This window comes from Pseudoalteromonas sp. MB47 (genome assembly GCF_011319765.1).
In the GTDB taxonomy this organism is placed as follows: Bacteria; Pseudomonadota; Gammaproteobacteria; order Enterobacterales; family Alteromonadaceae; genus Pseudoalteromonas; species Pseudoalteromonas simplex.
This window is the reverse complement of record NZ_VFBD01000026.1, coordinates 403,701-461,371: the sequence shown is the minus strand read 5'-3', so window position 1 is coordinate 461,371 and position 57,671 is coordinate 403,701. Positions and strand designations below refer to the sequence as shown.

Annotated in this window: 52 protein-coding genes (2 of these 52 cut by a window edge); 27 read left to right on the top strand and 25 right to left on the bottom strand. The window is 39.7% G+C overall.

From position 1 onward, the window contains the following. Positions 1-953, top strand: partial view of a phosphoenolpyruvate synthase gene (ppsA, locus tag IMPJCBKJ_RS15970; RefSeq protein ID WP_166341014.1) — the end only. The gene continues 1,423 nt to the left of window position 1, outside the view; only the last 953 of its 2,376 coding nucleotides appear in the window; its start codon lies off the left edge, out of view; its stop codon occupies positions 951-953. 80 nt (positions 954-1,033) lie between these two features. On the opposite strand, the gene IMPJCBKJ_RS15965 is transcribed toward ppsA, so the two are convergent. Beyond that, positions 1,034-1,243, bottom strand: coding sequence for a PGPGW domain-containing protein (locus IMPJCBKJ_RS15965; RefSeq protein WP_054553331.1), 210 nt, complete (start codon positions 1,241-1,243; stop codon positions 1,034-1,036). A 147-nt stretch (positions 1,244-1,390) separates the two neighbouring features. Here IMPJCBKJ_RS15965 and IMPJCBKJ_RS15960 point away from each other — a divergent pair, with 147 nt between their 5' ends. After that, positions 1,391-4,435 (top strand): FAD-binding and (Fe-S)-binding domain-containing protein, encoded by a 3,045-nt coding sequence (locus IMPJCBKJ_RS15960; RefSeq protein WP_166341012.1) that lies wholly within the window; start codon positions 1,391-1,393, stop codon positions 4,433-4,435. A 36-nt stretch (positions 4,436-4,471) separates the two neighbouring features. On the opposite strand, the gene IMPJCBKJ_RS15955 is transcribed toward IMPJCBKJ_RS15960, so the two are convergent. Together IMPJCBKJ_RS15955 and IMPJCBKJ_RS15950 are read right to left on the bottom strand one after the other, a co-directional pair. Continuing rightward, positions 4,472-5,659 carry a cation:proton antiporter gene (locus tag IMPJCBKJ_RS15955; protein ID WP_166341010.1) on the bottom strand — a complete coding sequence of 396 codons (1,188 nt, stop codon included), beginning with the start codon at positions 5,657-5,659 and terminating at the stop codon, positions 4,472-4,474. Continuing rightward, on the bottom strand, positions 5,659-6,870 hold the full coding sequence (locus IMPJCBKJ_RS15950; RefSeq protein WP_166341008.1) for a tyrosine-type recombinase/integrase: 1,212 nt from the start codon (positions 6,868-6,870) through the stop codon (positions 5,659-5,661). Before IMPJCBKJ_RS15950 ends, IMPJCBKJ_RS15955 begins: the two co-directional genes overlap by 1 nt. Before the next feature lie 134 nt (positions 6,871-7,004). On the opposite strand from IMPJCBKJ_RS15950, the gene IMPJCBKJ_RS15945 reads away from it, so the two are divergent. The 3 genes from IMPJCBKJ_RS15945 to IMPJCBKJ_RS20875 all read left to right on the top strand — a co-directional run bounded on the left by IMPJCBKJ_RS15945 (position 7,005) and on the right by IMPJCBKJ_RS20875 (position 10,279). Beyond that, the gene (locus IMPJCBKJ_RS15945) at positions 7,005-7,568 is read left to right on the top strand and encodes a YSC84-related protein (RefSeq protein ID WP_054553327.1); all 564 of its coding nucleotides are present in this window, start codon (positions 7,005-7,007) and stop codon (positions 7,566-7,568) included. Between the two features lie 617 nt (positions 7,569-8,185). Next, positions 8,186-8,494, top strand: a complete 309-nt coding sequence (locus IMPJCBKJ_RS20880) for an excalibur calcium-binding domain-containing protein (RefSeq protein ID WP_054552227.1) — start codon at positions 8,186-8,188, stop codon at positions 8,492-8,494. Between the two features lie 225 nt (positions 8,495-8,719). Then, entirely contained in the window at positions 8,720-10,279 is a 1,560-nt protein-coding gene (locus tag IMPJCBKJ_RS20875; RefSeq protein ID WP_138599779.1) for a PAS domain-containing methyl-accepting chemotaxis protein, read from the top strand. A gap of 17 nt (positions 10,280-10,296) precedes the next feature. Here the strand turns inward: IMPJCBKJ_RS20875 and IMPJCBKJ_RS15930 are convergent, their stop codons facing one another. The 5 genes from IMPJCBKJ_RS15930 to IMPJCBKJ_RS15910 form a co-directional block, all read right to left on the bottom strand. Next, positions 10,297-11,346: a patatin-like phospholipase family protein gene (locus tag IMPJCBKJ_RS15930; RefSeq protein WP_166341006.1), complete on the bottom strand. Its 1,050-nt coding sequence runs from the start codon at positions 11,344-11,346 to the stop codon at positions 10,297-10,299. 27 nt (positions 11,347-11,373) lie between these two features. Continuing rightward, a complete protein-coding gene (locus IMPJCBKJ_RS15925; protein ID WP_166341004.1) occupies positions 11,374-12,783 on the bottom strand; it encodes an alanine/glycine:cation symporter family protein in 1,410 nt (469 codons plus the stop codon). A 120-nt stretch (positions 12,784-12,903) separates the two neighbouring features. Further along, positions 12,904-13,860 (bottom strand): patatin family protein, encoded by a 957-nt coding sequence (locus IMPJCBKJ_RS15920; RefSeq protein ID WP_166341002.1) that lies wholly within the window; start codon positions 13,858-13,860, stop codon positions 12,904-12,906. A 174-nt stretch (positions 13,861-14,034) separates the two neighbouring features. Then, the gene (locus tag IMPJCBKJ_RS15915; RefSeq protein WP_138599782.1) at positions 14,035-15,030 is read right to left on the bottom strand and encodes an LLM class flavin-dependent oxidoreductase; all 996 of its coding nucleotides are present in this window, start codon (positions 15,028-15,030) and stop codon (positions 14,035-14,037) included. A 67-nt stretch (positions 15,031-15,097) separates the two neighbouring features. Next, complete coding sequence (locus tag IMPJCBKJ_RS15910; RefSeq protein WP_166341000.1) at positions 15,098-15,871, bottom strand: siderophore-interacting protein; 774 nt, start codon at positions 15,869-15,871, stop codon at positions 15,098-15,100. A gap of 111 nt (positions 15,872-15,982) precedes the next feature. Here IMPJCBKJ_RS15910 and IMPJCBKJ_RS15905 point away from each other — a divergent pair, with 111 nt between their 5' ends. The 3 genes from IMPJCBKJ_RS15905 to IMPJCBKJ_RS15895 all read left to right on the top strand — a co-directional run bounded on the left by IMPJCBKJ_RS15905 (position 15,983) and on the right by IMPJCBKJ_RS15895 (position 18,138). Continuing rightward, the gene (locus IMPJCBKJ_RS15905; RefSeq protein ID WP_054552220.1) at positions 15,983-16,417 is read left to right on the top strand and encodes a MarR family transcriptional regulator; all 435 of its coding nucleotides are present in this window, start codon (positions 15,983-15,985) and stop codon (positions 16,415-16,417) included. 63 nt (positions 16,418-16,480) lie between these two features. Next, positions 16,481-16,894 (top strand): translesion error-prone DNA polymerase V autoproteolytic subunit, encoded by a 414-nt coding sequence (gene umuD / locus IMPJCBKJ_RS15900; RefSeq protein WP_054552219.1) that lies wholly within the window; start codon positions 16,481-16,483, stop codon positions 16,892-16,894. Next, positions 16,882-18,138 carry a Y-family DNA polymerase gene (locus tag IMPJCBKJ_RS15895; protein ID WP_166340998.1) on the top strand — a complete coding sequence of 419 codons (1,257 nt, stop codon included), beginning with the start codon at positions 16,882-16,884 and terminating at the stop codon, positions 18,136-18,138. The genes umuD and IMPJCBKJ_RS15895 overlap by 13 nt, the downstream gene beginning before the upstream one ends. Here the strand turns inward: IMPJCBKJ_RS15895 and ybaK are convergent. Next, positions 18,135-18,596, bottom strand: coding sequence for a Cys-tRNA(Pro) deacylase (gene ybaK / locus IMPJCBKJ_RS15890; RefSeq protein WP_138617473.1), 462 nt, complete (start codon positions 18,594-18,596; stop codon positions 18,135-18,137). The two genes, IMPJCBKJ_RS15895 and ybaK, sit on opposite strands and share 4 nt — an antisense overlap. A gap of 457 nt (positions 18,597-19,053) precedes the next feature. Here ybaK and IMPJCBKJ_RS15885 point away from each other — a divergent pair, with 457 nt between their 5' ends. Beyond that, positions 19,054-19,398, top strand: a complete 345-nt coding sequence (locus IMPJCBKJ_RS15885; protein ID WP_054552213.1) for a DUF3302 domain-containing protein — start codon at positions 19,054-19,056, stop codon at positions 19,396-19,398. Positions 19,399-19,401: 3 nt separating this feature from the next. Next, positions 19,402-20,532 carry an HlyD family secretion protein gene (locus IMPJCBKJ_RS15880; RefSeq protein WP_166340996.1) on the top strand — a complete coding sequence of 377 codons (1,131 nt, stop codon included), beginning with the start codon at positions 19,402-19,404 and terminating at the stop codon, positions 20,530-20,532. Between the two features lie 62 nt (positions 20,533-20,594). Here the strand turns inward: IMPJCBKJ_RS15880 and dnaJ are convergent, their stop codons facing one another. Next, on the bottom strand, positions 20,595-21,734 hold the full coding sequence (dnaJ, locus tag IMPJCBKJ_RS15875; RefSeq protein WP_138599789.1) for a molecular chaperone DnaJ: 1,140 nt from the start codon (positions 21,732-21,734) through the stop codon (positions 20,595-20,597). Between the two features lie 183 nt (positions 21,735-21,917). Next, positions 21,918-23,840 carry a molecular chaperone DnaK gene (gene dnaK / locus IMPJCBKJ_RS15870; RefSeq protein WP_166340994.1) on the bottom strand — a complete coding sequence of 641 codons (1,923 nt, stop codon included), beginning with the start codon at positions 23,838-23,840 and terminating at the stop codon, positions 21,918-21,920. A 239-nt stretch (positions 23,841-24,079) separates the two neighbouring features. Between dnaK and IMPJCBKJ_RS15865 the strand changes: the two genes are divergently transcribed. Next, on the top strand, positions 24,080-24,880 hold the full coding sequence (locus IMPJCBKJ_RS15865) for a thioesterase family protein (protein WP_166340992.1): 801 nt from the start codon (positions 24,080-24,082) through the stop codon (positions 24,878-24,880). On the opposite strand, the gene IMPJCBKJ_RS15860 is transcribed toward IMPJCBKJ_RS15865, so the two are convergent. Continuing rightward, entirely contained in the window at positions 24,869-25,645 is a 777-nt protein-coding gene (locus IMPJCBKJ_RS15860; protein ID WP_249364082.1) for a transporter substrate-binding domain-containing protein, read from the bottom strand. The two genes, IMPJCBKJ_RS15865 and IMPJCBKJ_RS15860, sit on opposite strands and share 12 nt — an antisense overlap. Before the next feature lie 140 nt (positions 25,646-25,785). On the opposite strand from IMPJCBKJ_RS15860, the gene IMPJCBKJ_RS15855 reads away from it, so the two are divergent. From IMPJCBKJ_RS15855 to IMPJCBKJ_RS15845, 3 genes are read left to right on the top strand one after another with little or no spacing between them, the layout of a single operon-like run. After that, positions 25,786-27,024, top strand: a complete 1,239-nt coding sequence (locus tag IMPJCBKJ_RS15855; protein ID WP_138617278.1) for a PqiA/YebS family transporter subunit — start codon at positions 25,786-25,788, stop codon at positions 27,022-27,024. Next, positions 27,021-28,676: an intermembrane transport protein PqiB gene (gene pqiB, locus IMPJCBKJ_RS15850; RefSeq protein WP_166340990.1), complete on the top strand. Its 1,656-nt coding sequence runs from the start codon at positions 27,021-27,023 to the stop codon at positions 28,674-28,676. Before IMPJCBKJ_RS15855 ends, pqiB begins: the two co-directional genes overlap by 4 nt. Then, positions 28,676-29,287 (top strand): PqiC family protein, encoded by a 612-nt coding sequence (locus IMPJCBKJ_RS15845; protein ID WP_138599794.1) that lies wholly within the window; start codon positions 28,676-28,678, stop codon positions 29,285-29,287. The genes pqiB and IMPJCBKJ_RS15845 overlap by 1 nt, the downstream gene beginning before the upstream one ends. Here IMPJCBKJ_RS15845 and IMPJCBKJ_RS15840 read toward each other — a convergent pair. Then, complete coding sequence (locus tag IMPJCBKJ_RS15840; RefSeq protein ID WP_166340988.1) at positions 29,270-29,761, bottom strand: GNAT family N-acetyltransferase; 492 nt, start codon at positions 29,759-29,761, stop codon at positions 29,270-29,272. The two genes, IMPJCBKJ_RS15845 and IMPJCBKJ_RS15840, sit on opposite strands and share 18 nt — an antisense overlap. A gap of 3 nt (positions 29,762-29,764) precedes the next feature. Next, positions 29,765-30,169, bottom strand: coding sequence for an NUDIX domain-containing protein (locus IMPJCBKJ_RS15835; RefSeq protein WP_166340986.1), 405 nt, complete (start codon positions 30,167-30,169; stop codon positions 29,765-29,767). 284 nt (positions 30,170-30,453) lie between these two features. On the opposite strand from IMPJCBKJ_RS15835, the gene IMPJCBKJ_RS15830 reads away from it, so the two are divergent. Beyond that, positions 30,454-31,836 (top strand): Na+/H+ antiporter NhaC family protein, encoded by a 1,383-nt coding sequence (locus tag IMPJCBKJ_RS15830; RefSeq protein WP_166340984.1) that lies wholly within the window; start codon positions 30,454-30,456, stop codon positions 31,834-31,836. 49 nt (positions 31,837-31,885) lie between these two features. Here IMPJCBKJ_RS15830 and IMPJCBKJ_RS15825 read toward each other — a convergent pair whose 3' ends face one another. Further along, positions 31,886-34,771: an insulinase family protein gene (locus IMPJCBKJ_RS15825; protein ID WP_138599798.1), complete on the bottom strand. Its 2,886-nt coding sequence runs from the start codon at positions 34,769-34,771 to the stop codon at positions 31,886-31,888. A gap of 166 nt (positions 34,772-34,937) precedes the next feature. On the opposite strand from IMPJCBKJ_RS15825, the gene IMPJCBKJ_RS15820 reads away from it, so the two are divergent. Next, the gene (locus IMPJCBKJ_RS15820; protein WP_138599799.1) at positions 34,938-35,351 is read left to right on the top strand and encodes an MAPEG family protein; all 414 of its coding nucleotides are present in this window, start codon (positions 34,938-34,940) and stop codon (positions 35,349-35,351) included. Between the two features lie 61 nt (positions 35,352-35,412). Here IMPJCBKJ_RS15820 and IMPJCBKJ_RS15815 read toward each other — a convergent pair whose 3' ends face one another. Further along, on the bottom strand, positions 35,413-36,150 hold the full coding sequence (locus IMPJCBKJ_RS15815; RefSeq protein ID WP_166340982.1) for a peptidylprolyl isomerase: 738 nt from the start codon (positions 36,148-36,150) through the stop codon (positions 35,413-35,415). Between the two features lie 247 nt (positions 36,151-36,397). Between IMPJCBKJ_RS15815 and IMPJCBKJ_RS15810 the strand changes: the two genes are divergently transcribed. Together IMPJCBKJ_RS15810 and ushA are read left to right on the top strand one after the other, a co-directional pair. After that, the gene (locus IMPJCBKJ_RS15810) at positions 36,398-36,595 is read left to right on the top strand and encodes a hypothetical protein (protein ID WP_054552199.1); all 198 of its coding nucleotides are present in this window, start codon (positions 36,398-36,400) and stop codon (positions 36,593-36,595) included. Between the two features lie 75 nt (positions 36,596-36,670). Further along, positions 36,671-38,284, top strand: a complete 1,614-nt coding sequence (ushA, locus tag IMPJCBKJ_RS15805; RefSeq protein ID WP_166340980.1) for a bifunctional UDP-sugar hydrolase/5'-nucleotidase UshA — start codon at positions 36,671-36,673, stop codon at positions 38,282-38,284. 69 nt (positions 38,285-38,353) lie between these two features. On the opposite strand, the gene IMPJCBKJ_RS15800 is transcribed toward ushA, so the two are convergent. Both IMPJCBKJ_RS15800 and IMPJCBKJ_RS15795 read right to left on the bottom strand, forming a co-directional pair. Beyond that, positions 38,354-39,301 (bottom strand): hypothetical protein, encoded by a 948-nt coding sequence (locus IMPJCBKJ_RS15800; protein WP_166340978.1) that lies wholly within the window; start codon positions 39,299-39,301, stop codon positions 38,354-38,356. After that, complete coding sequence (locus tag IMPJCBKJ_RS15795) at positions 39,288-40,190, bottom strand: hypothetical protein (protein WP_054552196.1); 903 nt, start codon at positions 40,188-40,190, stop codon at positions 39,288-39,290. Before IMPJCBKJ_RS15795 ends, IMPJCBKJ_RS15800 begins: the two co-directional genes overlap by 14 nt. Before the next feature lie 218 nt (positions 40,191-40,408). Between IMPJCBKJ_RS15795 and IMPJCBKJ_RS15790 the strand changes: the two genes are divergently transcribed. Together IMPJCBKJ_RS15790 and IMPJCBKJ_RS15785 are read left to right on the top strand one after the other, a co-directional pair. Next, complete coding sequence (locus IMPJCBKJ_RS15790) at positions 40,409-41,272, top strand: S1/P1 nuclease (RefSeq protein WP_166341048.1); 864 nt, start codon at positions 40,409-40,411, stop codon at positions 41,270-41,272. 34 nt (positions 41,273-41,306) lie between these two features. Next, positions 41,307-44,423 carry a TonB-dependent receptor gene (locus tag IMPJCBKJ_RS15785; RefSeq protein WP_166340976.1) on the top strand — a complete coding sequence of 1,039 codons (3,117 nt, stop codon included), beginning with the start codon at positions 41,307-41,309 and terminating at the stop codon, positions 44,421-44,423. 469 nt (positions 44,424-44,892) lie between these two features. On the opposite strand, the gene IMPJCBKJ_RS15780 is transcribed toward IMPJCBKJ_RS15785, so the two are convergent. The 5 genes from IMPJCBKJ_RS15780 to IMPJCBKJ_RS15760 form a co-directional block, all read right to left on the bottom strand. Further along, positions 44,893-45,903 (bottom strand): ABC transporter ATP-binding protein, encoded by a 1,011-nt coding sequence (locus IMPJCBKJ_RS15780; RefSeq protein WP_054552194.1) that lies wholly within the window; start codon positions 45,901-45,903, stop codon positions 44,893-44,895. A gap of 11 nt (positions 45,904-45,914) precedes the next feature. Beyond that, positions 45,915-47,414: an iron ABC transporter permease gene (locus IMPJCBKJ_RS15775; protein ID WP_054552193.1), complete on the bottom strand. Its 1,500-nt coding sequence runs from the start codon at positions 47,412-47,414 to the stop codon at positions 45,915-45,917. Beyond that, positions 47,414-48,454 carry an extracellular solute-binding protein gene (locus IMPJCBKJ_RS15770; protein ID WP_166340974.1) on the bottom strand — a complete coding sequence of 347 codons (1,041 nt, stop codon included), beginning with the start codon at positions 48,452-48,454 and terminating at the stop codon, positions 47,414-47,416. Before IMPJCBKJ_RS15770 ends, IMPJCBKJ_RS15775 begins: the two co-directional genes overlap by 1 nt. Then, complete coding sequence (locus IMPJCBKJ_RS15765) at positions 48,454-49,266, bottom strand: hypothetical protein (RefSeq protein ID WP_054552191.1); 813 nt, start codon at positions 49,264-49,266, stop codon at positions 48,454-48,456. Before IMPJCBKJ_RS15765 ends, IMPJCBKJ_RS15770 begins: the two co-directional genes overlap by 1 nt. A 95-nt stretch (positions 49,267-49,361) precedes the next feature. Then, the gene (locus IMPJCBKJ_RS15760; RefSeq protein WP_138617308.1) at positions 49,362-49,817 is read right to left on the bottom strand and encodes a MarR family winged helix-turn-helix transcriptional regulator; all 456 of its coding nucleotides are present in this window, start codon (positions 49,815-49,817) and stop codon (positions 49,362-49,364) included. Positions 49,818-49,920: 103 nt separating this feature from the next. Between IMPJCBKJ_RS15760 and hmgA the strand changes: the two genes are divergently transcribed. Then, complete coding sequence (gene hmgA, locus IMPJCBKJ_RS15755) at positions 49,921-51,225, top strand: homogentisate 1,2-dioxygenase (RefSeq protein ID WP_166340972.1); 1,305 nt, start codon at positions 49,921-49,923, stop codon at positions 51,223-51,225. Then, positions 51,225-51,854, top strand: coding sequence for a maleylacetoacetate isomerase (maiA, locus tag IMPJCBKJ_RS15750; protein WP_166340970.1), 630 nt, complete (start codon positions 51,225-51,227; stop codon positions 51,852-51,854). Before hmgA ends, maiA begins: the two co-directional genes overlap by 1 nt. Positions 51,855-51,907: 53 nt before the next feature. On the opposite strand, the gene IMPJCBKJ_RS15745 is transcribed toward maiA, so the two are convergent. Continuing rightward, the gene (locus tag IMPJCBKJ_RS15745; RefSeq protein ID WP_166340967.1) at positions 51,908-52,138 is read right to left on the bottom strand and encodes a TIGR02647 family protein; all 231 of its coding nucleotides are present in this window, start codon (positions 52,136-52,138) and stop codon (positions 51,908-51,910) included. A gap of 77 nt (positions 52,139-52,215) precedes the next feature. Between IMPJCBKJ_RS15745 and IMPJCBKJ_RS15740 the strand changes: the two genes are divergently transcribed. Next, a complete protein-coding gene (locus tag IMPJCBKJ_RS15740) occupies positions 52,216-52,515 on the top strand; it encodes a DUF1496 domain-containing protein (protein WP_054552186.1) in 300 nt (99 codons plus the stop codon). A gap of 56 nt (positions 52,516-52,571) precedes the next feature. Beyond that, entirely contained in the window at positions 52,572-52,838 is a 267-nt protein-coding gene (locus IMPJCBKJ_RS15735; RefSeq protein WP_055198859.1) for a VF530 family protein, read from the top strand. Positions 52,839-52,842: 4 nt separating this feature from the next. Here the strand turns inward: IMPJCBKJ_RS15735 and IMPJCBKJ_RS15730 are convergent, their stop codons facing one another. Further along, positions 52,843-54,465, bottom strand: a complete 1,623-nt coding sequence (locus tag IMPJCBKJ_RS15730) for a diacylglycerol kinase family protein (protein WP_166340965.1) — start codon at positions 54,463-54,465, stop codon at positions 52,843-52,845. Between the two features lie 335 nt (positions 54,466-54,800). Here IMPJCBKJ_RS15730 and IMPJCBKJ_RS15725 point away from each other — a divergent pair, with 335 nt between their 5' ends. The 3 genes from IMPJCBKJ_RS15725 to IMPJCBKJ_RS15715 form a co-directional block, all read left to right on the top strand. After that, entirely contained in the window at positions 54,801-55,331 is a 531-nt protein-coding gene (locus IMPJCBKJ_RS15725; protein ID WP_138599809.1) for a sigma-70 family RNA polymerase sigma factor, read from the top strand. Beyond that, positions 55,328-56,017: an anti-sigma factor gene (locus IMPJCBKJ_RS15720; RefSeq protein ID WP_166340963.1), complete on the top strand. Its 690-nt coding sequence runs from the start codon at positions 55,328-55,330 to the stop codon at positions 56,015-56,017. The genes IMPJCBKJ_RS15725 and IMPJCBKJ_RS15720 overlap by 4 nt, the downstream gene beginning before the upstream one ends. A gap of 122 nt (positions 56,018-56,139) precedes the next feature. Beyond that, positions 56,140-57,671, top strand: partial view of a DUF4331 domain-containing protein gene (locus IMPJCBKJ_RS15715; protein WP_054552181.1) — the 5' portion only. The gene runs 61 nt beyond the window's last position; 1,532 of the gene's 1,593 nt are visible here — the first part of the coding sequence; it begins with the start codon at positions 56,140-56,142; the stop codon falls past the right edge of the window.

The window sequence follows — 57,671 nt, the reverse complement described above, 5'->3', positions numbered from 1 at the left end:
ATGAAATGCCAGAATTACCAATGAAAGTTATGATGAACGTAGGTAACCCTGATCGTGCATTCGACTTTGCTCGCTTACCTCATGCCGGTGTTGGCCTTGCGCGTGTTGAATTCGTAATCAACCGAATGATTGGTGTTCACCCTAAAGCACTTCTTAATTTTGATGCGCAATCTGACGAGCTAAAAGCTGAAATCTCAGAAATGATGGCAGGTTATGAATCACCTGTAGAATTCTATATTTCTAAGCTTGTTGAAGGTATTGCAACACTAGGTTGTGCGTTTGCACCTGAGCGTGTCATTGTTCGTATGTCTGACTTTAAGTCAAACGAATATGCAAACCTTGTTGGCGGCCAGCAATATGAGCCGGAAGAAGAAAACCCAATGATTGGTTTCCGTGGTGCAGCACGTTATATCTCTGAAGATTTCCGTGACTGTTTCGCGTTAGAGTGTGAAGCGATTAAACGTGTTCGCAACGAAATGGGTATGACTAATATTGAAATCATGATCCCATTTGTTCGTACGCTTGAAGAAGGTAAGCGCGTTATTGAATTACTTGAAGAACATGGCCTTAAACGTGGCGAAAATGGTCTGAAAGTAATCATGATGTGTGAATTACCATCAAACGCGTTACTTGCAGATGAGTTCTTAGAATTTTTTGATGGTTTCTCTATCGGTTCAAACGACTTAACTCAGTTAACATTAGGTCTTGACCGTGACTCAGGTTTAATTGCGCATCTATTTGATGAGCGTAACCCTGCAATCAAGAAACTATTATCAATGGCTATTCAAACTGCTAAAGCAAAAGGCAAATACGTAGGTATTTGTGGTCAAGGTCCTTCAGATCATGAAGACTTTGCAGCTTGGTTAGTTGAGCAGGGCATTGATTCTGTTTCTCTAAACCCAGATACAGTATTAGAAACTTGGTTATATCTTGCTAAGAAATTAGCCGACTAAGTACTTTATTTAATTAAAATAAAGATTCTGATATAAAAAATGCCAGCACTTAGCTGGCATTTTTGTAGCTCAATTAGAAATCAGCGAGCAAGTTTTTTATCGATATAAGCACATGACTTAGTCAGAGCCTTTTGGCACAAGGTTAAATAATCACGCGCTTTAGGATAGTAAAAAGATAAACAGAAAAGTCCTGCAATAAAGAAGATCAGCGACGGTCCGGGAATAATAACAAAAACTAAACCCAATAACATGCACAAGGCACCTAAACTGATTAATGCAATTTTTTTCATCTGACTATCTCATTTGCTGCTTTAATACACAGTATAAAAGTATTGCCCCCGAAATCGATAAAAAGAGTGTTACAAACTGTAAAATCTTCAATTTATCTTAGCTATTAGCATGATATAATTTGCAAAATGCCTTAATTTATCACCGTCATGATAGCAACAATAAGCCAACAACAAGCCACCACAGAACTCGTTTCTAATTACTTAGATACAATACAAAAACAAGGTTTTAGTGGTGATACCGATGCAAGCTTTTCTACACGTTTAAGTTTATCAACCGATAACAGCGTTTACCAACAGGTACCTCAAGGTGTCATCTTTCCAAAGTCAGCAAAAGACATACAACTTGCTATGCAAATTGCTTCTCGTGATCCGTTTTTATCACTGACTTTTGGTCCACGCGGAGGTGGTACAGGTACTAATGGTCAATCGCTAACCCCAGGTATAGTTGTTGATTTATCTCGCTACATGCGTGAAATTTTAGAAATCAATGTCGAAGAAAACTGGGTGCGCGTGCAAACGGGTGTAATAAAAGACCAATTAAACGACTTTTTGCGTCCTTACGGTTTTTTCTTTGCGCCCGATTTATCAACAAGTAACCGTGCAACAATCGGTGGAATGATAAATACAGATGCATCAGGTCAAGGCTCTTTGGTTTATGGCAAAACAAGTGATCACGTTTTAGGCCTAACAACTTATCTTGTTGATGGCACTGAAATGTCAACAACCCCTATGCCTATTGAAAAAGCAAAAGTAATTGCTGAACAAAACACGACAGTAGGTAAGTTATATAAAACAGTTCTTGATATTGGCCTTGAGAATCGAGACGCTATTTTAGAAAAATTCCCACGTTTAAACCGTTTTCTGACCGGCTACGATTTAGAACATATTCTTTCTGATGATTTACAAACCTTTGATATGAGCAGATTAATTACTGGCTCCGAAGGTTCATTAGGTATAGTTACTGAAGCAAAACTTAATATTACGCCCATTGCTGAATTTAAAACATTAATAAATATTAAATACGATAGCTTTGATTCTGCACTTCGTCATTCACCATTTCTAGTTGCAGCAAATGCAACTTCTGTAGAAACAGTCGATAGCAAAGTACTTAACCTTGCTCGAGAAGATATCATTTGGCATTCAGTATCGGACTTAATAACCGATGTTGAAAACAAAGATATGCAAGGGCTCAACATGGTTGAGTTTAATGCGGTTTCACCTGAAGACATTAAAGATAAAGTAGACACTCTTTGTAAGCTACTCGATGAATGTGTTGAAAAACAAACTAATGGGGTGATCGGTTATCAGTTAACGAATGACAAAGCTGATATTTTAAAAATTTATGCAATGCGTAAAAAGTCAGTGGGTCTTTTAGGTAATGTAAAAGGCAGTCAAAAACCGTTAGCTTTTGCTGAAGATACTGCAGTACCACCAGAAAACTTAGCCGATTTTATAGTCGAGTTTCGTGAACTTCTCGATAACCACAACCTTCAATATGGTATGTTTGGCCATGTTGATGCCGGTGTATTACACGTACGACCTGCACTCGATATGTGTGACCCTGAGCAAGAAAAATTACTTCGCCATATTTCAGATGAAGTCGTTAAACTGACTGCCAAATATGGCGGCTTGATGTGGGGAGAGCATGGCAAAGGGTATCGAAGTGAATATGGCCCTGAATTTTTCGGCGAGCATTTATTTACACAACTTCGAAAAATCAAAGCGGCATTTGATCCAAATAACAGAGTAAACCCAGGTAAAATCTGTACGCCAATTGAAAGTAAAGACTCACTCGTTTCTGTTGACGATCAAAAGCGTGCCTGGTTCGACAAAGAAATTTCTATCGATGTTAAAACAGAATTTAATAACGCGATGACCTGTAATGGTAATGGTCTGTGTTTTAACTACGATGAAAAATCACCAATGTGTCCATCTTATAAAGTAACAGGTGACCGCCGTTATTCACCTAAAGGTCGCGCAAGTTTAATGCGCGAGTGGTTGCGCCTTCAAAAGTCTGAAAATATTGATTTACTCAATGTCGAAAAAGAATTAGTTAATGGTGAAGTGATTACTTGGTGGGAGCGCTATCAACATAGTCGCGATAAGAAAAAAGGCGTTTATGATTTCTCTCATGAAGTAAAAGAATCAATGGATGAATGTTTAGCTTGTAAAGCATGTACTACTGCATGCCCAATAAAAGTTGATGTACCAACATTTCGCTCACGCTTTTTAAATTTTTACCACAGTTATTATGCTCGACCAGCAAAAGATTATTTAGTAGCAGGCATCGAACAAACTGCGCCGGTTATGGCAAAATTTGCTAAAGTGGTAAATCCAATAGTAAATACAAAACTTGTTTCAGGATTAATTAAAAATACCATTGGTTATGTTGATACGCCAAGTTTAAGCGTACCGCAACTTTCTAAACGTATTTCAAAAGATCAGCAATTTAATTTTGAATTACTTAATTCGCTTTCAAAAGAACAACAAGCAGAATATGTACTGATAGTACAAGATCCATTCACGAGTTTTTACGAAGCCGAATTAGTCGAAAGCTTTATTAAAGTCATTAAAGCGTTAGGTAAAAAGCCGATGCTATTACCATTTAAACCTAATGGTAAAGCACAGCATGTAAAAGGGTTTTTAAATGAATTTAAAACAACAGCAAAAAATGCTGCTGAGTTTTTAAATTCACTCAGTGAAATCAATGCTCCTTTAGTTGGGCTCGATGCATCTTTGGTTATGTGTTACCGAGATGAATATGTGTCAATTTTAAAAGAGAACCGTGGAGATTTTAAAGTTGAGCTTGCGCATGAATGGCTTCAAACGCAAAACTTTAAACAAGTTACTCTTGCCACTACAACGAGTTCGCCATTTAAATTGTTGAGTCATTGTACTGAAACAACAGCAATGCCGAATGCATCTAAAGTTTGGCAAACCATTTTTGCTGATCTAAATTTACAGCTTGAAACTACCAGTACGGGTTGTTGTGGTATGGCAGGAACGTACGGCCATGAAAAACAAAACCAAGAAAATTCACGGGCTCTTTATGAAATGAGTTGGCAACCAATTATTTCAAGTAATGAGCCTGAAACTATTTTAGCAACTGGCTTTTCTTGTCGTAGCCAAGTGAAGCGCTATGAAAAATTTAAACCAAAGCATCCACTGCAATTAATTGCAGAGCTACTTTAAGTTGTAAAAATAAAAAAGGCGCTCAACGCGCCTTTTTTATTGGTAACTTTTTGCTATGGGCTTGGTACTCATGCCATGAATGAACACACTAAATAAAATGGTTGTTAATGTTACTGTGGCAATTTGTTCTTTGTTTTCAATTGCTGTATCCATCACCATTAAAGTGAAAACGATAGACGCCAAACCTCGAGGACCAAACCACGCAAAAGTAAATTTGTCTTTGAAATTTAGATTAGTAAACATAAGTGAAAGGAGTACCGGCACAATTCTAAAAATCGTCACACTTAATAACGCATAAAAAACAATTGGCCAAGTGATATCATTCACAATTAAGTGACCACATACAAAACCGAATAAACACCAAATTAGTAGCGCAACAAATTCAGCGATATGCTCAGAGTCTTTAACTAGTGTTGAACGAATTTTTTTAGGTGCTAAGTAATCAAATAAAAGCCCCGAAACAAAAACAGCAATAAAGCCACTGCCATGAAAATTTTGTGTTAAAGAGAAAATAGCCATGACTAAGCCAATCAATAAAAATGGACTGCTATTATTTGCAAAGTAATGACGTGCTAATGCTATTTTTAAAAGTGGAATAAACACGGCCATCGACACGCCTGCAATAACCAGTGCAACACCTAACTCTCTTGCAAAAACAAGTAAAGTATCAATTGTTGTTACAGCACTTTCTGGGTTTTGAGCTAATAAAAGTAAAACTAAAAAAATGGGTACGCAAAGGCCATCGTTCAAACCACTTTCAGTATTTATTCCTTCGCGAACTTTCTCTGGTACCGATGTGCATTCTAAAATTCCTTTGCTAAGCGCGGCATCCGTTGGTGTTAAAATAATTGCGATCAAGGCAGATTGAAAAAGTGATAACTCCGAAAAGAAAAACAACCCACCGGCAACACCTAACAGTAGTGTCATCGGCAAAGCAACAAAAAGTAACAGGCTAGGGTACTGATAACTATGTTTTAATACGGGGAGTTTTGATTTGGCGGCATCGGTAAATAAAAAAATACTTAAGGTTAATTCAACCAAAGGTAAAATGTCACTGAGTCCGGCTTCGCCTAACTTAAACTCACTCGGCAAAAAGTAAGACATTGCAATTCCGACCAACACAAAAAACATTGGCCCGGTAATTTCTGTTCGCTCTAATTGCCTAATCGTCAGTGAGTAAAATAATAAAGCTAAACCGACTAACGCCAGTATTGTATATTCCATTAAACTTTCCTTTTTATTCCAGACTTTGCACGTTCTTTTATATTTGTTTGAATATAAATTTGATCTGTCGTAGCAATTTTTGCATGACCTAAATCTTCAGATAAATGTTTTAGCGGTCTTGTTTGGGCATCGTGTGTTGCACCAGTATGTCTTAACCAGTGAGCAGTGGCCGCTTCAAGTTGTTCCGCATCATCTTTAAAGCCGTCATCTAAAAGAGATTGTTTTGCTAAATCAAAACTTTTCTGAACCAAACGGCGAATTTGACGAACAGTCATTCCACCTTTACCACGAATTTTATGAACTAACGGCTCAGCTTCATCAACGCGGGGCAGGGCAGGTAAACCACGGTAAAGCCTATAACGTTTTAGATATGATATAAAATCTTCACTTAAGGTAACATCACGTAATTTATTGCCTTTACCCATAATTCTTAGAAACCAAAAACCATCATTATCTTGCCAAAAATGTGACATAACGGGTGACCACTGAGGGCGCTCGGATAACTCAGATATTCGTAAGTACAATCCTTTTAAGCAAGCAAGTGTGAATAAATTTCTTTCTAAATCAGGTTGTTGTTCACATAAATCACGAGTAACACCAAAAACATATTCCCATTGAATATCACTAAGTGTATCGGGAATTTTAATTTGCGATTGCACAACTAAGTAAGGGCTATTCTTTTTAACAACCGGTACAAAGTTAGCAAAGGTTTTTTCTTCTAAAATTGCGAACTTATAAAAAACATTTAAAGCTGTAAACATAGCTGCGAGTGTTTGTTGGCTAGCAATATTTTCTTTATTGATGAAAGGGCGCCAATTTGTATTTAGTCGTCTTATGCCTTGTTCATCTTTATAACGCCATTGCACTGAACTTGATAACCAGGCTGAATCTGGTTCAACCATAAAATCAACATAGGCTTCAATATCTTCACGTTTTAGATCAAATACCGATTTCTCAGCAACCAACCACGACCATAAACAAAAACGCTCAAGCTCATTTCGAAAACGATTAAATGTGGCTTCTGATTTTCGGCCATACACATATAAAAACTGATAAACAAAAGCTAAGTCATTTTTTGATTCAGCAACAGTCAATCCAACTTGATGTATAAAGTGTTCAAGTTCTGGATATTCTGTTGCAAGAGTATCATCTTCAAGATGGGCAATTTGGTAACGCAGTTGTTTTAGTGTATCGACGAGAGCAACGAGCATAATGATGTAATATCTTGTAAAATAGCTAGTTATAAGATTACCATAAAGTCCGATACTGTCTAGTATTGGACTTAATATATCTATAGTATTTGCAACATTAACTAGATTGCCATACTAATATTCAAGGAATATGTATGAAAAAGTTTATCGCTATTAGTTTAGTTTTAATCACTACAATTTTAACCGGTTGTGCTACAACAGGAAGTGCATCTCCCGATGAAAAACGTGCTTTAGTACAAAGCATGAAAAACAATACATTAAGTGAGCTTTACGCTCAAAAACCTGATGTTAAACAACAAATTGCTAACTCTGCTGGTTATGCGGTTTTTGATAATGCCAATGTAAATGTTGTTTTAGCCAGCTTTGGCGGTGGTTACGGTGTTGTTAAAAACAACCTAACCGGTAAATCAACTTACATGAATATGGGTGAAGCAGGTTTAGGCTTAGGTTTAGGTGTTAAAGACTTTAATGTTGTGATGGTTTTTCATAATCAAGCAGCAGTAAATCGCTTTATTGAACATGGTTGGGCATTCGGTGGAAATGCAGATGCAGCAGCAAAATATGAAGATAAAGGTGGTGCTTTAGTTGCCGAAGCAATTGCCGACCAAGTAACTGTTTATTCCTTAACCGAAAATGGCCTTGCGTTACAAGCGGTACTTAAAGGCACTAAGTTTTGGGTAGATTCTGAGCTAAATTAAGCTATTTTAAACCCTTCTAAAAGTGGGCTAGTTAGTAACCTAACTCCCACTTTTCATTAGTTTAAGTAATTTAACATAACGTAATTTATGGGTAATTAAGTATAATTTGTTTCTAGTAGTTAATTTACTTGTTTATATCTATTTTACTATCTTTTATGAGTTCTCATTTATCGCTCTTTCAATTAATAAGTTCTTTGAACAAATAGCTAGTTGTTTTTTATAGTTCTCAAGAGATTAGTTTGTTATGCGTAATTATTTTTAATGTATTACTCTAACAGTTTAGATGTTAAAGCTTTTTATATTTTTAGCATTTAAACCTATCTCGTATATCTGCTCTGGCTTTGCTTGCACAATGCCCATTCAAAATAAACGACCTAATTTTGATAACTTTATATCTTTTCATTTGATGTTCCACATCAGAAGTAGTTCGAGTTTTTTAGGTTACCTCCTCTTACACCTCCTAGGAAAATTCAGATTTCATGGATAAATGATTAATTAAACTTAACTTTTCATTTTCATCTTAGTAGCATATCCATACTTTAATACTAGAAGAGTCACTCTTTTAACATTTCATGCATTTTCTTCAAACTTTATAACTATAAATATTAGCAGGTCCTATGAGAAAGTTTATTTTGCTGACAATTTTTTTGTATTTGGGATGGGAATATTACGTTACAAATAATGGTGGTACATCTATTACTGAGGTAGTCAATAGCCGTGTTATAGCACCTTTAAAAGCACGCTTTAATAAGAGACAACAAAAACGCTTCTCTACTAATGAAAGTTATTTCGAATGTGATGGCAGACAATACTGTAAGCAAATGACATCCATTGAAGAAGCCTATTTTTTCAATAGGCATTGTCCAAATACTGATTTAGATAGTGATTATGATGGTGAGTTATGTGAAGGTGATCCTAGGTTTTAATTTCTATAGTTTAACTTTAATTCTAAATTCTATTTAGAATTAAAGTTTTCCTCCGCATTTACGAAAAAATATGAATTTTCTTAATTCCATATCAATTACTTAGGTGTAACTTGATATAGGACAAAACTTATTTAAATAAGACTTTCCTTGTTTATTTCACAATAATAATATCGGTAATAAACAATACTTTACTATTATAATTATTCTAAAAAAGTGACCAGCACTGTGAATAGCCAACTCATAAATAGCAATGAAGTTAAATTTCCTGAATCATCTATCCTCTTATCAACTACAGATTTAAATAGCAATATTACTTATGCCAATGATGAATTTTGTAAAATAGCCGGATATTCCCTCGACGAAATGGTGCATAAACCTCACAATCTCGTTCGTCATTCTGATATGCCAAAGCTTGCTTTTGCTGATTTATGGCACCATCTTAAAAATGGTCAATCTTGGATGGGACCTGTTAAAAATCGATGTAAAAATGGTGATTACTACTGGGTGAATGCCTTTGTAACGCCTATTAAAGATAAAACTGGTAATATCATTGAATTCCAATCAGTCAGAACCAAACAGAGTGATGAAGTTGTACAAAGAGCAACTGCTGAATATGCAAAAATAAACAACAACCAAAAGTCTCATGCTACAGCAGTAAAGTATGATGCCACTCTTTACATAAGTGCCCTGTTGCTAATTAGCTTTTTAGGCTCGCTGGCTGCCCTATTCAGTGCTGGATTTAATATTTTTAATTGTGTACTTGTACTATTTTTAGCATCAGCTAATGGGCTTATGTATTTTTGGCGCCAAAAATATTTAGCACTTATTAGTAAAGCAAAACAAGTATACGATAACCCCTTAATGGCTTACCTGTATTCTGGTACCAATGATCAATCTGGCTTTGCATATCTTGCACTTGAGATGCAAAAAGCAAAACTAAAAGCAGTTGTTGGCCGTGTGAATGATGTTAGTGTGGGTGTTAATTACAATGCCCAACATTGTGCTGAGTCTGGCCATAATGTTACGGAGCTTTTAAATAAACAAACTGACGAAGTTTCACAAATTGTTGTAGCAACAGAACAAATGACCGCTTCTATTGATGAACTTTCGTCTAGCACGATGAAATCAAGCCAAACTGCTGAGTTAACGAATCAAGCAACAGAAGACGGTTCACTTGCTGTTAGACAAACTATAAATTCAATTAGTGAACTTGACGAAAAACTCAATGCCGCAAGCAATTATGTAGAAAACTTAATCCAAGGAAATCAAGATATTGTGGCAATTCTTTCTGAGATTAATGCCATCGCAGATCAAACTAATTTACTTGCTTTAAATGCGGCAATTGAAGCAGCCCGCGCAGGTGAGCATGGCAGAGGGTTTGCGGTAGTTGCAGGAGAAGTACGAGCTCTAGCGTCTAGAACTCAGCAATCAACAGAAGAAATTAGCAATGTATTAAATCAACTTACCCACGCTTCGAAACAAGCACAAATTGCCATGAATGACGGACTAGATTTGTCGGCCAAAAGTGTTAAGCTTGCCCATCAAAGTGGCGATAGTTTAGACCATATTAAAGCGCAATCAATCAAGCTAAGTGAGCTTAATAGTGTTGTAGCCCAAGCGATAAAAGAACAGCTAACGGCAAGTCAATCGATCGCAAGAAATATAACAGCAGCTCAAGATTTTGCTCATGACTGTAAAGAGCTTGGCCAAACTTCGCAGCAACTTTGTGAAGCATTACTCAGTAAAGTGACAGAACAAACATCCTTGATTAGCCAGTTTAAGTAGTTAAAGCAAAACCACGATTATTTGATAAGGTTTATTTTCGGTGTGTGCTTATTAGTACATACCGTATCAAATGCCTCTGCTAGCCGTTCGGTTTCTTTGAATACTTGTTGCCAATATTTGATTCGTATATCAGCATCAAGTTCTGTAAAATCTTTACGATCGGGAATTTTTCCATAAGGTAATGAAGCGACAAATTCCGCTGATGGGGTGATCATCACTACGTTATCATAGTTACTCGGGGTAATACCGCGCTTTAGGCTCTTATCAAACCAACCTGCCTTTGGGCTATTATTAAAATGCGGATATAATATGAGCCCGTCATTATGAATACTTAAGTCAAAGTGATAATCGATAATACCGCCATCACGATACATACCTGGTGGTGTTCCTGTTATATTTTTAATGCCTTGCATCACTAATGGAATAGAGCCTGAAGCAAGTAACGCATCCGCTAAATTATCTTCGCTTAGCTCAATAGTATGGGTATTGAAAGTATTATTATCGGAAAAAGATAACTGACTATCCGCAGGCTGAAATACATAACGTTCATATTGCTTACTTAACAAACGTCTATTCATTCGATTGACTAAGTAGCTTTTAGATAACCCCATTAACTGCATCACTTTGTTTTCTGATGCTGTAAAGCCATTCGATTTTGCAACGATAAAGTGGGCTTTAAAAATCGGGTTGTTAATGATTTCGTGAATACCATTTTCAGCAAATACAGTGGTTAATAACTCTCGTGCTTTTGCTGTTATTTCTTCTGGTTTTGCTTTATTCGATGAATAGCGTGTTTCAGAGTAAGACTTGGCTAATCGAGATATTGCAGCAACAGGGTCATTTTGTGCAAAACAAGCAGATCTAAATGCCCCGGCACTCGACCCTAATAAGTTTAAAGGCGTAGTACGATCTTTAAAAAATTCACCAAATAGATATTTATCTAAACCAAATAATGTAAACCACTTGGGCCCGCCGCTTGCTCCTAAAAAGGTATTAAACAAATCGGCAGACAGGCCTTGCTCTTGAATTACTTTTGCAGCACTTGGCCCTGCATAAATATCTATCATGGTTACTTTTCTCGTTATTGTTTTAGCTTATTTACGCCAAATCCCTTGTTCTGTTTGACCTTGAACCTGCACTTTTTCAGAATCAAAACTCGGTTCTTGGCCTGCTTCACGTTGACTATGGTAGTCTTTTGTCACAGATATGATGGTTGGCGTTAAGCGTATGATAGCGATAACGTTCACCACTGTCATTAAACCTAAAGCAATGTCTGCAAGATCCCACACTTGTTTAATGGTGGCAGATGCGCCCCAAATCATCATTGATAAATATAAACAGGTGTAAATTCCACGGCCGAGTTTATTATCTAGTTTAAATAAATGTAGGTTACTTTCTGCGTAGGCATAGTTTGCAACCACAGAAGTAAACGCAAATAAGCAAATTGCAGCCGCTACAAAGTAAATGCCACCAGCGGCAATATGCGCTGTCATCGCAGATTGAGTTAAGCGTATTCCTTCCATTTCGCCGCTAATATCAATATCAGCTAATAAAATAATCACCGCCGTACAACTACACAGCACAATAGTGTCAAAAAACACCCCTAGCATTTGAATGTAGCCTTGAGTGACTGGGTGATTTGGTACGGGTGAGGCACAGCCTGATGCATGAGGAACACTACCCGCTCCGGCTTCATTTGAATACAGCCCTCGCTGAATACCGTTTTTAATTGCTGCGCCCATAGCCCCTGCGCCTGCCTCTTGTAAGCCAAAGGCTGAAAGTAAAATATCTTCAATCATCGCAGGCACTTTGCCGATATTTAGTAAAGTAATTATGATAGCGGCCAGTACAAATAAAATGCCCATAACTGGCACAATGCGTTCAGCAAAGCGGGCAATTGCTTTAAAGCCACCTAAAATAATAGAACCTGCCAGTATTGTGATCACAATACCTGAATACAGTGTTGGAATTTCAAATGCGTAATTGAGAGCATCGGTAATGGTATTCGTTTGCATGGCACTAAACGTAAAGCCATAACCAAGAAACAAGCAAAAAGCAAAACACACTGCAAGCGCTCTACTGCCTAAGCCTTGTTGAATATAATAAGCAGGCCCGCCCCTAAACTCGCCATTGGCATCCCTGACTTTATAAACTTGCCCAAGTACGCTCTCAGCAAAGCCTGTGGCCATGCCCAAAATGGCAATCACCCACATCCAAAATATTGCACCACTGCCCCCTAACGAAATAGCAACGGCAACCCCTGCAAGGTTACCGGTACCTACACGGGCTGAAAGACCAGTACATAAAGCTTGAAACGAACTAATTGAGTTTTTATCTGTGCTGCTACTCGACTTTAACAGGCTAAACATATGGCGAAACTTAACCAATTGAATCGCTTTTAGTCTTACCGAAAACCAGATCCCAGCAAACAGAAGAATATAGATAAGAATTTGGCCTTCTCCCCAAAGAAAACCATTGATTGTCGATACAGCACTGTTAAACATGGCAAGCCTTTATTGTTCTTATAGATAAAAAATCACAAAAAGTGAATAGCTAACCACTTTAACTCTATTTTCAAATATCTCAAGTAGGCAATGGGATTAATTACCCGAGCCTGCTCCCAACTAATTTAGCAGTTGTTGCTGTAAAAAGGCACGACCTGCCGCTAAGCCTAATTTGTGATCATAGCGGAGATCTGAATCTGTACTACCCAGCAGTTTACTGCGTAATTTATCACCTGCAAAAATTTGTGTGATACGGGCATCACTTGGCGGATTGGCAATGAAATCTAATTCATCTTGATAAGCTTGTTCGTGTTGAACCAAGTAATCAATGGTTTTAGGGCAATAACCCGATACGCAAACGAGTGATTTTAACTTATTTACCCATTCAGATTGCACTTGAAAGTTTTCATCAACAGTACGAATAACCACAATATCACGAGCACCACGATTATAGGCCTCTTTCACAGGTAAAGGTGCAGCTAAGCCCCCATCTAAATACATATCATGGACTAAATCAGTATTAGAGCTTTGAATAATGGCATCATTTGCGGCCTTGGTTGTTAGCCAAGGCGTTAAGTTAACGCCATCTTTATATAAAAACGGTAATGCGCTTGATGCTTTTAACAAGGCCAACCATTGTGTATCTTCACCATTTGGGCTCAAGTAATAGGGTTTACGATCAGCCGCGTTAGTGGTTGTGATCAACAATTCACGATTACCTAAATTTTGCGTTGCTGTTTTAAAATCTAAGGCACGGTTTACTTCTTTGGTTTTATCAAAATACCAATCAAGGTCAACAATGCTTTTACCAAACAGCCCGCGGCCAAGTTGGAAAAAACGTTTATGACGAGAAAGGCCTCTGATCAAACGTTTTGCATAGCCTTTTTGACGCGCTAAATAACTTGTTAAGTTTTGTGAGCCTGCTGATGTACCAATGAATAAATCGAATGGATCGTAATTATTTTCTAACCACGCATCGAGTACACCTGCGGTAAAAATCCCTCGTTGCCCACCACCCTCAGCGATTAATGCTGTTTTTGTTTGTGGTTCTACTGCGGCAATTTTTTGAGATTTCACGGTGCACCTTCCTAGGGTAATGGTTAATAAATGTATTGTATAAAGTTAAATTCAATCCTTAAAACGGATTATATAAATTGAATTAATCTATAAAACCGTTTGATAAATGAGTGTCAGGGCTTAAGCAATGCGCATAAAAATTCATTACACGCATTCACTATTTGCTAAACCGTATTAGCGCATGATGCTTGCTAATATTTCCAGCGCATGTTGTCTGTCACTCAATTCATACAGGTCATTTGTAAAAATAAACTCATCAACCTGTAGCGTTTGTTTAATCATACTCAGCTTATGCTTAACGCTCGCTTGACCGCCCACAACAGAAAGTCCTAAAAAGTTTTCTACTTGCATTTTTTCTTGCGCTGTCCACAACCCTTCCATTGTTGCAACAGGTTCTTTAAGCCAAAGTGGCTTGCCGCGCATAAGTGCTAAGATACGTTGTTTCGCTGTGGTTGCTAAAAACTGTGCTTGTTCGTCGGTGTCAGCGGCAACAACGGGTAAACCAAGCATGACGTATGGCTTATCTAATACCTCAGATGGTTGAAATTCTCTGCGATACAATGCAATGGCATCTTCAACAAAGCGTGGCGCAAAATGCCCAGCAAATGCATATGGCAAACCTTTTTTTGCCGCAAGTCCAGCACTATAAAGACTTGAGCCCAGTAACCAGATTGGCACATTAGTGTCTTCACCTGGGATTGCGCGTACTGGAGAATCACCTTTATATGGGCCAAGTAAAGCTTGCAGCTCCGTTACTTCATCATTGAAGTGCTCAGCGCGTTGTTCATCACGGCGCAAAGCACGGCTGGTAATTGGGTCACTACCTGGGGCTCGGCCTAGCCCTAAATCAATGCGACCGGGGTATAAACTCTCTAGGGTGCCAAATTGCTCAGCAACCACCAGCGGTGGGTGGTTAGGTAACATCACTCCACCCGCACCTACGCGGATATTCTGAGTTTTACCTGCGATATGACCTATCAGTACTGAAGTTGCGGCACACACGATACCGCGCATATTATGATGCTCTGCCATCCAAAACCGATTAAAACCCAGTTTGTCGGCTGTTTGTGCATAGGTAACGCTATTTGCTAGTGTTTGCGAAACGGTTTCGTGCTCTTTCATTGGGCTCAATTCAAGCAATGAAAAAGGTGTGTTGCTAAGATCTGACATTCGCTCTCCAAAGTTTAACTCTTTATAATTAGTTAATGAGAGCGAATGGCTTTTTTTCAAATGCTAATTAGGCACGGCTTTGTTGCTGTTTTTCCACCTTTAGGCCATCAGCATCGATACCACGCTTCCAATAGGCCGATGCAACAATGTGTTCACGATCAATTTCAAAACTGCTTGTAATTAAACGGCGAATTGCCTTCACCAAATTTGCTTCTAGCGCCATAAACACCATAGGTTGCGCGTTATAACCTGCGCATAAGCGAGTTACTTGGTCGAGTAGATCAGTTTCTGGCTCATCTGTAACTAGCCATTCAACACTATGTTGGCTGTGTGCTTCAATTTGCTCAAGCTCAATGATGTCGGCTTTATCAGCAACATGAATAATGACATCGACAGTGGCATCTTGTGGCAGGGCTTGTAAGTAGCCATTGATTGCATTGACAGAGGTTAAATCTGCCAGCATTAAATAATGTGTTTGCGTAAAATCAGTGAGTTTTTTAGGGCCCGGGCCTGCTATACCGACCTCGTCGCCTACACACGCATTTTGTGCCCAGTTGGTTGCCACACCTTGATGTTGGTTAACCACAAAATCGAGGGTAATTGCACCGTTAACAGGGTTGATATCACGAATAGTGTAAGAGCGCATTAATGCAGGATGCTCAGCGTGTAAATCAAGTTCAACCTTAGATTCACCGGCATGCGGGAGCAATACCTTTACGTACGCACCTTTTGCATCTTGCGGGAAGTCAGCAAACTCGTCTGAGCCAACAACAATTCTTTGTAGATGCGGGGAAATACGTGTAGTACTTAATACGTTTGCACGACGAACTTTTCTAGCCATCTTGGTCTCCTAGCTGGTTAAATTGCACAACGCCCCAATAGTTGATATAGTCAACTATACGCTTTTAATTGACTTTGTCAACTAAATCCACCAACTGAACTTAGGTGAACCATGCCACAAACCTCGCTTTCTTCTGCTTTATTTACACTGGCACAAAGTTACCGTGTCACTGTACGCGAAGCCATTAACGCCAACGAGCTTGGCCTTAATGCGCTGCATGTACGCTGTTTACATATCATTGCCGAAACACAGCACTGTACCGCCAATGATATTGTTACCAAAACAGGGCGTGATAAAGCACAAATAGCACGCTTAGTAAAAGAGCTTATAAAGCTTGAACTGGTTTCTAAATGTGCCGACGAAAATGACAAACGCTGTTTAATTTTATCGTTTACTGATCAAGGTAACGCCCTGTTCTCGCGCTTAGAAGTTGCAGAGCAAGAGGTTGATGCCAAACTTTGCCACGGTTTAACTGATCAGCAAGTACGTGATTTCATCGCTATTGCCACAACTATGATCGAAAATATCAATCACAACACGCCGTGATCTTATTGGCAAGATAACCACAAACCACTATACTGTATAAATGTACAGTATAGTGGTTTTATTATGCGTGTTATTCCTATTTATATCGAAGCTGGCGTATGTGGTTTTGAATCACCGGCAGCACAATACAAAGAGCTAGGCTTATCATTAGATCAGCTATTGATTAAACACCCTGATGCAACATTTATTGGTATTGCCTCTGGCGAATCAATGCAAGGTGTGGGGATTTTTGATGGTGACTTATTACTGGTTGATCGCGCCGAAGATGTTAAAAATGGCGATGTCATTGTCGCGAATCTAAATGGTTTATTTGTTTGTAAGCTATTAGATAAACACAATGCTCAGTTATTATCAGCCTCGCCTAAATACCCCGCGGTGCAACTACGCCAATCGGATGAGTTTCAGTTAGAAGGCGTGGTTACTCGCTCAATTCGCTTACATCGCAGTAGTAAAGAGCTGTTAGCATGTACGCCTTAGTCGATGCTGTGGCCTTTTATGCCAGCGCCGAAAAAGTATTTGATCCGGCTATTCGTAGTAAACCGGTTGTGGTGCTCACCAACAACGATGGCTGTATTTGTGCCGTGTGCCCTATTGCACGAAAGCTGGCTATTCCAAAATTTCAGCCTTATTTTCAAGTAAAGAAAATACTCGAAGATAACCAAGTGGTGATCCGCTCATCTAACTATGAGCTGTATGCGGATTTAAGCGAGCGAATGATGAACGTGATTGGCCGCTTTTGCGATAATCAGCACATATATTCTATTGATGAATCATTTTTAAACTTTACTGGTTTCAATAAGCTTATTCACGATTGGCATCGTTATGGCCATGATATTCGCCGTACCGTATGGCGCGAAACAAAGCTACCTGTTGGGGTTGGATTTGGCCCAACAGCCACCCTTGCCAAAGCCGCCAATCATGCAGCTAAAAAACTCCCCGGCTTTGATGGCGTTGCAGTGATTGACTCAGAAGCTTCACGGATAACCATTTTAAAAGCCATGGACGTACAAGATGTTTGGGGCGTTGGTCGACGCTTAGCTAAAAAACTCAAAGCAATGAATATCAATACGGCTTTTGATTTAGCCGAGCAAGATCCACGAAAAATGAAACGCCTGTTTAGTATTGTATTAGAGCGCACAGTGAACGAGTTACGCGGAAAAAGCTGCTTAGCCTGGGATGAAGTACGCCAAGACAAAAAAGAGGTTTTTTCGACCCGTAGTTTTGGAGAGCGTATCACTGACGCCACCGCGCTAAAAACGGCACTGATCAATCATTGTGTCATTGTGGCAAGAAAACTACGTGCGCAAGGCTCACACACTCAACGCTTATTAATGTTTGTGGCCAGCTCTCCTCATCAAGATGGCTATTATAAAAAGTCCTATATTTATGAGTTTAGTGTAGCCACCGCCGATAGTTGTGTGTTTGCCAATGCTATCAGCGAGGTATTTGATCATCTTTATAAACCAGGGGTGCGATTTTATAAATGTGGTGTAGGTGCCCTAGAGTTATCGAGCCACATGTTTCAGCAACCTGATTTGTTTCAAGCACCTATCGATAACCCTAAACTGATGCAGTGTCTTGATAGCATTAACACCCGTTATGGCGTGGGTACCCTTGCCATAGCCAGCGAAACTCCTACGACCCGTTGGCATATGAAACGCGCTTACTTATCGCCTCATTACACAACCCGCTGGCATAACCTACCGAAAATACATTGTTAAAAGTCTGCCTGCTTAGCATTTAATAAACTACATAAATCCTTAGGGGCCAATGCAATCTCAAGACCTCGCTTACCAGCTGAAACATACATCACGTCAAAGCTATCTGCAGATTGATGCACATAGGTATTAAGGCGCTTTTTCTGACCTAGCGGACTCACCCCCCCTAAAATATAACCAGTCGTGTTTTCGACTTTTTGTTGTGGAGCCATCTGCACTTTTTTAACCTTTGCCGCCTTTGCTAGCATTTTCAAGTTAACTTGCTGGCTCACTGGCACAATAGCAACCAAAAGCTGATGCTCAGTATCTTCAAGTACTAAAGTTTTAAATACTTGCTCAGCAGGGAGCTTTAGCTTCTCAACCGCTTCAAGACCAAACTGTTGCTTTGAAGGATCATGTTGATAGCTGAGCACATCAAAATTAATACCTTTCTTTTGTAATAAATTAATAGCCGGTGTCATTACTTCTTCCAAATACTGAATGCTGAACGATAAAAAACATAACGTGAACGGTAGTCTAAAAGCAATTAATCAAAGCCTACAATCGTACTAATTTAAGTAAAATGAACTACACTTAAGTGATAGACACTACGCAAGGTAATGAACATGTCTAGAGCTAATGGCCTATATCTGGTTAAGCAGTTACTTATCATAATCACCCTGTTGTATACGATTAATTTTATCTGCAACGAATACTTAGCGTGGAACTCCTTTATTGATTGCCAAAATAAATGTCAAACACTTGGTCTAAATAAAGGGAAGATTCAAAAAACGGTATTCTCTGATGATGTAACATTGTGCAGATGTCTTGATGATTCTGCCTATTATGTTGTATTAGATTAAATCTGAAAATGCCGATTAGGAATAGGGTCAATTTAACGTATTATAAATTAGGTATTAATTTAACAAAGGAAGATAGATGTTTTTAGACTACTTTGCACTGGTCATGCTAGTGTTTGTAACGGTAGTAATATTTTATGGTGTTATTGCCATTCACGATATTCCCTACGAAATTGCCAAAAAACGTAATCACCCTCACCAAGATGCCATCCATTATGCAGGCTGGGTTAGCCTGTTTACCCTACATGTGCTGTGGCCATTTTTATGGGTTTGGGCGACATTATGGCGTGATGACCGTGGCTGGGGGTTTAACCAAATTCAAAAGGAACAAGAAGACTTAGCAGAAAAAGTAGCTAGCCTGACAGCCACGGTTGCAGCACTACAAGCACAAATAAATGCTCAATCGAATAATAAAGAGAAATAGACTATGGATTTGTTATTAATACTCACTTATACCGCATTGTGCATTGGTATCTTTAAAGTGTTTAAAATCCCACTTAATAAATGGACAGTACCCACCGCGGTACTCGGTGGTGTGGTATTGATAGGCGCTTTAATCCTATTAATGAACTACAATCATCCACATTCAAATATGGCCAGCAGTGCCTATGTCACAACACCCATTGTGCCAAATGTACGTGGTACCGTTGAAGAGGTTGCAGTAAAGCCAAATCAGCCGGTTAAAAAAGGTGACTTATTGTTTCGCATAGACGATACCTTATATCGAGCCAAACTAAATCAAGCGATTGCCGCTTTGCAGGATGCAAAACAGTCAGTGCTCGGTTTAGAAGCGAGCTATAAATCAGCACAAGCCAGTGCCCTAATGGCTAAAGCTGAATATGATCGTAGCAAGAAAGAGTACGAACGTTATGAAAAAGGCGCAAAAAGCGGTGCTTACTCAAAAGGCCAAGTTGATAATAAATTAGGTGTATACTTAGCAGCAAAGGCAAGTTACGAAGCAGCACAGGCCGAAGAGTTACGTCAAAAACTAGCATTTGAGTCTGAAATAAACGGCGAACAAACTAAAATTGCCGCAGCTCGCGCTAATTTAGAGCAAGCTCAATTTAACTTAGACAGCACAAACGTTTATGCACCTACCGATGGCTATGTAACACAACTAACATTACGCCCTGGGATGATTGCAGTCCCTATGCCATTACGCCCAGTAATGACCTTTGTGCACAAAGAAGATACCGTTTACGTCGCTGCATTTAGACAAAATTCACTATTAAGACTCGAACCAGGCTACAAAGCAGACTTTATCTTTAAAGCTATTCCTGGCAAAACCTTTGCAGGCGAAGTAATCGATGTATTACCTGCGATTGGCGAAGGGCAAGTGCAAGCACAAGGCACACTGATGGGCACTGAGTTTTTTGCTCGTCAAGGGCGCGCAATTGTCACCTTAAAAATCACAGACGACATGAGTGAATATCACCTGCCACAAGGAACAAGCACAGAAGTTGCAGTTTATTCAGAGCACTTCGAACACGTATCAGTGATGCGTAAAGTATTGATCAGAATGAAAAGTTGGCAAAACTACCTATTCTTAGATCATTAAGGAATAAAAAAGGCGCTTATCAGCGCCTTTTTATTCTCGAACTCAAGTTACTTAACTAGAAGTTACTTAGTTAGGTCATCGAAGAATTTCTTCACACCATCAAAGAAACCTTTTTCTTTTGGACGGTTTTTAGAGCCATCTTTACCCATGCTTTGCTCAAGCTCTTCAAGCAATTCACGTTGACGGTCATTTAGATTCACTGGCGTTTCAATAACCACTTTACAGATCAAGTCACCTTGAGCGCCACTACGTACAGACTTAACACCTTTACCACGCATACGGAACATCTTGCCCGTTTGGCTTTCTGATGGGATCTTCAGTTTTGCACGACCATCCAGTGTCGGCACTTCAATTTCGCCACCCAGTGCTGCTGTCGTAAAGCTAATTGGAACTTCACAATACAGATTATTACCATCACGTTGGAAAATCGGGTGTTCACGAACAGAAACCTGAACGTATAAATCACCTGCTGGTGCACCATGCATGCCCGCTTCACCTTCGCCTGATAGACGAATACGGTCACCTGTATCAACACCCGCTGGGATCTTCACTGATAAGGTCTTAGTTTTTTCTACGCGACCTTGACCATGACAGCTATCACATGGATCAGAAATAATTTGACCTGTGCCCTGACACGTAGGGCATGTTTGCTGAACCGCGAAGAAACCTTGGCGCATTTGTACTTGGCCTGCACCATGACAGGTAGTACATGTTTTTGGTTTAGAACCCGCTTTTGCACCGCTACCATCACATGGCTTACAGCTAACCCAGGTTGGTACTTTAATTTCGACATCTTTACCACGAACGGCCTCTTCAAGGCTTAAATCCATGTTGTAACGTAAGTCCGAACCACGTTGTTGACGCGATTGACGACGACCACCGCCACCACCAAAGATATCTCCAAACACATCACCGAAAATATCACCAAAATCACCATGACCGCCGCCGAAGCCACCGCCATGACCGCCACCACCTTGTTCAAAGGCTGCGTGACCATATTGATCATACATCTGACGTTTTTGGTCATCAGTTAGTACTTCGTAGGCTTCTTTTACTTCCTTGAATTTAGACTCAAGTTCTTTATCGCCTGCGGTACGGTCTGGATGATATTTCATCGCTAAGCGCTTATACGCTTTTTTTATGTCTCGTTCGCTGGCATCTTTGCTCACGCCGAGAACTTCATAATAATCGCTTTTTGACATATCTATCACACTACTCTTTTTACTGCAGTTACACTGCGTAAGGTAAGTCAAACGACTTTACCGTTTATATACATGCAAAAGGCGCGTCAAGCGAAATCGCTGGCGCGCCTCAATCATTTCATCCTAACTTAATTGGCTAAACAAAGCAGCCATTAATGCGTTAGGCAGAAGCGAAACAAACAATTACTTGTCGTCTTTCACTTCTTCGAACTCTGCATCAACAACATCGTCGTCTTGTTTTGCAGAAGATTGTTGTGCACCTGCATCCGCACCACTTTGTTGTTGCTGTGCTTTAGCTTGTGCAATTTCCATTAGCTTTTGTGACTTCTCAGCAAGAGCTTGAGTTTTCGCTTCAATCTCTTCTTTGTTATCACCTTTAATCGCCGCTTCTAGCTCAGTAAGCGCAGCTTCGATTGCTTCTTTATCTTCTGCAGGTAATGCATCACCCGCTTCTTCGATTTGCTTGCGTGTACCGTGAACCATTGCATCAGCTTGGTTACGAGTTGCTACTAGCTCTTCGAATTTCTTATCTTCTTCAGCGTGCGCTTCAGCATCACGAACCATTTTTTCTACTTCATCGTCGCTTAGACCTGAAGAAGCTTGGATTGTGATCTTCTGCTCTTTACCTGTATCTTTATCTTTAGCAGATACATGTAAGATACCGTCCGCATCTACGTCGAATGTTACTTCGATTTGTGGCGTACCACGTTGTGCTGGGCGAATACCTTCTAGGTTAAATTGACCTAGTGATTTGTTATCGCTTGCACGCTTACGCTCACCTTGTAATACGTGAATCGTTACCGCTGATTGGTTGTCTTCAGCTGTTGAGAAAACTTGTGATTTCTTAGTAGGAATCGTCGTATTTTTCTCGATTAGCGCAGTCATTACTTGACCCATAGTCTCGATACCTAGTGATAACGGAGATACGTCAAGTAGAAGTACGTCTTTAACGTCACCAGCTAATACACCACCTTGAATCGCTGCACCTACTGCAACTGCTTCATCAGGGTTAACATCTTTACGTGGCTCTTTACCAAAGAACTCTGCAACTGTTTTTTGAACTAGAGGCATACGTGTTTGACCACCAACAAGGATGATGTCATTTACGTCGCTTACTGATAAATCAGCATCAGCTAGTGCACGCTTAAGTGGCTCAATTGACTTAGTTACTAAGTCTTCAACAAGTGACTCAAGTTTTGCACGAGTAACTTTCACGTTCATGTGCTTAGGACCTGTTGCGTCAGCAGTCACGTACGGTAAGTTAACTTCTGTTTGTTGTGCAGAAGAAAGTTCAATTTTCGCTTTTTCAGCAGCTTCTTTAACACGTTGCATTGCAAGCGGGTCGTTTTTAAGGTCTATACCTTGATCTTTCTTAAACTCTTCAACTAAGTAGTTGATAACACGGTTATCGAAATCTTCACCACCTAAGTGAGTGTCACCGTTAGTTGCTAACACTTCAAACGTGTGCTCGCCTTCAACTTCGTCGATTTCGATGATAGAGATATCGAAAGTACCACCACCTAAGTCGTATACTGCAACAACGTTTTCACCTTTATTTTTGTCCATGCCGTATGCAAGTGCAGCGGCAGTTGGCTCATTGATGATACGTTTAACTTCAAGACCAGCAATACGACCAGCATCTTTAGTCGCTTGACGTTGTGAGTCATTGAAGTATGCAGGTACTGTAATTACTGCTTCAGTAACCGCTTCACCTAGGAAGTCTTCTGCTGTTTTCTTCATTTTTTTCAGCACTTCTGCTGAAATTTGTGGTGCAGCACGTTTCTCGCCACGCGCTTCAACCCATGCATCACCGTTATCAGCTTTTACAATTTTAAAAGGCATGATACCGATATCACGTTGTACTTCTTCGTCTTCAAAACGACGACCAATTAAACGCTTGATTGCAAATAATGTGTTAGTTGGGTTAGTTACTGCTTGGCGTTTTGCAGGTTGACCAACTAATGTTTCACCGTCTTGCGTGTATGCAATGATCGATGGTGTTGTGCGATCGCCTTCCGCGTTTTCGATAACGCGTGCTTTATCACCGTCTAGTACTGCTACACAAGAGTTAGTAGTACCTAAATCGATTCCAATAATTCTACCCATGAATCTTCTCCAACTTCAAAATTCGTTAATACGTTCGATGACTAGTAAATAGGGATGCAGGAAACTGAATTCAACTATAAAAATGAAAAATTTTACTTTTTTTTGAAATTTTTTTTGAAATGCATGTTTTTTCCTCAAAAAGCACTGTATTTGTACGCCTATTGCGGAATAAACAAACTGGTCTGATGACTTTGGCTGTGCTATAACCTAAACCATAACAATAAACGTTAAGGAAAATTATGCATTTTGATCAATTACTCGCCATGGCAGCTGAACTTGGTAAAGACAAAACAAAAGTAATGCAGTTTCCAGAAAACTGGTGCCAAGGCCGCACAGCGTTTGGTGGATTATCTGCAGCTTTATTATATCAAGCTATACGGCAGCATATCGATAGCTCTCGCCGTTTATTATCTTTAAGTACTAACTTTGTTGGCCCGTTAATCGCTGACAATGATTTTTCAATCGACGTTGAAGTCTTACGTGAAGGAAAAAACAGTGCGCAGGTACTGGCAAAAGTGATTCAAAATGGCGATGTTTGTGTTATTACACAAGCCTGTTTTGGGGCTGAGCGTCAATCAAGTGTACAAGTAGATGTCACTAAAACCATGCAGCTAAAACCCGTTGATGAACGTTTTACCCTACCTTATAAAGAAGGCGTGATGCCGGCATTTTTCCAGCACGTTGCACTGTGTTTGCAAGACGGCAATATGCCTTTCTCTGGAGCAGACACCTCACATTTAGGTGGTTGGATGAAATTCAAACATGTACCAGAGCAAATGAGTGAAGCGCATATCATAGCCCTAACAGATGCATGGCCACCGACTCTATTACAAATGTACAAGCAACCTGCACCAGCAAGTAGTATGTCATGGTACATAGAATTTGTAGAAGAACCTGCAATTGCCCATGATGCTTGGATTGGCTACGAGGCTGTTACCCATCATAGTAAAGATGGCTATGGTCTTGAAGATGGCTGTATTTGGAGTGAAGACGGTAAGCTAATTGCATTGAGCCGCCAAACTGTTGCGTTATTCGCGTAACTCTGGCTCTGAAAGCTGCGCGTACTCAGTACCATCAAGGCGAATAATTGCTTGGTATTCGCCTGATTCTATGATCTCACCAAGACCCAAATTAAACGTGTTTTTTAACGTTTTACTGTAAAAAAACGCAGGTCTTGGTGCTTCTTTAAAGATTGCATGCACAATAAAAGGTTTTACCTCAGCGCTTTGTTTATATTTTTCTAAATAATATAAAAACACCCGGCGCTCTAGAATAATAACATCAACCCAGCCCTTCATAAGGTGATCAACTTGCGCTTTTTGGTTAACCACTTCTTCGTAAGAGCGTAAAATATTGGTAACCGATTTAAAAGGTGCTTCAATAAAATTAGTTGCGTTCTGAAAGGCAAGTACACTTTTACCTGCTAAATCATAGATAGTGCTAATTTTTAAATCTCTATTAGCAAGGCTGACCGCGACATTTTGATAGCGCAGTAGTTCATCACTTTTATAAACATGTGGAGTGAGAACTGGAGGAAAGTTTAATGCAATATCAACCTCTCCCTGCATAAGCTGTTGCTCTGCACGTTTATTAGACATGTAATGGATATGAATATTAGAGATGCCTTGTGACTTAAAAGCTGCTTTTAAAATTTCAAGTTGGATACCGCTATTGGTATCTTCGATAACATAAGGAGGTAAAGAGGCGCTTGCAGCAACAACAATAGGTTGTTGTATATTTGGCTCAGATAAACACTCACCTTTAACACTAATAAACAACATTAAAAGGGTAAATAATTGCTTCACTAATCACCATAATGAATTAAATGTATTAAAAAGCGTAATCGCTTTGTACAAATATTAGCTTATATTAAACAATGCTGCATTTGTATTTATGCAGTATTTGGTGCAAACTTAACTAAGTTCTTGTTTATGAGACCCTAAGTTTGCAAACAGCCTGCCCTAGTTGTGATCTGGTCGTTGAGATCCCACATTTAAATGCAAAACAAGTAGCGCTTTGCCCACATTGCAATACTAAGTTATCAACATCACAAGCCTGCCAAGACAGTACAGTGGTCGCATTGAGCTTAAGCGCAATAGTCATGCTTTTAAGCAGTATGTTTTATCCTTTTTTATCTTTCACGAGTAGCGGTATTACACAAACCATTACGCTTCCTGATGCTGCGCGTATTTTATTCAATTACGATAACGATTTTTTGGGTCTATTTATTGACATAAGCATCATAGGCTTACCTATGTTGTTATTACTATTGATTATTCCGCTACATTTAGGTGTATTAAAAGTACTACCTTATTTGTGGGGCAAAAGATTGTTAAAAACCACCTTTGCTTTAGAGCCTTGGATCATGTCCGAGATTTTCTTAATCGGGGTGATGGTCAGCATGGTGAAAATAATGTCAATGGCAGACATTGAATTTGGTGTAAGCTTTTGGTCCTATGTGGCATTTGTGGTTCTATATGTAGCAACCATGGCGAAATTAAATAAACACTATCTTTGGAAGCAATTAAGAGAGCCCGCATATATAGATCAAACAATTGCAAACACACGAGCTATCGATCAAGGACTGCGTGCTTGTCATGTTTGTGGCCAATTATGTAATACTGAAATTTGCTCGCGATGTGACACTAAAACCTTTACCCGCAATCCTTATAGTGTACAAAAAGCGTTTGCTTGGTTGATCACATCTGTCGCTTGCTACATCCCAGCCAACATCTACCCAATTATGTATACCACCAGCCTAGGTGATGAAATGCCTTCTACGATTATTGGTGGTGTGATGATTTTGTGGAATAGTGGTTCTTATCCAATAGCCATGATCATATTTTTGGCCAGTGTGGTTGTTCCCCTTGCCAAAGCGCTAATCTTAAGTTTTTTATGCTATATGGTGATGAAGCCTGCAAATAGACAAACAAAAGGCTATACACGTATCTACCAATTAACTGAATTTATAGGTAAATGGTCAATGATTGATGTATTTGTTGTCGCGATTCTAGTAGCCTTAGTACAACTAGGAAATTTAATGTCTGTGACACCAGGCATCGGCACAATATTTTTTACCACTATGGTAATTTGCCAAATGTTGGCAGCCCATGCATTTGATCCACGCTTACTGTGGGACAGCCCTACTAATTTAAAGAAAGTAAAACAAGAGACTCTGGCATGAGCAAAAACGCTAAAATAAAATCAGCGCCAAATATTTCGGCTATATGGATAATTCCGTTAATTGCCCTACTAATAGGCGCATGGATGTTATACCAGTATCAGGCAAATAAAGGCACCACTATCTTTATAAAAATGCCTCATGCAGAAGGTATCGTTGCTGGCAAAACTGAAATAAAAGTACGTAGTGTAAAAATCGGCCAAATTAATCATGTACGTCTGTCAGATCAGCAAAATAGTGTAATTGCAAGAGCTCAAATCGATAAACACTATGATGACCTATTAACTGACGATGCAAAAATTTGGGTCGTTAAACCACGAATTGATGATACAGGTATTACTGGAATGAGCACTCTGCTCTCAGGCGTATACTTAGAATTTGCACCGGGTGAAAGCAAGAAGCTAGCGGATAAGTTTGAACTTCAGGATGAACCCGCATTAATTGGCAATGATGTTAAAGGTGGTCGTTTCACACTGCTTAGCTATAACGCTGAAGTACTTGATGTAAGTACGGGTATTTATTTCAAAGATTACAAAATTGGCCAAATAGAAACTGCAACCTTTGACTGGAAAAATCAGGCCATGAAATATGGCATTTTCATTAATGAGCCTTATCAAAATTTAATTACCTTAAATTCTATATTTTGGGTGAACTCAGGTATCGAAATAGACCTATCAGCTGATGGAATTAATGTAAATACAGGTTCATTAAGTAAGTTACTTAAAGGTGGAATTTCTGTAGGTATACCTGAGCAGCAATCTCCTGGTGAAGTCGCCACTAATGGACACAGTTTTTCATTAAGTAATAGTTATAAAGCCGCGTTAGAAGAGCGCTTTTATGACTTTGATTATTACTTAATCGATTTTGAGCAATCAATTCGCGGGTTAAGAGCTGGGGCACCTGTTGAATACCGTGGTATGCGTATTGGTAGTGTGGTTGAAGCACCAGCAAGTGTCATGATCGACGGCAAGCCTGCACACTTTAGAACTGACAATACCGCAGTACCTGCCCTTATTAAAATTGAATATGGTCGTCTTTACCACGACAGTACAGCTGCACGCGAGTTTTGGCATTCAAGCTTAGATAGCTGGATTAAAAATGGCCTTAGAGCCTCTTTAAAGCCAGGTAACTTACTTACCGGCGCTGTATACGTTGACTTAGACATTTATGATAACGCGGAACCTGCCGAATTAAAGACTATAGCAGATTATACCGTATTCCCAAGTGTATCGAGTGGTATTACGGTCATAGCTGACCAAGTATCCGATGTGTTAAATAAAGTGAACAACCTTAAGATAGAAGACAGCTTGGCACAAATGCAAACTACGTTTTCTGAGTACCAAGAACTTGCTCATGACATGCGAGAATTGATCAATAAACAAGATACCCAAGATTTACCCGGTGATATAAATCGCAACTTTGCAGAAATGACTAAAAGCATGCAACAGTTCGATAAAACCATGAAACAATTTGAAAAAACCATGGCAAGTTACGAACAAGGTTCGGCTTTCCATCAGCAGTTACAAACTACCTTGTCCGAATTTAAACGTTTAAGTGAAGAGCTACAACCACTTACACGTGGCTTGAACCAGCAACCTAATATGTTGATATTTGATAAAGAACTACCCGCAGATCCAACGCCGAGGAAACAATAATGAACTATAAACGCTGTGTTTCAATCGCAGCAGTGCTGTTACTTTCGGCCTGCAGTCAGACGTCATTCTCAACTATTGAGTATTATCAATTCTCGCAGCCAATCGTGAATATGCAGCGGTTAGCTGAAAATACGCAAGCTCAGCTAAGGATCAACACAGTACAATTACGTGGTGCGCTTAATAATCGCGGTATTGCTATGGTACTCGACAACAACCGAGTCAATGCTGCTAACTACCATTTATGGAGTGAATCACCGGATTTAATGTTAACCGCCAGTGCCCATCAACAGCTTTACACTGACCTTGATAATTGGATGGTAATAAAAGGTTTACCGGTGATCACCGATTTAGATCAACAAAGCTATTATGAATTAGAATATGAGCTACATCACTTTAATGGCGATGAGCAAGGCAATGCCAACATTGCAGGGCTTTGGCGTTTGTACTATACAAACCCTGAGTCGGGCCGAAAGTTAAAAGCGGTTAATTACTTCAATGAGCTTACACCATTACAAGCAAGTGATTACGAAGGGCTTGTCGCGACACTTGAGTCAACATGGTTAAAGGTAAACAAACAAGTTGCAAACGAAGTATCAAAGCTTACTCTTTAAAAAGAGTTTTAGAGGCTGATTGTCATCGTTAATGATGACATCGCCTATGAACTCAAAGCCAAGTTTCTGTAACACCTTTTGTGAGCCAATATTTGTTGGTGAGGTTATTGCTGCAAGTACACCAAGCTCTAATACGTGTTTTTTTACCATCAATAACCTAGCAGCAGATGTAATAATACCCTTACCTTCATAGTTAGCTAACAAGGCAAATCCTAAATCGGGAATAGCTAACGCATCGCGCTGAAAGAGCCCCACCATTCCAACCGGTGTATCATCAGCTAAACAAACAATATAACTGCCAAAGCCAAATTGCTGGTGGCTATTTATAAACGTTTGTTGAATATAATGCTCAGCTTGTGCGGGCGTATTAATGTTTTTATTACCTATGTGCTCTAAAAATGTTGCTTGGTTTAAAAGCTCAACGATAAACGCGGCATCATCAGGCTGCCCGGCACGTAAATATATATCTAACATTTATTAAAACACCTTACTCACGACAACATTGGTAAAATTAAGGCAGTCAAGAACCCGCTCTTTTTGTACTTTAGATAACTCGTCAATATCGAAATAGCCATACTCTGTGTGCTCATCGCTCAACATTATCTCAGCGTCCTCAGCCATATGAGCACGAAAAATAAACGCATGAGAGTTAAATGCTGTGTGATAATAAACGCCACTTAAATAAGCGATATCTACATCACAATTAAGTTCTTCTTGGCATTCGCGAAGTAACGCTCGATGAATGGTTTCACCTTTATCTAAAGCGCCGCCAGGTAGCCCCCAACTTTTTTGACCGTAATCAGCTTTTAGTAATAACACCTGACCTTGGTTGTTGGTGATAACCGCATGGCTACTGAGTCTGTAAGTATCTGAAAATGCCATAATCCCTTTGCTCAATTAATAAAAAGTGACGTTATAGATGAGTGTAAAATAATTATCATCGCAATTAAAATTGTTATTGACTAAATTAATATTCAGGATTATTTTTCTTGCGATGTTTTGGGCAAAACAAAAGCAGTATACCCTCTATACTGTCTGGCGCCAGCCAACGCAGGCACTTTCCCTAAAGGGTCCATAAAAGTGTGTTCGCGTAAAGCAGTTAATTGAGTCAATAGACTTTTGATTTCTCTAAGCAATCTCGATTGCTTAACTGTGTGAAAATTATAATGCAAGAACCTTCTGCGTTAAGTTTACTACCGCCAGTATTGGTGGTGGTTTTGGCCGTATTTTTACGCCGCCCTATTTTATCTTTACTGATTGGTGCTTTATTTGGTTTAGTCATGCTAGGTCCGACCGCTGTGTTAGCCAATTTTGCTGATATTTCATTAAAAGTAATGCAAGACGAAACCATTGCCTGGCTAATTCTAGTCTGTGGTGGATTTGGTGCATTAATCGCTTTATTAGTGAGAACCGGGGGTGCAAGTGCATTCGCCGAATTAGCGTTAAAATTTGCCAAAGGCCAGCGTTCATCGTTAGTAATGACCTTTGTGCTAGGTGTAATTATTTTTATCGATGATTACCTAAATGCATTAACCGTCGGTGAAACTATGAAGCGTATCACCGATAAGTTTAAAATTAGCCGCGAAATGCTCGCTTATGTTGTTGACTCAACGGCTGCGCCTATTTGTGTGCTTGTACCACTCTCTACATGGGCCGTTTTTTTTGGTGGCTTGTTAGTTGATAATAATGTTGCACCAGAAGGTCAAGGTATTGCTGTATATATCCAAGCAATACCTTACATGTTATATGCTTGGTTTGCAGTCATTGTGGTATTACTAGTTAGCTTAAATGTCATTCCTGCTTTTGGTCCGATGAAAAAAGCACAACTACGTGCCATGAATAATCAAATCGAAATATCAAATAGCCAGTACACAGATGTTCAAACAGCGGATGAATACGCAGTAAAAGCAGCAGAAGAAAACTTTGAAACAGCCGCTTCAAACGGCAAACTCTATAACTTTTTAGTACCTATAGTTTTACTTGTTACGTTTACTGTTTACTTTGACATTGACGTCTATAAAGGGCTGCTGGCAACCTTTACCGTTGTTTTGCCTTTTTATATGTTACAAAAGTTGATGACATTGTCAGAACTCGTTGAGCGTATGCTCGATGGTTTTAAAAGCATGATACCCGCTATTGGGACTGTGGTTGCAGCATTTATATTTAAAGATGTGTGTGACCAATTAATGCTTCCGCAATATGTCATTAATACCTTGAGCCCTTATATGACAGCACAGTACTTACCAGCCGTGGTGTTTTTAGCAATGGCAGTCCTTGCTTTTGCAACGGGTTCAAGCTGGGGGATTTTCGCAGTAACTATTCCTATTGTAATGCCACTGGCTTACGCAATTGATGCCAATATTCCTTTAGTGATTGGTGCTTTGTTATCGGCGTCGTCATTTGGTAGTCAAGCGTGCTTCTATTCAGATTCCACCGTACTTGCTGCACAAGGCTCAGGGTGTGATTTAGTCAGCCATGCTATCACGCAACTGCCTTATACCTTACTTGCTGCAACGGCTGCATTTATAGGATTTTTGCTTATCGCATAAATCAAAAAGCCCAAGCAATAGCTTGGGCTTTTGTTTATCAACTATTAAATTAGTTTTGGAATTTAATGCCTTTGTAAAAACTTTCTAAGTTTTCAACTTTTGTTTGGCTTTTCAGATCTGCAAATGGCTTGTCTGCAAACTTACTACCACGCATTTGAATGTTTAAACGCGCAGCTTCACTATTGAGCATCGTTTTCTTGTAATAATCTTTCAGATCAGCCAAGGTTACTTTTTCAACTTCAGCGATAAGCTTTTCTTTAGAGTCAAACTTAAAGTTCTCACGATACCAGTCTGTAATAAGTGGCGACATTTCATCACTTAAATTCTTAGGTTGCTCTTTTAAAGATACAAGCGTTGCATTTTTAAGTTGTGCAAATGTTTCTTCTGTCATGTTATCAAGCTCAACTGCGTATTGCTTTTTAAACTCATCAAAGCGCGCCTGCATCTCTTTAGGACCTTTAACCGGTGTTTGAATGTAAAGACCTAATGCAGAATAATCTTCGATTGGACGCGCTAACGCACCAACCGCATAAGCAAGTTGCTCTTCAGTACGTAACTTATCAAACGCTACGGTTCTAAAGTGGCTTTGTAAAATTTGTGCCTGTGCTTGTTGTTTATAGCCAGGGGTTGGGTGAACAACCATGTCAATGATTGCTACATCAGCTACATCAATATCTTTTTGTAAAACGATACGCTCACCAGGCTGAGGCAACCAGGCTTTACTTCTAGCAAACTCGGTCGCTTTATGACCTTTTGGTAAAATAGCGGTTAGTTTACTCGCAATAGCGTCAACATCATTTTGGTTGTAGTTACCAAACGTGAATACGCGTAAGTCATTGGCAGCAAGTGTTGATTGCTTAATAGCCGTAAAATCAGCTAAGGTAAGCGCATCTGCCGCAGCAATCAAGGTTTCGGTATCAAATTTACCACTACGAGTAAGCTTAGAGTACTCACCGAATGCTTGATAGAACGGGAACTGTTTTTGCTGATTTAGTAAATCACGCTTAAAACGATCGATTGCTTGGGCAAAACCTTCTTCAGACACCTCTAAGGTTAGATTTTCAAGCGCCTGAGCTAAAAGGACATCTTGTTTATCAGTGAAACCACTAAGCGATAACACAAGGCCATTACTTGGCTGTAACCCTAAACTCATACCTGCAACAGCGGCTTCTGTGCTTAATTTACTTTGTTGTAAGTTATAAAGATCAGCCCAAATTGAGTAAAGAACCTGTGATTTTACATTCACAAGGGCATCTGGCGTATTAATATAAACTTCAACAAGACCTTTAGGCTGCTCAGCAAACTGCTGACTTGCTTGACGCCAAACTTTAACGCCTTGCTGATCAAATACGAGTTCAGGGTGCGCTTGTTGTTTAAACTCAGCTGTTTTAATTGCAAAGCTTTCAGGTAATAAGCGGTTTACTGTTGGTAATGCTAACGCGTATTCACTTGGTTTATTCCAGCTTGCAACTTCTGACTCGCTGATATCTTCAATACGATATTTACCATCGTAAAAATGCAGCTGTGAATCTGTCTCTTCTTGTTTTGAAATATACCAAATACGTAAAGTATCTTCGTTTAATTGCGAAAGGACATTTTGCACCGCATCTGCATCAAACTTGGCATAATAATAAGGTGCGTTAATTGCGTTGTTCACAGGGAACTTTTGCATGCTATCAGTTAAGTTACTTACATAACCAAACTCATCCCCTTTTTCTAGGAATTGAAACGAATTGTTTAACGATGTACGAATTTCATTAAAGTATTTGCTATCAACACCCTGCTCTTTGATAAGTGCAATATATTGCATAACCATAGCAACAATTTCTTCGCGGTTTTGCATGCCGGCATCAGTCAATTCAATATCAACTGTTAAGCTTCCGTAGTTCCCATATTGCGTTGGTGAAGCAGAAGACGATAAACCTGATACCCAACCTTTATCACGTAGTATTTGTGCTGGGCTGCCTTGCATTTCGTTACTTAAAAGGTAAGAAACAAAACGGTTTGGTTTAACTGCAAATTGTGAACTGTTATCAGCAATAGTGAATTCTAATTGCAGTTGTTTTACGTCTTCATTCGGTGCGTAATAAACACGTTTACCGCCAGCTTCAGAGAAATCTAACTTATCAGTCACCGTTGGCTTTTCGATATTTTTATTTTCAATATCAGCAAAGTACTGTTTTGCTTTTGCTTCCATCTCAGCAAGTGGACGATTAGAAATCATCGCCACTTTCATAATGTTCGATGAATAGTACTTGTTATAAAAAGCAACGGTTTCTTTATGAAGATTGCTGCCTTCTTTATCACCTAGTGTTTCTAGGTTACCAATCAAGAAGCGGTTAGCAGGATGTGAGCCCATCATTTGACGTGCCAGTTTGAATTGACCAAAAAAGTCCATCTCACGGCGCATTGACCATTCGGCATTTACGGCATTTTTTTCTTTGTCTGTGTACTCAGGGTAAAGCTTTGGTGATTTAAAGAAATCCGCAAAACGGTCAAGTGCTTCATCGTAGGCATCATTGTTCACTTTGAACATGTAGTTTGTGATATCTAACCAAGTGTAAGCGTTATGAGCACCGCCATTTTTAGTCATAAAATCACTGTAACCTTTGGTGTCTGGGTAACGGTCCGTACCAAGGAACAGCATATGCTCTAAATAGTGCGCCATACCTTGTTGCGACATAGGGTCGTGCAATAAACCAACACCAACACTCAATGCAGCAGCTGATTTTTCAGCACTTGGATCTGAAATTAAAATTACATCAATTTCGTTATCAAGTTTTAATGTTTTGTACTCACGGGTGTCGTTTGGACTGATAACTAACGAGTCTGGAATAAGGTTAGTATTAGCAGCAGGAGGCGTTGTGGTAGAAGTAGAAGAACAACCTGCTAACACTGCAAAAGCGATTGCACTGAGTCCCATTATTTTTTTCATTATTTTGTATCCATTAGAAATTGAATAAATTTTTATTTATCATGTGTTTTCGAGCGCCGCAATTCAATGCTTTTCAGTTAAGTTACAGCAAAACTTTGTAACACATTGTGAAAATGCAGTACTTACGGTTAAGATTAATAGCAATAACTATAACAAAGGATGAGCTATGGAAAGGTGGCTAATTGTAGCAATGTTCACTCAGGTGTTACTGACATTTATTGTGATGTACATTATGGGTAAGCGCCGTTTTCGTGCGGCAAAGCAAAAAACCATTGAGATGAAAGACTTCTTATTAATGGAACTTGAAAAAGCTGGGGATAATGTTCGCGTAGCAGATCGTAACTTTATCAATCAATTCGAAATGCCTGTGCTGTTTTTTATTGCCTGTTTAACAGCTCTGCAAGTCAATGCTGTAGGTACTGTTTTTGTTGCCCTTGCTTGGGTTTATGTTGCATTAAGAATTATTCATAGCGTAATACACTTAACTTCAAACACCTTGAAGGCGCGCTATTATAGTTTCGTTGTCAGTAGCTTTATAATGCTAATAATGTGGGTGCTGATTTTAGTTAGAATCTTTTAATAATCATCAATACAAAGAAATAAGGCGCTTTTTAGCGCCTTATTAACTTTGTTGGTTGGAATTATTTACGACGAGCAAAGCCTGCTAGGGCTAATAAAGATAGCATCCATGCAAGACTACCACCTGAACTACTACCGCCGTTGTCTGAAGCGTCATCTTCATCAATCAGCGTGTTTTCTTTTGGTGATAAAGAAGCAGATGAATTAGGGTCATCGTCAATCACAGTTACACTGTTAATGTAAAATAAGTTTTCACCACTAAAACCTGATGTTGTATCTGGGCACTGCTCTTCATTTAAGTTTACTACTGGGATCTCTCCACAATGTACTAATTCTGTGATTTGCTCTATCACAGCCATACTCTGGACAGTTACCTCGCCAAAAACGGTAAAGCCACCATTTTGTAAGTCAAGATTTGCGCTGTTATCTTTTAAATTAAAAAACCACTGACTGGTTGCACTGTTAGCATTGCCACCAAGCTTAGCCATTGCAATGGTACCTTTCACATTAGACAACTCTGGTTCATTAGTAATAGCGTCTGCGGTGTCTATCGCATCAAAGTCAGTACCAAATTTAAACCCCCCACCTTGTAAAATAAAGTTATCAACAGAACGATGGATAACGGTGCCATCGTAGCTACCATCTGCAACATAATTCAAAAAGTTCTCAACTGTAGCTGGTGTCTGTTGATCATAAAGATGAACCGTAATGCTGCCCAGATCCGTTTGCATTTCGACAATAGTTGCATTCGCTGTAAAACTGCTAGCCAATAAAGCTGTTGCAAGTAGATGTTTTTTCATTGTTTATCTTTCCTGATAATTTTTATTATAAAACTGCAAGAAGCTTAAACAAAATAGACAGGTGCTTAAATAGCAAACAAAACAGTTACACAAAACGCGTCAAATCAATTACATCTCAATTACATTAATTTACACAGTGTATTCATTATGGTTATAAAAAGTTTAAAGATTAAATCAAAATCGTCTTATCAAATAGGCTCAGTTTGTTAGTATCTGCACGACAACAATGAACACACAGGAATGAACCATGGCGAATGAAGAGAACGCAATATGCGATTTTGGCCTACACCAAGGTGAGCCTTATAGTAAGTTACCCGCTAGTTTTTTAAATTGGATGGTCGGCAATAATCATCTTAAGTCTCATTATGCAGAACAAGAACTACAACGAAGACAACTTGCCGCAACAGGACAACTAAATACAGAAAATAGCGACAAAAGTTTATAAAAGACATTTAATTTAAACTTAAGTCGTTTAAACTAAGCGCATAATTAACCTACTGCTCTATTCAGGCAAACAATTATGCGTTTTTTTTTACTAACATCGCTACTGGTTACCCTAACCGCGTGTAGCTCCTCTTCTAACAATACAGATTCAGCCCAATATTTCACTCTGCTCCATACTAATGATAATCACGGTCGTTTTTGGCATAACGAACATGGTGAATATGGTATGGCTGCTCGCAAGACTTTAATTGATCAATTAAGAGCCGATGCTAAAGCACAAGGACATGCAGTTTTACTGCTGTCTGGTGGCGATATCAATACAGGTATTCCTGAATCAGATCTACAACACGCAGAACCGGATTTTAAAGGTATGTCTGTAATTGGTTACGATGCCATGGCAATTGGTAACCATGAGTTTGATAACCCGCTGGCTGTACTCGATAAACAGCAAAAATGGTCTAACTTCCCTTTTTTATCAGCCAATATCATAGATAAAACGACCGGTGAAACTCGTTATCAAGCATACAAAATCTTTGAAAAAAACGGGCTTAAAATTGCTGTCATTGGTTTAACCACAACAGATACAGCAAAAATAGGTAACCCGCAGTATATCGGCGGCCTAGAATTTAAAGACCCTACAGAAGTGACTACAAAGTTAGCCCCAAAAATTGAAAAACAGTACAAGCCTGATATCACTATTGCTGTAACGCACATGGGTCACTATGTTGATGCTAACTTTGGTATTAATGCACCCGGTGATGTGACTATGGCGCGTAACTTACCAAAAGGAATGCTAGATATTATTGTCGGCGGTCATTCACAAGAGCCGGTGTGTATGAAAGAAGCCAATGTTGCTGACGAAAGCTTTATGCCAGGTAAAGCGTGTAAGCCTGATCAACAAAACGGTACTTGGATCATGCAAGCCCATGAGTGGGGTAAATATGTGGGAAAAGCTGAATTCAAATTAGAAAACGATGAATTAACTCTGCTCAATTACTCACTTATTCCGGTCAATCTTTATATCGATGATGAAAATGGCAATAAACAGCTAGCGGCTGAGTACATCGAGCCAAACAAAAACTTACAAGACATGCTCGCGGTTTATCAGAAAAAAGGTGCAGCACAAATTGCTGGTAAAATAGGTAACGTGGATGCAAAACTTGAAGGTGACCGCAATAAAGTACGCTATGAGCAAGTAAACTTAGCACGCGTTATTATTGCTGCACAAATGCAGTCAGTGGGTGCTGATTTTGGTTTGATAAGCGGTGGCGGTATTCGTGATAGCATTCAAGCTGGCGATGTCAGTTATAAAGATATTTTAAAAGTTCATCCTTTTAAAAACCGTATCACCTATATTGATATGACAGGCCAAGAGCTATATGACTACTTGCAGGTTGTTACTTCTTTCCCACCTGATTCAGGTGCCTACTTACAATACTATAAGCTAAGTTTCAAACGCGATAACGACACTTTATCTGATGTTAAAATTGCTGGTAAACCACTTGATATGACTAAAACATATCGAATGAGTATTAATAGCTACAACGCCTCTGGTGGTGATGGCTACCCTACGCTTACCAATAAAAAAGGCTTTGTAAGTACAGATGATACCGATGCACAGGCATTAAAACGTTTCTTTGAGCAAAATAGCCCTGTTAAAGCGGCTGATTACACACCTAAGCAGTTTTAGATACCTAATCATCAATATCTAAATAGATAAAGGGAAGTCAGTGACTTCCCTTTTTACTTTTAAACTAGATTATTTCCCTATGACTTCAATATCGGTGATCTCAATCGACTTCAATCCGTAATGATGTAATCGAGAGCGTGAACCTTCACCATGGGCTTTAGGCGGATAATAGGTTTCTTTTATCTCAAGCTGGTCTTGCCAAACTTCATCAAGGGCTGCCCTAATTTCGCTTAAAGTTTTTTCTAAGCTATTGGTAAAGTTTGGTCGTTTACGTATTGTGTGACCAAGCTCAACTAACCGGTAAAAATACTTGTTCGCTAAAGTCAGCAATTCTTCTGGTACATCTTTATTTTGATTAAGCACTACGTCAGGTTGCTCAATACAAAACTCAACTAAAGCGAGATAAAAACACAATGGTTTATTCGCAAGTGCCACTGTTTTATCGACATCGCAACTAGCAGCCAAGGTTTTATTTTGAAGATCGACTATCAATTTAGGTTTTTCTTCTATCTGAACTGCAACTTCAGGTTCGTTTTTAGCTATTTGAATCTTGGTTCGTTCACTGATAAATAATAAGTAGGTAAATGTAGATGCAAATAAGCAGACCAGAATGAACACAGCTATATCGTTTTTATCTAATAAGGAAGATGCGATAACAAAGCTAACCGTTAATGATTTTTGAGGTGCATGTAATTGCTTAGTAATTAAATCAGCACGAGCAGGATATTCCGAAATACCTTCAATAGAGTAAACCATCACGCCTGAGTCAGCTAACTGAGCATTAAGACGCGTGATATAATTGAGTACCATGTCTCTACTACCGGAGTGCTTCAAAAAACCATCTGGTAAATTTAAATGGTTTAAATCAAGGGCAATACGGTTTTCAACTTTTGCTAAAGTCAGTGCATCATTAGTTGTTGTCTTATAAGCTTTTGCAGTAATGAAGGTAGCAAATAATACCAAGCAGCAGCTTAAAAATATTGCGCCATAAATAAGCTTAATTCTAATTGGCAGCATTGCTATCCCCTACTTTCATTGTTTGCTGAGTCGAGTCACATTCCCAAAAAGACTCAACATGATTAAAGTAATGAGAATTCTGATTGTGTGCCAAAAGGGTTAACTGCGCTTGAACTGCACATAAAAGGTCGGTGTTTTCGTCCTGCATTTTTAAATACCAACGACTGCCACTTATATTGTCGCGTATAGGCGTAATATAATTTTTAGAAAAACGTTGCTGATCACTGTCTTGCCAATAAGAAGAAATTAAATCAACCTTTCCGCTGGCAAGCAGCTCTCTTAACTCAGTATGGGAACTAGCGTAAGTTATATCTAGGTTTTCTAGGTTGATATCTAATTTTTTAAATAGCTGCTTTGGTAAAATATGTCCTGAGCGACTGGTTGGGTAATCAAGTAAACCAATGCGTTTATCTAAAAAGTAGCTCTTATCAATTCTAGGTTTTTCTTTACTCGAAATTAAATAGGCAGTGTAATCAGGAAATCCAACAACAGCTTGATAGTTGTAAGTTGACTCCGCCATAAAAGCGTTAATTAAATTTTCTTTAGCAAGGATTAAATCAGCAATCCCTTTGCCTAAAAACTCAATCGTGTCTGAGGTTTTATAACCCCAATAAGAGGTTACCTTGCCATATTGTTTACTTATGATGTCATCATTGCATAAGGTTTTAGCAACATCCTCAGCCAACACTTTGCCCGATGAATACACCACTAACTCGTTAAGGTTAACCTCTGATTTGGTATCACATTGAAAAGACGTTTCAATAAATGCATCGATATCAGAAACAGCCGGTTTACCCTGCAAAATTCCGATATAAAAAAACAAAATAACTGATAGAAACAAAAATGTAACAATCGACGATTTTTTTATTAGTATTGTTCTTAAATTCAATTTTAATAGCCAACAACGCTCCGTTGTCTCTATTTGAACAATTATTCTTACTTATTACAACAAGTAATTTTACCTGAATAATTTAAACTATTGATAAATAACATATATGAACAAGAAATTATGAATCTTATTGAGTCCTTTCTATTTGATTTTAAATTCAGGAAAATATGTCACAAGAAATCGTGCTTCATTGCACATTCATTTTGGACACTGAGTCAATGTTACAAAAAACAATAAAAATGTTGCTGTTATCAACACCAGTTATTTCAGCAGTGTTAAGCACCCCTGCAAATGCATGGGGTCAAAATGGTCATCGTATTGTTGGTGAAATTGCATCTAAGCATATTACAGACACCACTAAACTAGCATTAGTTCCCCTACTCGATGGTGACTCACTACCACAAGTTGCAACGTGGGCTGATGAAATGCGTTCTGCTCCAGAAAATTTCTGGCAAAAGAAATCTTCGCGCTGGCATTACATTAACTTTGAAGAAGGCGATGCTAAACCCCGTTACGATTCAGATGCCCATCATAATAAAGAAACCGTGTCAGATATCCTTGAAGGCATGGAATACTCAATCTCAGTTTTACAAAACCAGAAAGCCTCACTAGCTGAAAAACAGTTCGCACTGCGTTTTTTAGTTCATCTAGTTGGTGACAGCCACCAACCTTTTCATGCCGGACGCGGTGAAGATCGTGGTGGCAACAATATTTCTGTCACATTCTTCGGTCAAGATACCAATTTACATAGCCTATGGGACACAAAACTCATTGAAAATGAAAATTTGTCCTATACTGAGTTTGCGCAATTTATAAATACAACAAATCAAGCGTTAATCACGGACTATCTTGCCAGTTCACCTAGCGATTGGTTAGTCGAATCAAATAATATTGCAAATTCACTGTATAACGAAAATGAAACAAACGTAAGTTATAGTTATATCTACAAAAACTTACCAATTGTGAAAACTCGCCTACAGCAAGGCGGTATAAGATTGGCTGGTTTATTAAATACGTTATTTGATAAATCAGCAAAACCGTTAGTAAAGGCACTTAAGATGCCAACTGACAGCAAACTATAAATGAAACATAACCTCTAACACGGGAAATAACATAATGAAAATCCAACTCCGCAAAACAGCTCTATCACTTGCTATTGCAGCATGTGTTGGTGTGAGTGGTGCAGCGTTAGCAAATGAAACAACATCTGCTATCAAGGGTCAAATCAAAGGTCCTAGCGGCAACCCTGCTGCTGGCACTAAGATCACTATCGTTCACTTACCTTCAGGTTCAACTAAAGAAACTGAAACGAACGATGCGGGTTACTTCACAGCAAAAGGCCTACGTGTAGGTGGTCCTTACCGCGTTGTTGTAGATTCTGACGTATTCGCAGATCAAACATTCAACAACATTAACCTACAAGTGGGTGCTGACTACCCAGTTAATGTTACGTTAGAGAGACAATCTGATGTAGAACAAATCGTAGTTACTGGTCGCCCTATCAGCCGTATGTCTGGTGGTACAGGTCCTGCTGCAACGTTCACTCTTGAAGATTTAGAAAACCAACCAGCTATCAACCGTGATTTAAAAGATATCATCCGTATCGACCCACGTGTAACTATCGATGATAGCCGCGGTTCAATCAACTGTGGTGGTGGTAACCCACGTTTTAACAGCTTAACCCTTGACGGCGTTCGTATGAACGATAACTTCGGTTTAAGCTCAAATGGTTACCCAACTATCGGTGCTCCTTTCTCTTTCGATTCAATCGAGCAAGTTGCAGTTGAGTTAGCACCATTTGATGTTCAATATGGCGGTTTCACATCATGTAACATCAACGCAGTTACTAAATCTGGTGGTAACGAAGTACACGGTGGTGTTTTCTTCGATTACACAAATGATTCAATGAAAGGCGATAAAATCGAAGGTGAAGACTACGACAACGGTGATTACACTGAAAAACGTTACGGCTTCAACGTTGGTTTACCACTAATCAAAGATAACCTTTTCTTATTCACATCATACGAAAAAGTTGAAGGCGTTAAACAATATGAGTACGGCGGTTTAAACACAGGTAGCGTTTCAGCTGCAGACGTTGCTCGTGTACAGCAAATCGCACAAGACGTATACGGTTATGACGCAGGTGGCATGCCATCTAGTGCTCCAGTAGAAGATGAAAAAATCTTAATTAAGTTAGACTGGAACATCAATGACGATCACCGTGCAAACTTAATCTATAACTACAATGACGCTTTCACGCTATCTCAATCAGATGCATACAGCGATACAGTAGCTTTAGATAATCACTTCTTCAAGCAAGGTGCTGAGTTTACATCAATCATCGGTTCACTATACTCAGATTGGTCAGATAGCTTCTCAACTGAAGTTCGTATTGGTAAATCTGAGCTAGATGCAACAGTACAATCTTTAGATGCAGCGAGCGGCTTTGGTGAAATGCAAATTGATGCTGCTGGCGGTGGTACTATCTATATCGGTCCTGATGACTCTCGTCAATCAAATGACCTAGACTACGAAACAACGACTGTAAAACTTGCAGGTACATACTATCTTGATCAACACACGATCACAGGTGGTTATGAGTACGAAAAGCTAGACGTATTTAACCAATTCGTACAGCACACTCAAGGTGAGTGGCGTTTTGATTCTGTAGATGATTTTGAAGCTGGTCAAGCTGCACGTATCTACTACAACAATGCTGCGGGTACAAACAACCCAACTGATGCTGCTGCAAGCTTCTCATATGCACAACATACTTTCTATGTGCAAGATGAGTACAGCTTCACAGATTTAGATGCGACGTTAACATTTGGTCTTCGTTACGACAAATACACAAGTGACGACAAACCAAACTACAATGAAAACTTCACTAACCGCTACGGTTTCAGCAACCAAGCAACATTTGACGGCATCGATTTAATTCAACCACGTGTAGGTTTTGAATGGTATGCAACAGATGCATTAGAAGTACGTGCAGGTGTAGGCCTATTCTCTGGTGGTAACCCGAACGTTTGGTTATCTAACTCATACTCAAACGACGGTATCACGAACATTGGTACTTACCGTGAAGATATTGATTTATTCAATACACCAACAGTAAACGGTGGTACTCCAGGTTACGAAGTGCCACAAGATATGTTTGATGAAGTTGCTAATACGACAATTGGTGCAGGTGATTCATCAGTAAATGCTGTTGACCCAGACTTTGAAATGCCATCAGAGTGGAAATACTCAGTAGGTGCAACATACACAACTGAAGATGAATACGTTTTCTCTCTAGATTACTTATTCACTAAGCGTAAAGATGCTGCAATTTTACAAGACATCGCATTACAAGATTCAGGCAGAACTACATTTGACGGTCGTCCAATTCTTGAGTCTATCGAAGGTCGTAGTGGTGACTTACTGCTGACTAACGTAAGTGGTGATAGCGGTGAGTCTCACATCATTTCTGCTGCAATGAGTAAGCGTTTTGATAACGGTATTAGCGTACAACTTGCTTATGCTTACACTGACTCAACAGATGTAAACCCAATGACTAGCTCTGTAGCGAGCTCAAACTACGGTAACATGGCGACATACGATCCGACTAACCCAGGTGCACACACATCTGATTACGAGATCCCGCATCGCTTTACGATGACATTAGGTTACACAACTGAATTGTTTGATGGTTACAACACACGTTTCAACCTATTCAGCGAAACATTCAAAGGTCTTCCTTACAGCTATACATATAACGGTAGCGACAATGTTTGGGGTGATAGCAACTCTAACCGTAGCCGTCAGCTAATGTATATCCCTGAAGTAAATGACCCTAACGTTGTTTACGACATGACACCTGAAGAAGTAACTGAGTTTAACGAGTGGATTTCAGCTCAAGGCCTTGAACGCGGTGAAATCGTTGGCCGTAACAGCCAAAATGCTGATTGGTTCACTAAAGTTAACTTCAAGATGACTCAAGAGTTACCTGGTTTCATGCCTGGTCACAAAGGTGAAGTATTCTTCGTTATCGATAACTTAACTAACATGTTAAACGATGACTGGGGCGTACTTAAGAAAGGTAACTTCGTTGGTAACCGTATGATCAAAACATCAATCGATGACCAAGGTCGTTACGTATACTCTGACTTCAGCCCTAACAATGGTAAAACTGCAACTCAAAGCGGTGCATCAGTTTGGGAAATGCGTGTAGGTGTACGTTACACATTCTAATAACAAGTTAACCTTGTTATAAAGCAAAAGCCCGCCCCTACTGGCGGGCTTTTTACGTTTGGGGGAAAGTTGGCAAGAGTAAAGTTAGCGAGTTGCTAGGTATCAGCGATTTTACATCGCGCCTTTCTACATAAAACCTAGAACCTAATACCTGATAAATCTTTTCGTAGGGCTGGCTTTAGCCGGGAATGGTTGTAGATATGAGATACGAGATACGAGATACGAGATACGAGATACAAGAGTAAAATAAGCCAGTACCAAGATTAAAGCTTGAAGTAACAAATTAATGTATTTATATGTAGCAGATTTTACATCGCGTCTGAGGGCTGATGTTTAACTCGATCTAAGATTGTTATGTAGGTCGTCATTTATGGCAACAAATGTTTAAACACCGAATGATGACGGGCTAAAGCCCGACCTCCACTGATATGTAAATGCAGGCCAATGAGACCTGCACAGTTATGTCTATTTAAGCTGCGTAAACCGCAAGTGGATGTGTTGTATTGATAGAAACATGCACTGCATCACCTGGGCGTACCATCACTTCATGGCTAACACGGCTTGTCACCACAGTATCACACGCTAATTTTACAGCGCATAAGCGGCTGCCACCTTCGTAACGGACCCATGTCACTTTACCATTGCTAGTAGCTGCATTTTGAATAAGATTAATATCATCAGGGCGAAGTAATACATCAACCTTCGCGGTTTCATGATCAACCTTAATAGCTGGGGCATTACCTAAATCAGTGGTGGCGATATCACCTTCACAGTTACCGGCAATGAAACTTGCTTCACCTAAGAAACGTGCAACAAAGCGATTGCTTGGTAAGCTAAAGCAGCGTTCAGGGGTATCTATTTGCTGAATAATCCCTTCTTTCAGTACGCCAACTCGGTCACCGACAGATAAGGCTTCTTCTTGGTCATGGGTTACCCAAATAGCAGGTACACCCGCATCTTTTAATGCATTACGAATATCCCAACGAAGGGTATCTTTTAAAGCTGCATCAAGGTTTGATAAAGGTTCGTCAAGCAATACAAAGTCAGGTTCGTGAGCCAATGTACGGGCAAGTGCTACACGCTGCTTTTGACCACCCGATAAAGTAGCGGGCTTTTTATCACGAAAAGCTTCAAGACCCAGTAACTTAATCCAATGATCTGCTTTAGAGGTATCAGTTAATCTAAAGCAAATATTTTGCTGTACCGTTAAGTGCGGAAATAACGCAAAGTCTTGAAATACCATCCCTACTTTACGCTTTTCTGGTGGTACTTTTAATTTGGGTGTTGCCCGCCATGAGCCTAAGTTAATTTCGCCTTCGCTGATAGGAATAAGCCCTGCTAACGCTTGTAAAATTGTACTTTTACCACAGCCAGTTGGACCAACTAGCATGAGGATCTCACTTTCCCCAAGTGATAAGTTAAGTTCACTTACCACACGATTGCTACCATAATCGATAGACAGCTTACTAACTGATAGCATTAAACTGATCCTTAATGTTCTAATTGACTGCGCTTTTCACCTGAGAGCATTATAGCTAAGCCACATGCTGATATCACTACTAACAAGAGCCCAGGAATGGCAGCGCGACCGAAATAACCGGCTTCGTAAACTCGCCACAAATAGGTTGATAGGGTTTCAAATCCTGTTGGGCCGAGTAACAATGTTGCTTCAAGCTCTCGCATTGATTCTAAAAATACCAAAGCTGCACCAGCAATGATACCGCGCAGTGTTAAAGGCAAGGTAATACGCATAAATGCTTCACGAGGGCTTGCGCCTAATACGCGAGCTGATTTAATTAAACTCGAATCTAAGTGTTCTGTGCTGGTTCGCACAGATCCCACTGCCAACGGTAAAAAGCGCAGCACATAGGCAATCACTAATAATGCCAGAGTTTGGTATAAAAGCGGTAATTGCAGGCCACCATAAACAAGTGCAGTACCCATTACGATACCTGGAATACCAAATCCGAAATAAGTAACCCGTTCCATAATGCGCCCTACTTTACCGCTTAAGGCAGCATGCGCTACAGGCACAGCAACCACAACAGCGACAATAGCCGCAATGCCAGATGCATAAGCTGAGTTCCACGCAATGCTGAAATCAAAATCAGCAACACCATCACGGGCAAGCCAAAGGGTAAAAATGGCTAACGGCAAACAAATAGCCAATAATAAAACAGGTAGAAAAGTCACCAGCATGGCTAACTTTTGCCCGTTAGATGGGAATAACATCAGCGGTCTACCGTGGCGCTCTGAAGCCGTTTTAATTTGTGATTCGATGAACAGTAAAAAGCCTACTATTACCATTAATTGAAGCGACAACATCGCTGCACGACTTAAGCCAAAGGCGTTATATTCAACATAGATTACCCGAGTAAAGGTATCTAAGCGCATCATCGCCGGTGTACCAAAATCTGATAGGGTATAAAGTGCAACCAGTAATGAGCCCGCCGCAATACCGTTTATTACACGCGGTAATATGACTTTAAACACACTCATCGGCATCGACATGCCTAAAGTGCGAGCCGCGTTTACCATGCTAGCATCGAGACTAAGTAAAGACGAACGCGTAGTTAGCATCACAAATGGAAATGTGTATAGCGTCATTACAATGGCAGCCCCCGTTAAGCCATACATAGGCGGGGTTTCAAAGCCTAGCAGCTGATTTATCTCACCACCGGGGCCAAATGCTGCATATAAAGTAAACGCGCCAATATAACTTGGAATAGCAAGTGGCGCTGCAAACAAAACAAGCCAAAGCTTTTTAAAAGGAAGTTGAACATAGGCACTGATAAACGCCAGAGGCACGCCAATTAAAATAGAGCCTAAAACAGTTAACACCATAAGTGATAAGGTGTTACCTAGAATTTTTAAATTGTGACTATCAAAAACAGCCGTCGCATCACTGGCTAAGGTGATCAGAATATAAACTGGCACTAACGCCAAAAGCGCTGCAAGCAGCGCCATGGGATAAGAAGCAGGTATGCGCATTATAAAATACCGCTACTGCGCATAAGGTCGAGTGTTGGCCTTAAATCTGCCAATTGAGTTAAATCGATTTTCGGTGGTGACACATCCGTTAATGCTGGTAACCCAGCTGGTTGGTAAATACCTTGGATCAATGGAATTTCGTAGGCTTCACGTGCTAAATAGCTTTGTACTTCAGAGCTTAGTAAGTAGCGCATAAAGTTCATTGCATTTGGGTTGTCTGTCAGTGATAACACACCTGATGCATTAACTAAACAACCGGCATCTTGATTGGTGAATGCTAGATCAAGATTAGCATTAGGTTTACCTGACTTAAGACGTAACGTGTAATAATGGTTTGCAAAACCAATATCCACTTCACCACGCTCAACAGCCATCACTACGCCAAGCTCGCCTGCATAGGTTTTCGAACGTTTTTGAACTTTCTTAAGCCATTTAGCGGTTTTATCTTCACCTTCAAGAATACGCATTGCCGTGACAAATGATTGGAAAGAAGCATAAGCCGGTGCCCAACCAATAGATAAATCGCTATCAGCAATGGCCATTATGCTATCTGGGATCTGATCTTTACTTAGGCGCTTAGTGTTATAAGGCAATGTACGAATACGACCTGTCACAGGTGCCCAGCCCGGATAACGAAACTGCGGTTGTAACTGCGCCTCTAAGTCAGATGGTAGCGGTTTAGCTAAACCTGCATCTGTGACTAAGCCAATCGCACCAGAGTCAACCGCCCAAAATAGATCAGCACGTTTAACACCCGCTTTCGCTTCTGCCACTATCATGTTGGCAAGTGCAGCAGTTGGGCCACGGCGAATAGATAAATTAAGTTTTGGGTTTTTCTTTTGGATTGATTGCAGTACGTTTTCGTACAAACCACCTTCACCACGGCCTAAATATAAAGTTAGGTCACCCTCTAGGGATGGTAAGTCTTTCACTGAAATTGGGCTTGCAGCAGAGGCTGCAAAGGCACGAGAAAGAGGTAGCGGCATTGCGCCTACTACCCCAAACGCAGCCAGGCCTTGAATAAAGGTCCTACGCTTCACTAAAATACATCCTTACGTGCTTTTTCGGCTTCTTCTAGTAACACCTTAGCGCGATCTAGTTTTTCTTGCATATCAACAACCACTGCACGGACTTGGTCAACAGACCCTTTATCAGAAATAGCTTTAGGCAGGGTTACGTTAAAATCTTTTTCGAGTACTTCTACTAACTTCGCATCTTTTTCGATAAGTGTACCTTCAACACCTTCAAATAAGTGAAGGTAAGTATCGTGTACAATTTGCGTTGCTTCATCGCTTAAACGTTCTGCGTATTTTGCAACAACACGGTCTAATTTATGTTTGATCTCATCGATAGTAGCGCTTTGCGTCATTGTTTCAGAAGCAGTTGCTTTTACAGCTTTTAATAAGCCTTTTTGCTGGAAGTCAGCAGCAAGTTTAACAGCTCCAAGACCCTGCCACAAGGCAGCATTTAAGGCCTTTTGGTGTTTACGTACTTCGCTTGCTGGTTTTTTGTCATCAATAGCCATTTTGATACCATAAATGCCTTGCCAGATTGATGCATAAACCGGCACATAATTCGTTTCAATCGCACTGTGAAACTTTACTGATTCCCAGTATTCAATTAAATCATCGCTTTTAACTGCTTTTGCGCCTTTTGTTTCATAATCGGTAACCATGGTGTCAACTTTACCGACCATCCACTCAACGTCTTCTGAGTAATCTTTTAAATTTTCTTTTAGATGATTAACGTGCTCACCAATTGGGCCATTTGCCAATACAGGTTGGGCAATAAAAGTAGATGCTAATACTAGGCTAAGACCTAGTGTTTTAACGGTGTTTAACGCTAATTTCATAGGGGGGACATCCAAGTTTCTAATTGTAAATGATAGCCATTATCATATATGTATCGATTGTCTAAATCAATTGCTATAAAGCCTTGATTACAGATTTAAACATTTTTATTTAGGTGATTGGAAAGCTTACTAAGAGTGCTTATAAATTGTTTAAGTTCTTGGCTATCTAAGTCACTCACTAAACCTGCTTGCCACTCATTTGCTAATGGCACAATTTGTTCATGAAGACGGTTCCCCTCAACGGAAAGCGATAACAAACTTGCGCGTTTATCCTTAGGGTTTTCTTTGGCTATTATAAGGTTTCTGGTCAATAGCGACTTTACTGCACGAGACACCGTTGATTTATCCATTCGTGCCATATCACATAATTCTTTGGCAGTGCGCTCACCATATTGCGCTAAATTCGCAATTATCCGCCATTGTGGCACGGTTAAATCGAACTGCTGTTGATATAGCTCACTAAACTGCTCACTCATTTGCATTGCAATATTAGTTAGTGAATAAGGTAAGAACTGTTTTAAATCGAGCGTTGTTTGATTATCTGTCGTCATGGCTGCACTACTGTCAAAGAATATTTACACAAGTAAATTCAGTGTAGTTTGAATTTAGTCTCACATGAGAGTATCTTACCTAAAACCTTTCAGGAGTCTAGTGATGAATAACGAATTACAATATATGACTGGCTTTGGTAATGAATTTGAAACCGAAGCATTACCCGGTGCATTACCTATCGGTCAATTCAGCCCGCAAAAAGTTAAATACGATTTATATGCTGAGCAGTTCAGTACTACGGCTTTTACAGCGCCCCGTGCTGATAATCGTCGAACTTGGTTTTACCGCATTCGCCCGTCAGTAATACAAGGTGATTACACGCCAATTGATAATGGCCTTATTCGCACCGCTCCTATTACAGAAGTGCCAACACCACCGACGATGCTGCGTTGGGATCCAATTGAAATTCCAGCACAGCCAACTGATTTTATAGATGGTTTAGTCACTATGGCTGCCAACGGTAGTGCCAATGCACAAACAGGTATTGGTATTCATATTTATGTCGCTAATAAATCAATGCAACACCGTTACTTTTATAATGCTGACGGTGAAATGTTATTCGTGCCGCAACAAGGTGAGCTATTACTTAGAACCGAGTGCGGGATACTCACCGTTCGTGCAGGCGAAATTGCCGTAATTCCTCGTGGCATTAAGTTCGCAGTTGATTTGCTTACTGATACAGCCCGTGGCTATATCTGTGAAAACTATGGCCATGCCTATATTTTACCAGAGCGCGGCCCTGTCGGTGCCAATGGTTATGCTAATGACCGTGACTTCCACTACCCTGTAGCCGCTTTTGAAGATGTAGAAGGTGATTTCGAACTCGTTGCTAAATTCAATGGCAATATGTTCCGTTGTGATATTGGCCACTCGCCATTAGATGTGGTTGCTTGGACGGGTAACAGTGCACCTTACAAGTATGACCTTGCTAGATTCAATGTTATGAATACAGTAAGTTACGATCACCCAGACCCATCAATCTTTACTGTATTAACATCACCATCAGGTACAGAAGGTGTTGCTAATATCGATTTTGCTATCTTCCCTCCACGCTGGATGGTGGCTGAAAACACATTCCGCCCACCTTATTACCACCGTAATATCATGAGTGAGTTTATGGGCCTAATCGAAGGTGTCTACGATGCCAAAGAGCATGGCTTTGTACCAGGTGGTTCTAGCTTACATAATTGTATGTCGCCACATGGACCAGAAGCCGATGTATTCGAAAAAGCATCAAATGCTGAACTTGAACCACAACGCTACGAAAACACTTTGGCATTTATGTTCGAATCGCGTTACGTTATTTCACCAACTAAATATGCCCTTGAAGGTAAAGAGCGTCAGCCTAATTACACTGACTGTTGGCGCACTATTAAAAAACATTTCACAGGTAAACAGGACGTATAATGAAACTTTATAGCTATTTTCGTTCATCAGCTGCATATCGAGTACGCATTGCGCTTAATTTAAAGAACATTGATCACGAGTTGGTGACAGTTAATTTATTAAAATCCGAACAGCAAAGCGACGAGTACCTAGCTAAGAACCCTCAAGGGTTATTGCCTGCATTAGAAACTGAGCAAGGGGTACTTGCGCAGTCGCTGGCTATTTTAGAGTGGCTAGAAGAAACTCATCCAGAAACGCCACTGTTAACGGGTGATGTATGGCAAAAAGCTCAGATCCGTAATTTATGTTATGCCGTAGCGTGTGATATCCACCCTATCGATAATTTGCGCGTATTAAAATACTTGGCTAACGATCTGGGTGTTGATGAAGAAGCAAAAACAACCTGGTATAAGCATTGGGTAGAAGTTGGCTTTGAGAGTATCGAAAAGCTACTTGATGAAGCGAACACGTTTTGTGTGGGCAACAAACCAACGCTTGCAGATGTGTGCTTAGTGCCGCAAGTATTTAATGCCTTGCGCTTTAAGGTTGATATGACCAATTACCCTAAAATTGCAGCTGTTTATGAGCAATGTAATAAGCTTGATGCCTTTATAGATGCTGCACCACAAAATCAGCCAGATGCGATTTAAGCGTTAGTATGATTAATGTAAAAGGCCCGAACAATTCGGGCCTTTTATATTTGTTATCTAAGCGCTGAGTTAATCACACTCACATGGTTGATTAAATCGAGCCCTAAGTCCGTTAAGTAGCCCCCATCAGGACTATCAGTAATACCTTTATCATAAAGCCGTTTTGCTGCATCTTTAATTGAGTTTTCTGCATCGGAGTGTATTTTAATTCCCTGCATTTGAGAGTTACGAGGAAATTTTGCAAGCAGGATTAGTTCATCGATCATATTTTTATCAAATTGCATGTGTTCACCTTTTTATTATTTATTCCTTGTCATAAGCTTAGTGTAGTTATACAAATCTGCCCAACGGGAGGCGTATTTTGTTAAAGAAAATTTTACTGTTAAGTACTTTGTTTACTTTAGGGTTTCTAAATCAAGCGCACGCTAAGGAAAAACCATTAATCGTGCTTGATGGTCAAGAGGCGTTAAACAATGAAAAAGTGTGTTGGTATGAAAATAAACGCTATACCGAAGGTGCCTATATTGTCGTTGGCGAGATGACCTTAATTTGCAGCGCCAAACAGCCTAATTTTTCAAACAGTGATTTGGCGTGGCTCAGACTAAATGCTAATGGCGAGATTATTTACCCTAAACAAACGAAAACGATTCACGTCAATTAGATTAAAACGCACAGATAGGGTACTATTGCGCGGTTGCAAATAACCTAAGATTTATCATGGACAATCAACCAAATAATCCGTTACATGGCGTTAAATTAGCCGACATCGTTACTAAACTTGAAGAAAAACTTGGTTGGGAAGGTATGGCAGCGCACGTCGATGTACGCTGCTTTCAAAATGACCCAAGTGTAAAGTCGAGTCTTAAATTTTTACGAAAGACCCCTTGGGCACGAGAAAAAGTAGAGCAGTTATATATTGATACCTTTATCGATAATGACCAAGCTGATGATGGCACTTTCCAATGGAAAAGCATCAAAAAGTAACCACTTAATCTTCAGCTGCTACAATCACCGAAAGCGATTTCGGTGATATCTCCACCTCTAGTTTATCTGCAGTTTTAACTTCACCATCAATAACATAGCTCAACCCTTTTGCTGCGCGTACTGTTACTCGTTTAGCATTTGTGTGGTGACTGTTAATAGCAAAACTAGTTTGTGTAATACTCGAGAACACTAACTCCGCAATACTTAAAGTACTCGCTTTAGAATCGGCACTAGGTGTTAGCCAGTTAACATCCAATAAACCATCTTGGTGATCTGGCTGCCCTGCAGATTGAGCAAGTAAAGTAGTAAATGGCGCGGCGTTGGCGATGATTAAACTGGTAGTATTGATTGTTTGCTCATCGTTATTATCAAGAGTAACAACATAGTCTTGCGCTTCATGCTCACCTAATGCTTGCCAAAACCCTTGTAAATAAGCTAATTGCCCAGACTCATTTTTAGCATCACGATGGGCTTTTTCAATCATCTTTTGTTCAAAACCAATTCCTGCAAGTAATAACATACGCTCGCCATTACACACAGCGGTATCTATCCGACTCGCCTGCCCTTCAATAATAAGCTCACACGCCTGCTCTACCGGAATAAGCTTCGATTGTATACCCATCAACACATGAGCGAGGGCATTTGCAGTACCTAAAGGAATAATCCCCAGTTTACAGTCTGTATTAACAAGTACACTTGCCACCTCTGTTACTGTACCATCACCACCACAGGCGATGACTACATCAGGGTTCAATTCAAGTGCTTCTTTGGCTAACTCAGTACCATTTACCTGCTCTGAAGTGGTGTAAACAGTTAAATCGTAATACTCAGACAAACGAGATGTAATTTGCTTACGTTTAGCTTCCCACAGTTTTGTGCCAGAAACAGGGTTAGCAATGAGCACAGCTTTATTTTTGATTAATAAGTCACCTCTACGATGGCGACGCACTAGATGACGCAGCTGGCGCTTGTTTAAATTTGCAGTTTCTCGTGTCTCTTTAATTTGTGCGAGTACTTGGTGTACATCGGCATCTTTATTTTGGCTAAGTAAGTAAGCTGCCATCACAAATACAGAACGGCCTCGTCCTAAAGCGCAATGCACTACCACACGTCTATCAGCTTTTACTTGATGGTCAATCCAATTAATTGCTTGATGTAGTTGCGCGCGTGTTGGCACGCTATGATCAAGAACAGGAATATTTAAATAACGAATATTCTCTTGGGTAGAAGACCATTCAAGGCCATCAAACTCGCAAGTTACATCTAAAATAGCCGTAATACCCATTTCTTTCATAGTGTCTATATCGGAAGGAAATAAACGACAGGCTAAAAATAAATGCTCATTAATTTGCTGTAATGGCGGTACTTTATCGTGTTTACGCGACCAAGCATTGTAAAGCTGTGCACCCAATAAGAAGGGGATAAAAGCCCAACGAATATAAATAGGAATAACGCCATTTTCGCGTTTTCTAAAAATACGCGCGATATTAAAAAAATATGCGCCACTGACTAATAGTAACGACAGTGCAGTCCAATAAAAAAACAGTGCAAAGTACACAGTTTCTACGCGAATAGCCGCAATTATAAATACAATCGCTAATGCTAAGTAACTAAATGCTGCCCACATAATCACTCCTTGTTATTCTAATTGCACAATACCTTGCAAATTTCACTCCATATAAAGCCATTTAAATAGCTTTATAGACTATGAAAAATCAGCAACTTAGCAATTATTAAAAAGCTTACCAATTTAGTTTAGGACATTTTTTCACAACTTTATGAATAACTTACACAAGTTTACATAATATTCACATGTAAGTTTGCCTTGTCTTGCAACCCTGCTACGCTAACTAATGGAAAAGAATTACTTTTACAAAATTAAACCATTCTTTTTGTAAAAACATAAATGAATTGCATCTAAAACTGTCAGCTAATCGTTATTAATAATAACAAAGGAAATCTATGGAAAACGATGAATTATTAACCCTATTAAGTGCTACAGCTAAAGGCGATAAAATTGCTTTTGGTCACTTATATCAGAAGACCAGCGCAACACTTTTCGCAATAAGTCTTAAGATGCTTGGCAATCGAGCGCACGCCGAGGAAGCTTTACAAGATGCTTTTGTTAAAGTTTGGCATAACGCAAGTGAATATCAATCATCTAAAGGCGCTGTTATGTCTTGGATGATCAGCATAGTTAGATATCGAAGCCTAGATATGATTCGCCATCACAAAGTGCGTAAGGAACAAACTCTTGTTGATGAAAATGATCATTTAGATGATTTACCTATTGATGTTAATTATGAAGACAACAGCAAATTGGTAGATTGTATCGAACAGCTTGATCCTCAGCAAAGACAGGCTATTCATTTAGCATACTATAGAGGTTTGACTCATCACGAATTAGTTGACCACATCGCGACACCGCTTGGAACAGTCAAAAGCTGGATCCGACGTGGTTTACAGCAACTACAAAGGTGCTTAACGCTATGAATTATGAAAATCAAACACTCATTGATATGTTAGCGGCTGAATATGTACTGGGGACATTACGTGGTTCAGCAAGAGATAGATTCACTCGGTTAATGCTAACTTCAACGCGGGCACGTGAAGCAACTTGGATGTGGGAACAACACTTGAACAACCTTGCAAGTTCAATAGAATCTGTGCCTCCAGATGAACATGTTTGGCAGAAAATTGTTAGCAGGATCGATCCTCAGGTAATACCTATAACAAGCAAGCCAAATAAATCTAAATCATCAATATTACAAGCTTGGTCACTCATCGCTACGGCTGCATGTATAGTGTTAGCTTTAATTATTTGGCAACCTCAGGAAATAACGAAAGTTAAATCAGAACAAATAGCCCTTTTTAAAAATGAGGCTGAACAACCCCTTTGGTTTATTGATGTAAAAGATGAAAACTTATCGATTCGAGCTGCAACAGCACTTGTTCCGCGCACTGATAAAGATTATGAGCTATGGATGATCTTAAAAGGTAAAGATGCGCCGGTTTCTTTAGGTTTACTTCCAAAATCGGGAACACTTGAATTACCAAAACACATAGACTTTGATGCGACAGAAATTTCACTACTCGCTATCAGTTTAGAACCTCTAGGAGGCTCGCCAAATGGCTCTCCAACCGAGGTACTTTTCACTACAGAACTCATTATTTTGTAAATTAAAAGCCGTGTTTAAACACGGCTTTTTACTTTTTTCTAAAAAACTTTAACTTTTTTGCATCCAATAAGATTGCCAGTACGTTACTAGCAATGACTTATTTTACAACTAAGGAAAAAGTCATGAACAAAGTAATACCATCTCTAATCACTATTGCAGTATGTAGTACCTTATTCACTTCTATTTCTGAAGCATCTAGCCACCGAGAAGCCCCTAATATTACGCGCTTTCCAACGTTAGATTCGACTGACTTTTATGCTTTTAATAGTTACGAAGAAGGTCGAGGTGACTACGTAACCTTTATTGCCAATTATATTCCTTTGCAAGATGCCTATGGCGGACCAAACTACTTTGCGATGGATCCAGACGCGACTTATAGCATCCATATTGATAACGATGGTGATGCTGTTGAAGATATGACATTCGCATTTAATTTTAAAAGTATGTTACCGAACAACAATATGGGAGTTGCTCTTACCGTCGGCCCCGAAGGTAATCAAAGAACAGTCGCAGTTCCTCTAAAAAATGTTGGTGGCGTTTCAGCAGGCAATAATGCTGCCGTTAATTTCAGTGAGTCATATACTGTGAGTGTAATTTCTGGCTCACAACGTTCCGGCACAAAAAGCATGCTGACAAACACCACCAATAGCAGCAACGATTTTTATAAACCTCTCGATTACATTGGTAATAAGACATTCTCTTCAATGGCTTCATACCAAGAGTACGCAAATCAATTTGTTTATAGTGTCGCACTGCCTGGATGTGATGGCATGGGCAAAGTGTTTGTAGGTCAAAGAAAAGACCCATTTGTTGTGAATCTAGGCAAAACATTTGATTTAGTTAATTACGTCCCTGTTGAAGGTGATAGTGCGCCAGGTGCAGGCGATGGTGGTGGATTCCCAGGCGGGATTACACAAACAGCTGATAATGATGACTTAGCTATGAAGAATGTCACTGCAATTGCTGTAGAAGTACCAAAAGCCTGTGTAATAGGTGAAGGGAATGGCACAATTGGTAGCTGGACAACTGCAAGTTTGCCCCAAGCACGCATTTTAAATCCTAATGCCGCATTTGCAAAAACTTCGGTAAATGGCGGTGCTTTAACGCAGGTTTCGCGTCTTGGTAACCCATTAGTGAACGAATTAGTAATTGGCCTTAAAGATAAAGACACATTTTCTACTTCAGCACCTGCCGATGATGGTCAATTTGCCGACTATGTTACCCACCCTTCTTTACCTGAATTATTAAATATTCTCTTTAAAGACGCTGTTAATACGACGTTGGGCACAGATATTGAAACATTGGCACCGACTAACTTCCCACGAAATGATTTAGTCACCGCATTTTTAACGGGTTTCCCTGGTGTAAATCAACTTGCTACAGTAACGCCATCTGAAATGCTGCGCTTAAACACAGCAATTGCCGCAACACCTCAAAATGAACAATCAGCATTTGGTGTCGCAGGTGATGATTTAGCTGGCTTTCCGAATGGCCGTCGCCCTGGTGATGATGTAGTTGATATCGCATTACGTGTTGTAATGGGCCGTTTATGTTATCCGATCCCTGTTAATGGCACAGACACTGATCTTGGTTTATGTACATCAGATGATGCAAGTGTTGGTAATGTACCTTTCACAGATGGTGCGCCTCTTGA

Excerpts from the sequence above, each read along its gene's own strand:
- IMPJCBKJ_RS15965 (WP_054553331.1), bottom strand. The coding sequence starts at position 1,243 with ATGAAAAAAATTGCATTAATCAGTTTAGGTGCCTTGTGCATGTTATTG.
- IMPJCBKJ_RS15960 (WP_166341012.1), top strand. The coding sequence starts at position 1,391 with ATGATAGCAACAATAAGCCAACAACAAGCCACCACAGAACTCGTTTCT.
- IMPJCBKJ_RS15955 (WP_166341010.1), bottom strand. The coding sequence starts at position 5,659 with ATGGAATATACAATACTGGCGTTAGTCGGTTTAGCTTTATTATTTTAC.
- IMPJCBKJ_RS15950 (WP_166341008.1), bottom strand. The coding sequence starts at position 6,870 with ATGCTCGTTGCTCTCGTCGATACACTAAAACAACTGCGTTACCAAATT.
- IMPJCBKJ_RS15945 (WP_054553327.1), top strand. The coding sequence starts at position 7,005 with ATGAAAAAGTTTATCGCTATTAGTTTAGTTTTAATCACTACAATTTTA.
- IMPJCBKJ_RS20880 (WP_054552227.1), top strand. The coding sequence starts at position 8,186 with ATGAGAAAGTTTATTTTGCTGACAATTTTTTTGTATTTGGGATGGGAA.
- IMPJCBKJ_RS15930 (WP_166341006.1), bottom strand. The coding sequence starts at position 11,346 with ATGATAGATATTTATGCAGGGCCAAGTGCTGCAAAAGTAATTCAAGAG.
- IMPJCBKJ_RS15925 (WP_166341004.1), bottom strand. The coding sequence starts at position 12,783 with ATGTTTAACAGTGCTGTATCGACAATCAATGGTTTTCTTTGGGGAGAA.
- IMPJCBKJ_RS15915 (WP_138599782.1), bottom strand. The coding sequence starts at position 15,030 with ATGTCAGATCTTAGCAACACACCTTTTTCATTGCTTGAATTGAGCCCA.
- IMPJCBKJ_RS15910 (WP_166341000.1), bottom strand. The coding sequence starts at position 15,871 with ATGGCTAGAAAAGTTCGTCGTGCAAACGTATTAAGTACTACACGTATT.
- IMPJCBKJ_RS15905 (WP_054552220.1), top strand. The coding sequence starts at position 15,983 with ATGCCACAAACCTCGCTTTCTTCTGCTTTATTTACACTGGCACAAAGT.
- umuD (WP_054552219.1), top strand. The coding sequence starts at position 16,481 with ATGCGTGTTATTCCTATTTATATCGAAGCTGGCGTATGTGGTTTTGAA.
- IMPJCBKJ_RS15895 (WP_166340998.1), top strand. The coding sequence starts at position 16,882 with ATGTACGCCTTAGTCGATGCTGTGGCCTTTTATGCCAGCGCCGAAAAA.
- ybaK (WP_138617473.1), bottom strand. The coding sequence starts at position 18,596 with ATGACACCGGCTATTAATTTATTACAAAAGAAAGGTATTAATTTTGAT.
- IMPJCBKJ_RS15885 (WP_054552213.1), top strand. The coding sequence starts at position 19,054 with ATGTTTTTAGACTACTTTGCACTGGTCATGCTAGTGTTTGTAACGGTA.
- IMPJCBKJ_RS15880 (WP_166340996.1), top strand. The coding sequence starts at position 19,402 with ATGGATTTGTTATTAATACTCACTTATACCGCATTGTGCATTGGTATC.
- dnaJ (WP_138599789.1), bottom strand. The coding sequence starts at position 21,734 with ATGTCAAAAAGCGATTATTATGAAGTTCTCGGCGTGAGCAAAGATGCC.
- dnaK (WP_166340994.1), bottom strand. The coding sequence starts at position 23,840 with ATGGGTAGAATTATTGGAATCGATTTAGGTACTACTAACTCTTGTGTA.
- IMPJCBKJ_RS15865 (WP_166340992.1), top strand. The coding sequence starts at position 24,080 with ATGCATTTTGATCAATTACTCGCCATGGCAGCTGAACTTGGTAAAGAC.
- pqiB (WP_166340990.1), top strand. The coding sequence starts at position 27,021 with ATGAGCAAAAACGCTAAAATAAAATCAGCGCCAAATATTTCGGCTATA.
- IMPJCBKJ_RS15845 (WP_138599794.1), top strand. The coding sequence starts at position 28,676 with ATGAACTATAAACGCTGTGTTTCAATCGCAGCAGTGCTGTTACTTTCG.
- IMPJCBKJ_RS15840 (WP_166340988.1), bottom strand. The coding sequence starts at position 29,761 with ATGTTAGATATATATTTACGTGCCGGGCAGCCTGATGATGCCGCGTTT.
- IMPJCBKJ_RS15835 (WP_166340986.1), bottom strand. The coding sequence starts at position 30,169 with ATGGCATTTTCAGATACTTACAGACTCAGTAGCCATGCGGTTATCACC.
- IMPJCBKJ_RS15830 (WP_166340984.1), top strand. The coding sequence starts at position 30,454 with ATGCAAGAACCTTCTGCGTTAAGTTTACTACCGCCAGTATTGGTGGTG.
- IMPJCBKJ_RS15825 (WP_138599798.1), bottom strand. The coding sequence starts at position 34,771 with ATGAAAAAAATAATGGGACTCAGTGCAATCGCTTTTGCAGTGTTAGCA.
- IMPJCBKJ_RS15820 (WP_138599799.1), top strand. The coding sequence starts at position 34,938 with ATGGAAAGGTGGCTAATTGTAGCAATGTTCACTCAGGTGTTACTGACA.
- IMPJCBKJ_RS15815 (WP_166340982.1), bottom strand. The coding sequence starts at position 36,150 with ATGAAAAAACATCTACTTGCAACAGCTTTATTGGCTAGCAGTTTTACA.
- IMPJCBKJ_RS15810 (WP_054552199.1), top strand. The coding sequence starts at position 36,398 with ATGGCGAATGAAGAGAACGCAATATGCGATTTTGGCCTACACCAAGGT.
- ushA (WP_166340980.1), top strand. The coding sequence starts at position 36,671 with ATGCGTTTTTTTTTACTAACATCGCTACTGGTTACCCTAACCGCGTGT.
- IMPJCBKJ_RS15800 (WP_166340978.1), bottom strand. The coding sequence starts at position 39,301 with ATGCTGCCAATTAGAATTAAGCTTATTTATGGCGCAATATTTTTAAGC.
- IMPJCBKJ_RS15790 (WP_166341048.1), top strand. The coding sequence starts at position 40,409 with ATGTTACAAAAAACAATAAAAATGTTGCTGTTATCAACACCAGTTATT.
- IMPJCBKJ_RS15785 (WP_166340976.1), top strand. The coding sequence starts at position 41,307 with ATGAAAATCCAACTCCGCAAAACAGCTCTATCACTTGCTATTGCAGCA.
- IMPJCBKJ_RS15780 (WP_054552194.1), bottom strand. The coding sequence starts at position 45,903 with ATGCTATCAGTTAGTAAGCTGTCTATCGATTATGGTAGCAATCGTGTG.
- IMPJCBKJ_RS15775 (WP_054552193.1), bottom strand. The coding sequence starts at position 47,414 with ATGCGCATACCTGCTTCTTATCCCATGGCGCTGCTTGCAGCGCTTTTG.
- IMPJCBKJ_RS15765 (WP_054552191.1), bottom strand. The coding sequence starts at position 49,266 with ATGAAATTAGCGTTAAACACCGTTAAAACACTAGGTCTTAGCCTAGTA.
- IMPJCBKJ_RS15760 (WP_138617308.1), bottom strand. The coding sequence starts at position 49,817 with ATGACGACAGATAATCAAACAACGCTCGATTTAAAACAGTTCTTACCT.
- hmgA (WP_166340972.1), top strand. The coding sequence starts at position 49,921 with ATGAATAACGAATTACAATATATGACTGGCTTTGGTAATGAATTTGAA.
- maiA (WP_166340970.1), top strand. The coding sequence starts at position 51,225 with ATGAAACTTTATAGCTATTTTCGTTCATCAGCTGCATATCGAGTACGC.
- IMPJCBKJ_RS15745 (WP_166340967.1), bottom strand. The coding sequence starts at position 52,138 with ATGCAATTTGATAAAAATATGATCGATGAACTAATCCTGCTTGCAAAA.
- IMPJCBKJ_RS15735 (WP_055198859.1), top strand. The coding sequence starts at position 52,572 with ATGGACAATCAACCAAATAATCCGTTACATGGCGTTAAATTAGCCGAC.
- IMPJCBKJ_RS15730 (WP_166340965.1), bottom strand. The coding sequence starts at position 54,465 with ATGTGGGCAGCATTTAGTTACTTAGCATTAGCGATTGTATTTATAATT.
- IMPJCBKJ_RS15725 (WP_138599809.1), top strand. The coding sequence starts at position 54,801 with ATGGAAAACGATGAATTATTAACCCTATTAAGTGCTACAGCTAAAGGC.
- IMPJCBKJ_RS15720 (WP_166340963.1), top strand. The coding sequence starts at position 55,328 with ATGAATTATGAAAATCAAACACTCATTGATATGTTAGCGGCTGAATAT.